This window comes from Streptomyces sp. NPDC018693 (assembly GCF_044391385.1).
In the GTDB taxonomy this organism is placed as follows: domain Bacteria; phylum Actinomycetota; class Actinomycetes; order Streptomycetales; family Streptomycetaceae; genus Streptomyces.
This window is the reverse complement of the sequence record NZ_JBIRZZ010000009.1, coordinates 224,301-281,971: the sequence shown is the minus strand read 5'-3', so window position 1 is coordinate 281,971 and position 57,671 is coordinate 224,301. Positions and strand designations below refer to the sequence as shown.

At 70.8% G+C, this 57,671-nt stretch carries 46 protein-coding genes and 3 pseudogenes (2 of these 49 cut by a window edge); 25 read left to right on the top strand and 24 right to left on the bottom strand.

Annotation, left to right across the window (positions count from 1 at the left end; genetic code table 11):
- Both ACH5AC_RS24360 and ACH5AC_RS24355 read right to left on the bottom strand, forming a co-directional pair.
- Positions 1 to 145, bottom strand: the 5' end (the start) of a protein-coding gene (locus tag ACH5AC_RS24360; RefSeq protein ID WP_398864168.1) for a hypothetical protein. 164 nt of this gene lie to the left of the window's left edge; only the first 145 of its 309 coding nucleotides appear in the window; the start codon lies at positions 143 to 145; its stop codon lies beyond the left edge, outside the window.
- A gap of 469 nt (positions 146 to 614) precedes the next feature.
- On the bottom strand, positions 615 to 899 hold the full coding sequence (locus ACH5AC_RS24355; protein WP_398864167.1) for a hypothetical protein: 285 nt from the start codon (positions 897 to 899) through the stop codon (positions 615 to 617).
- Between the two features lie 78 nt (positions 900 to 977).
- Here ACH5AC_RS24355 and ACH5AC_RS24350 point away from each other — a divergent pair, with 78 nt between their 5' ends.
- From ACH5AC_RS24350 to ACH5AC_RS24340, 3 genes are all read left to right on the top strand, one after another.
- Entirely contained in the window at positions 978 to 1,733 is a 756-nt protein-coding gene (locus ACH5AC_RS24350) for a GntR family transcriptional regulator (protein ID WP_381182263.1), read from the top strand.
- Between the two features lie 1,829 nt (positions 1,734 to 3,562).
- A complete protein-coding gene (locus tag ACH5AC_RS24345; RefSeq protein ID WP_398864166.1) occupies positions 3,563 to 5,578 on the top strand; it encodes a glycosyl hydrolase in 2,016 nt (671 codons plus the stop codon).
- Between the two features lie 57 nt (positions 5,579 to 5,635).
- Positions 5,636 to 5,881: a transposase gene (locus ACH5AC_RS24340; RefSeq protein WP_398864164.1), complete on the top strand. Its 246-nt coding sequence runs from the start codon at positions 5,636 to 5,638 to the stop codon at positions 5,879 to 5,881.
- Between the two features lie 197 nt (positions 5,882 to 6,078).
- On the opposite strand, the gene ACH5AC_RS24335 is transcribed toward ACH5AC_RS24340, so the two are convergent.
- The 4 genes from ACH5AC_RS24335 to chvE form a co-directional block, all read right to left on the bottom strand.
- On the bottom strand, positions 6,079 to 7,029 hold the full coding sequence (locus tag ACH5AC_RS24335; RefSeq protein WP_398864163.1) for a hypothetical protein: 951 nt from the start codon (positions 7,027 to 7,029) through the stop codon (positions 6,079 to 6,081).
- A 397-nt stretch (positions 7,030 to 7,426) separates the two neighbouring features.
- Positions 7,427 to 8,470: a hypothetical protein gene (locus tag ACH5AC_RS24330; RefSeq protein WP_398864162.1), complete on the bottom strand. Its 1,044-nt coding sequence runs from the start codon at positions 8,468 to 8,470 to the stop codon at positions 7,427 to 7,429.
- Between the two features lie 687 nt (positions 8,471 to 9,157).
- Positions 9,158 to 11,329: a TerD family protein gene (locus ACH5AC_RS24325; protein WP_398864161.1), complete on the bottom strand. Its 2,172-nt coding sequence runs from the start codon at positions 11,327 to 11,329 to the stop codon at positions 9,158 to 9,160.
- A 156-nt stretch (positions 11,330 to 11,485) separates the two neighbouring features.
- Positions 11,486 to 12,580, bottom strand: a complete 1,095-nt coding sequence (chvE, locus tag ACH5AC_RS24320) for a multiple monosaccharide ABC transporter substrate-binding protein (RefSeq protein ID WP_398864160.1) — start codon at positions 12,578 to 12,580, stop codon at positions 11,486 to 11,488.
- A gap of 1,095 nt (positions 12,581 to 13,675) precedes the next feature.
- On the opposite strand from chvE, the gene ACH5AC_RS24315 reads away from it, so the two are divergent.
- Entirely contained in the window at positions 13,676 to 14,134 is a 459-nt protein-coding gene (locus tag ACH5AC_RS24315) for a hypothetical protein (protein WP_398864158.1), read from the top strand.
- A gap of 212 nt (positions 14,135 to 14,346) precedes the next feature.
- Here ACH5AC_RS24315 and ACH5AC_RS24310 read toward each other — a convergent pair whose 3' ends face one another.
- A complete protein-coding gene (locus ACH5AC_RS24310; RefSeq protein WP_398864156.1) occupies positions 14,347 to 14,820 on the bottom strand; it encodes a hypothetical protein in 474 nt (157 codons plus the stop codon).
- Between the two features lie 189 nt (positions 14,821 to 15,009).
- Between ACH5AC_RS24310 and ACH5AC_RS24305 the strand changes: the two genes are divergently transcribed.
- On the top strand, positions 15,010 to 16,728 hold the full coding sequence (locus ACH5AC_RS24305) for a translation initiation factor 2 (protein ID WP_398864155.1): 1,719 nt from the start codon (positions 15,010 to 15,012) through the stop codon (positions 16,726 to 16,728).
- 20 nt (positions 16,729 to 16,748) lie between these two features.
- Here ACH5AC_RS24305 and ACH5AC_RS24300 read toward each other — a convergent pair whose 3' ends face one another.
- Positions 16,749 to 18,836: a tetratricopeptide repeat protein gene (locus ACH5AC_RS24300; protein ID WP_398864154.1), complete on the bottom strand. Its 2,088-nt coding sequence runs from the start codon at positions 18,834 to 18,836 to the stop codon at positions 16,749 to 16,751.
- A gap of 248 nt (positions 18,837 to 19,084) precedes the next feature.
- Between ACH5AC_RS24300 and ACH5AC_RS24295 the strand changes: the two genes are divergently transcribed.
- From ACH5AC_RS24295 to ACH5AC_RS24255, 9 genes and pseudogenes are all read left to right on the top strand, one after another.
- Positions 19,085 to 20,251, top strand: coding sequence for an FAD-dependent oxidoreductase (locus ACH5AC_RS24295; RefSeq protein ID WP_398864153.1), 1,167 nt, complete (start codon positions 19,085 to 19,087; stop codon positions 20,249 to 20,251).
- 57 nt (positions 20,252 to 20,308) lie between these two features.
- Positions 20,309 to 22,201 carry a hypothetical protein gene (locus tag ACH5AC_RS24290; protein WP_398864152.1) on the top strand — a complete coding sequence of 631 codons (1,893 nt, stop codon included), beginning with the start codon at positions 20,309 to 20,311 and terminating at the stop codon, positions 22,199 to 22,201.
- 141 nt (positions 22,202 to 22,342) lie between these two features.
- On the top strand, positions 22,343 to 23,749 hold the full coding sequence (locus tag ACH5AC_RS24285; RefSeq protein WP_398864151.1) for an APC family permease: 1,407 nt from the start codon (positions 22,343 to 22,345) through the stop codon (positions 23,747 to 23,749).
- A 72-nt stretch (positions 23,750 to 23,821) separates the two neighbouring features.
- The gene (locus ACH5AC_RS24280) at positions 23,822 to 24,043 is read left to right on the top strand and encodes a cold-shock protein (protein WP_398864150.1); all 222 of its coding nucleotides are present in this window, start codon (positions 23,822 to 23,824) and stop codon (positions 24,041 to 24,043) included.
- Positions 24,040 to 24,711, top strand: coding sequence for a nucleotidyl transferase AbiEii/AbiGii toxin family protein (locus ACH5AC_RS24275; protein WP_398864149.1), 672 nt, complete (start codon positions 24,040 to 24,042; stop codon positions 24,709 to 24,711). Before ACH5AC_RS24280 ends, ACH5AC_RS24275 begins: the two co-directional genes overlap by 4 nt.
- A gap of 233 nt (positions 24,712 to 24,944) precedes the next feature.
- On the top strand, positions 24,945 to 26,657 hold the full coding sequence (ctaD, locus tag ACH5AC_RS24270) for a cytochrome c oxidase subunit I (protein WP_398864148.1): 1,713 nt from the start codon (positions 24,945 to 24,947) through the stop codon (positions 26,655 to 26,657).
- Positions 26,654 to 27,007 carry a hypothetical protein gene (locus tag ACH5AC_RS24265; protein ID WP_398864147.1) on the top strand — a complete coding sequence of 118 codons (354 nt, stop codon included), beginning with the start codon at positions 26,654 to 26,656 and terminating at the stop codon, positions 27,005 to 27,007. Before ctaD ends, ACH5AC_RS24265 begins: the two co-directional genes overlap by 4 nt.
- Positions 27,008 to 27,248: 241 nt before the next feature.
- On the top strand, positions 27,249 to 28,223 hold the full coding sequence (locus ACH5AC_RS24260; protein ID WP_398864146.1) for a glycoside hydrolase family 11 protein: 975 nt from the start codon (positions 27,249 to 27,251) through the stop codon (positions 28,221 to 28,223).
- A gap of 14 nt (positions 28,224 to 28,237) precedes the next feature.
- A pseudogene (locus tag ACH5AC_RS24255) lies at positions 28,238 to 28,978 on the top strand (polysaccharide deacetylase family protein); the annotation flags it as partial.
- Positions 28,979 to 29,079: 101 nt separating this feature from the next.
- Here ACH5AC_RS24255 and ACH5AC_RS24250 read toward each other — a convergent pair.
- The 4 genes from ACH5AC_RS24250 to ACH5AC_RS24235 form a co-directional block, all read right to left on the bottom strand.
- Complete coding sequence (locus ACH5AC_RS24250) at positions 29,080 to 29,514, bottom strand: VOC family protein (protein WP_398864144.1); 435 nt, start codon at positions 29,512 to 29,514, stop codon at positions 29,080 to 29,082.
- A gap of 92 nt (positions 29,515 to 29,606) precedes the next feature.
- Positions 29,607 to 30,344 (bottom strand): rhomboid family intramembrane serine protease, encoded by a 738-nt coding sequence (locus tag ACH5AC_RS24245; protein ID WP_398864143.1) that lies wholly within the window; start codon positions 30,342 to 30,344, stop codon positions 29,607 to 29,609.
- A 66-nt stretch (positions 30,345 to 30,410) separates the two neighbouring features.
- Positions 30,411 to 31,208, bottom strand: a complete 798-nt coding sequence (locus tag ACH5AC_RS24240; protein WP_398864142.1) for a hypothetical protein — start codon at positions 31,206 to 31,208, stop codon at positions 30,411 to 30,413.
- A gap of 303 nt (positions 31,209 to 31,511) precedes the next feature.
- Entirely contained in the window at positions 31,512 to 32,483 is a 972-nt protein-coding gene (locus ACH5AC_RS24235) for an ArsR/SmtB family transcription factor (RefSeq protein ID WP_398864141.1), read from the bottom strand.
- A 73-nt stretch (positions 32,484 to 32,556) separates the two neighbouring features.
- On the opposite strand from ACH5AC_RS24235, the gene ACH5AC_RS24230 reads away from it, so the two are divergent.
- Positions 32,557 to 34,200 (top strand): MFS transporter, encoded by a 1,644-nt coding sequence (locus tag ACH5AC_RS24230; protein WP_398864139.1) that lies wholly within the window; start codon positions 32,557 to 32,559, stop codon positions 34,198 to 34,200.
- Positions 34,197 to 34,959: pseudogene (locus ACH5AC_RS24225) on the top strand (MerR family DNA-binding transcriptional regulator). The gene ACH5AC_RS24230 and the pseudogene ACH5AC_RS24225 overlap by 4 nt, the downstream one beginning before the upstream one ends.
- An 87-nt stretch (positions 34,960 to 35,046) precedes the next feature.
- Here the strand turns inward: ACH5AC_RS24225 and ACH5AC_RS24220 are convergent.
- The 3 genes from ACH5AC_RS24220 to ACH5AC_RS24210 all read right to left on the bottom strand — a co-directional run bounded on the left by ACH5AC_RS24220 (position 35,047) and on the right by ACH5AC_RS24210 (position 37,332).
- The gene (locus ACH5AC_RS24220) at positions 35,047 to 35,235 is read right to left on the bottom strand and encodes a DUF397 domain-containing protein (RefSeq protein ID WP_398864138.1); all 189 of its coding nucleotides are present in this window, start codon (positions 35,233 to 35,235) and stop codon (positions 35,047 to 35,049) included.
- A gap of 202 nt (positions 35,236 to 35,437) precedes the next feature.
- Complete coding sequence (locus ACH5AC_RS24215) at positions 35,438 to 36,295, bottom strand: helix-turn-helix domain-containing protein (protein ID WP_398864137.1); 858 nt, start codon at positions 36,293 to 36,295, stop codon at positions 35,438 to 35,440.
- A 278-nt stretch (positions 36,296 to 36,573) separates the two neighbouring features.
- Entirely contained in the window at positions 36,574 to 37,332 is a 759-nt protein-coding gene (locus ACH5AC_RS24210) for a GPP34 family phosphoprotein (RefSeq protein WP_398864136.1), read from the bottom strand.
- 243 nt (positions 37,333 to 37,575) lie between these two features.
- Here ACH5AC_RS24210 and ACH5AC_RS24205 point away from each other — a divergent pair, with 243 nt between their 5' ends.
- On the top strand, positions 37,576 to 40,377 hold the full coding sequence (locus ACH5AC_RS24205) for a D-alanyl-D-alanine carboxypeptidase (protein ID WP_398864135.1): 2,802 nt from the start codon (positions 37,576 to 37,578) through the stop codon (positions 40,375 to 40,377).
- Positions 40,378 to 40,555: 178 nt separating this feature from the next.
- Entirely contained in the window at positions 40,556 to 42,427 is a 1,872-nt protein-coding gene (locus tag ACH5AC_RS24200; RefSeq protein WP_398864134.1) for an MFS transporter, read from the top strand.
- A 23-nt stretch (positions 42,428 to 42,450) separates the two neighbouring features.
- On the opposite strand, the gene ACH5AC_RS24195 is transcribed toward ACH5AC_RS24200, so the two are convergent.
- Positions 42,451 to 43,278, bottom strand: a complete 828-nt coding sequence (locus tag ACH5AC_RS24195; protein ID WP_398864133.1) for a hypothetical protein — start codon at positions 43,276 to 43,278, stop codon at positions 42,451 to 42,453.
- Positions 43,279 to 43,353: 75 nt separating this feature from the next.
- Here ACH5AC_RS24195 and ACH5AC_RS24190 point away from each other — a divergent pair, with 75 nt between their 5' ends.
- Positions 43,354 to 44,142, top strand: coding sequence for an SDR family oxidoreductase (locus tag ACH5AC_RS24190; RefSeq protein ID WP_398864132.1), 789 nt, complete (start codon positions 43,354 to 43,356; stop codon positions 44,140 to 44,142).
- Between the two features lie 38 nt (positions 44,143 to 44,180).
- A pseudogene (locus ACH5AC_RS24185) lies at positions 44,181 to 44,839 on the top strand (hypothetical protein); the annotation flags it as partial.
- Here ACH5AC_RS24185 and ACH5AC_RS24180 read toward each other — a convergent pair.
- Both ACH5AC_RS24180 and ACH5AC_RS24175 read right to left on the bottom strand, forming a co-directional pair.
- Entirely contained in the window at positions 44,757 to 45,953 is a 1,197-nt protein-coding gene (locus ACH5AC_RS24180) for an ADP-ribosylglycohydrolase family protein (protein ID WP_398864130.1), read from the bottom strand. The pseudogene ACH5AC_RS24185 and the gene ACH5AC_RS24180 overlap by 83 nt on opposite strands.
- Positions 45,954 to 46,108: 155 nt before the next feature.
- Positions 46,109 to 46,387 carry a hypothetical protein gene (locus tag ACH5AC_RS24175; RefSeq protein ID WP_398864129.1) on the bottom strand — a complete coding sequence of 93 codons (279 nt, stop codon included), beginning with the start codon at positions 46,385 to 46,387 and terminating at the stop codon, positions 46,109 to 46,111.
- Positions 46,388 to 46,951: 564 nt separating this feature from the next.
- On the opposite strand from ACH5AC_RS24175, the gene ACH5AC_RS24170 reads away from it, so the two are divergent.
- Positions 46,952 to 47,428 carry a hypothetical protein gene (locus tag ACH5AC_RS24170; RefSeq protein WP_398864128.1) on the top strand — a complete coding sequence of 159 codons (477 nt, stop codon included), beginning with the start codon at positions 46,952 to 46,954 and terminating at the stop codon, positions 47,426 to 47,428.
- Between the two features lie 367 nt (positions 47,429 to 47,795).
- Complete coding sequence (locus tag ACH5AC_RS24165) at positions 47,796 to 48,299, top strand: DUF2165 domain-containing protein (RefSeq protein ID WP_398864127.1); 504 nt, start codon at positions 47,796 to 47,798, stop codon at positions 48,297 to 48,299.
- Here the strand turns inward: ACH5AC_RS24165 and ACH5AC_RS24160 are convergent.
- The 3 genes from ACH5AC_RS24160 to ACH5AC_RS24150 all read right to left on the bottom strand — a co-directional run bounded on the left by ACH5AC_RS24160 (position 48,283) and on the right by ACH5AC_RS24150 (position 52,427).
- A complete protein-coding gene (locus ACH5AC_RS24160) occupies positions 48,283 to 48,861 on the bottom strand; it encodes a hypothetical protein (protein WP_398864126.1) in 579 nt (192 codons plus the stop codon). The two genes, ACH5AC_RS24165 and ACH5AC_RS24160, sit on opposite strands and share 17 nt — an antisense overlap.
- A gap of 49 nt (positions 48,862 to 48,910) precedes the next feature.
- The gene (locus ACH5AC_RS24155; RefSeq protein WP_398864125.1) at positions 48,911 to 51,478 is read right to left on the bottom strand and encodes a bifunctional FO biosynthesis protein CofGH; all 2,568 of its coding nucleotides are present in this window, start codon (positions 51,476 to 51,478) and stop codon (positions 48,911 to 48,913) included.
- A gap of 88 nt (positions 51,479 to 51,566) precedes the next feature.
- Positions 51,567 to 52,427 carry an LLM class F420-dependent oxidoreductase gene (locus tag ACH5AC_RS24150; RefSeq protein ID WP_398864124.1) on the bottom strand — a complete coding sequence of 287 codons (861 nt, stop codon included), beginning with the start codon at positions 52,425 to 52,427 and terminating at the stop codon, positions 51,567 to 51,569.
- Between the two features lie 327 nt (positions 52,428 to 52,754).
- Here ACH5AC_RS24150 and ACH5AC_RS24145 point away from each other — a divergent pair, with 327 nt between their 5' ends.
- From ACH5AC_RS24145 to ACH5AC_RS24135, 3 genes are read left to right on the top strand one after another with little or no spacing between them, the layout of a single operon-like run.
- Entirely contained in the window at positions 52,755 to 53,150 is a 396-nt protein-coding gene (locus ACH5AC_RS24145; protein WP_398864123.1) for a nitroreductase/quinone reductase family protein, read from the top strand.
- A 50-nt stretch (positions 53,151 to 53,200) separates the two neighbouring features.
- The gene (locus ACH5AC_RS24140; protein ID WP_398864122.1) at positions 53,201 to 53,431 is read left to right on the top strand and encodes a hypothetical protein; all 231 of its coding nucleotides are present in this window, start codon (positions 53,201 to 53,203) and stop codon (positions 53,429 to 53,431) included.
- Positions 53,428 to 53,727, top strand: a complete 300-nt coding sequence (locus ACH5AC_RS24135) for a type II toxin-antitoxin system PemK/MazF family toxin (RefSeq protein WP_398864121.1) — start codon at positions 53,428 to 53,430, stop codon at positions 53,725 to 53,727. The genes ACH5AC_RS24140 and ACH5AC_RS24135 overlap by 4 nt, the downstream gene beginning before the upstream one ends.
- A gap of 33 nt (positions 53,728 to 53,760) precedes the next feature.
- Here the strand turns inward: ACH5AC_RS24135 and ACH5AC_RS24130 are convergent, their stop codons facing one another.
- From ACH5AC_RS24130 to ACH5AC_RS24120, 3 genes are all read right to left on the bottom strand, one after another.
- Positions 53,761 to 55,206 carry an aldehyde dehydrogenase family protein gene (locus ACH5AC_RS24130; RefSeq protein WP_398864120.1) on the bottom strand — a complete coding sequence of 482 codons (1,446 nt, stop codon included), beginning with the start codon at positions 55,204 to 55,206 and terminating at the stop codon, positions 53,761 to 53,763.
- Between the two features lie 20 nt (positions 55,207 to 55,226).
- Complete coding sequence (locus ACH5AC_RS24125; RefSeq protein WP_398864119.1) at positions 55,227 to 56,957, bottom strand: amidohydrolase family protein; 1,731 nt, start codon at positions 56,955 to 56,957, stop codon at positions 55,227 to 55,229.
- A 116-nt stretch (positions 56,958 to 57,073) separates the two neighbouring features.
- On the bottom strand, positions 57,074 to 57,671 hold the 3' portion of the coding sequence (locus tag ACH5AC_RS24120) for an LLM class flavin-dependent oxidoreductase (RefSeq protein WP_398864118.1). It continues 521 nt past the right edge of the window; only the last 598 of its 1,119 coding nucleotides appear in the window; the start codon falls outside the window, past its right edge — the gene reads right to left on this strand; its stop codon occupies positions 57,074 to 57,076.

Below are 57,671 nucleotides of genomic sequence, written 5' to 3'. Positions count from 1 at the left end.
ATGCTCGGCCGCCGACCTGGATGATGTCGCCGCGCCGAACGGTGGTGGCGGTGATCTCGACGCTGGATGCCAGCGCGCCGCCGAGGGCCCGGTGGTTCACCGCTTCACCTCCGGTGGCGTGGACGGTGCGGGCATCGAGTGGCATGGGCAGTCGCACGTCTCGTAGACCACCGGCAGGTCGATCGGGGCAGCGGCAGGGGAGGCTTCCGCGCAGGCAGTGTGGGTGCCGACCCGACATGCGATCGATCGGTAGGCAGCAGCCGAGGTTTCCGTGATGTGGAGTTGTCGGCGAGGAAGCATCAGCGGACCCCCGCGAGGGCCGACCAGGCATCAGCCGACAGATGGGGAACCACGACCAACGAACGCTGCCTGGTGCACTTCTCCGGCCAGCACGTACGGGCGGACGAGCGCGTTGTCCTCGCCCGCGAGCGGGTGGGCTCGGCCCGAGGGGTCCGGGATCCGTTCCGGGACGGCCGCAGGTACTACGGCCGGCGCAGTGGGCGTCAGTTCGGCCTGCGCCAGGGAGGGCGTTAAGGGGCGGCGGTACCTGCCCTGAAGAAAGTACCGCGCTCTGGTGAGCGAGGCGGCACGGCGGATACGGTTGAGCAAGCTGCTCAGCTCCTATCGCTGATGGCCGGACCCCCGACATCGCCCGTCGCGGGGACCGCTTCACGTACGACCGCCCAGAGGGTGCGGCCGTTCAGGCTGGTGGCGAGAAGCCCGAATCGATCGGCCTCGGCCACCGCGTCCAAGACCTCCCGCCATGACTCGGCGGAGAGCGATTCCGGCACCTCCGCTTCAATCGACGTGCACTGGTCGTGCACCTCCACACGCGTGGTGAGCCCGACGGCCGATAACCGAGCCGCGATGGCCTCCGCGCTCACTTCCGAAGCAGGCACAGGGCAGCCTCCGTCACCGGCGATCACTTTGAGTGAAGCTAGTTAACTAGATTAGAGCTAGTGGACTAGATTTTCCATATGCCTGAGCAGCCGCCCTATCTCCGCATCGCCGACGAACTCCGGCGACGGATCGCGGAGCACGTGTGGGAGCCGGGAGACCGCCTGCCCTCCCGCGCCCAGATCGGCGAGGAGTACGGCGTGGGCGAGAACGTGGTCCGCCGGGCTCAGGAGTTGCTGATCTCCCAGGGTGTGTTGGAGGGCCGTGCCGGATCGGGCACGTACGTCGCCGAGCCTCGGCAGCGCGTGCGGGTGGTCCGTTCCTCTGCGCGCGAGCAGCCCAACGGGTCGCCCTTCCGCGCGGACATGAAGGCCGTCGGCAGGCAAGGGGACTGGGAGAGCCGGACCGACGCCAAGGTGCCGGCACCGGCGGAGATCGCGGCACGGCTGGGCATCGCCGAGGGCGAGCTGTGCGTCCGTACGACGTACGAGTTCCTGGCGGACGGCAGGCCCGTGCAGCTGTCGACGAGTTGGGAGCCGTACGACCTCACCGCCGGCACACTCGTCGTGCTCCCCGAGGGAGGGCCGCACGCAGGGGCTGGCGTCGTGAACCGCATGGCCGCGATCGGCATCACCGTCGGCCATGCCGTGGAGCAGCCGGAGCCGCGGCAAGCGACCGCCGAGGAGGCGTCACTCCTGGGCATCCAGAAGGCCGCACTCGTCACGCACATCCGACGGACGTACTACAGCGACGACGGGCGGCCCGTGGAGACGGCGGACATCGTGGTGCCCGCGGCTCACTGCGAGATCGTCTACGAGATCCCGATCAACCGGTAGCCCCGCTTGGAGTTCGCCCTATGGCCGAGAACGCCGCATCCTGTCCCGAATGCAGCCAGCCCATGAAGTCCGGCGGTCTCTTCCTCTCCAAGCGAGACGAAGACGGTCGGAGGACCTGCCGGTCTCTGTGGCGGTGCCCCGATCGGCACACCTGGTGGCGGTGGGCGGACCGGCCGGAGGAAGCGCTGGAGGTCTGCCCAGTTCCGGAGCTGTTTCGGTGACATCCAACGTTGACATCAACGAGGCCGGACGGCGGCATACAGCAGCACCCCCAGGCGACCGCCGGACCAGCCGACGACGCCGCCAGAGGCGGACGTAGATCGAACTCCTAAAGCGGATGTCGCAGGTTCGAATCCTGCCTGGGGCACAACGTGTTACCGCTCTGACCTGGGGTTTCTCCCCCAAGGAGGGCTCCTGCTCGGCCTCGGACTCCCCGTCCGGGGCCGTTTGCGTGAGCGGACCGGCGCCAGGCGCCGATACTTCTTCCGACGGAACAGCGAAGCCCATCGCCCCAACGCTCCGGTTCACCACGGGCCGCCGCACCGGCTCCGCAGCCGTCGCAAGATCAGCATCATCCGGCACGGACTCGTCCGCCTCGTCGGGCTCGGGCGCCGCCGCGGAAGCGGCGTTCTCGGTGGTGGCGCGGGAGCGCGGGACGAGCCGCGCTCCCTGGCGCATCCAACGCCTCAGCGCGCGGCCGGCACCCAGCGCACAAGCCGGCGCCGCACAGCGGAGTATGGGCTGGAGCACGGCGCCGCTGATCACAACCGAACTTCAGCGGCCGTTCGAGAGCACACGCCAGTGATCGCTGTCACCAACCTCTGCGAACAGAACACCACCCTTGTTCACTTCCGGGCCAATGGGGAGGGAACGAACAGGGGGGTGATCGCCAATGACCCTCCGCATGAGGTGTCTTGACCAAGACAAGCCAAACTCTTTCTTTTTTCCTCAACCTCCGGTCGAATAGCGCCACTTGAAGCACACGTGTGTCGTGCGTTGCGGATGTCCCTGACCAGGACCCCATCCACCGCAGCCGACCGCGCCACGGGAAGGCCCCCAACAAGTGACCTACAGACCCTGGATGCTCAGGGCAGCGGCGGCAGCCATGTTCTCGGCCTTCGCGGTGGCACGGGCCACGAGAGTGCACCGACGGCAGCGCACCGACGGCGGCCGTGGACCGGCACGATCCGATGGACCACGCCGAGCACGACCACGACCTCGCGCCCACACCAAGATCGAGATCGTCAAGGAGTTCAGGGACGGCTCCACGATCTTGCTCAAGGTCGCCCCGCGGTGAAGTACGCACTCCGACCGGAGAAACCACGAACGGCCACAACCTCGGACAGAGCCGTGGCCGGTCCCCAACGGCAACCCGATCACCGAGGCCCTGACCACCCTTTCCGACTGCTCATCCCCTTCGGAGCCGACGGGGATGACATCACGGCCGATGCAGTCCTCGCATCGTGCCCACGCTCGTCGTCTTCCTGTTCCTCCAGCGCTGCACCTGCAACAGGTCCGCGCGAGACATCACGAAGCAGTCCGGGCCGGGTTCACGGCTCTGGGCCGCAGACCTGCGAGTGGAAGACGGCTCGTCCCCCGGAGTGCGACGACTGTTCGACGGCCGACCGAGCAGGCCGAACAGCCGCCTGTCCGACGCTACCTGAGCGCCCCCGGCCCAACATACGACTACGGCGACCAGCCGCCGTGCCCAACGACGCCTGGCGCCGCCGACGGGGGCGGCCCACGACACCCCTCGGGGCAGTACACCCCGGCCCCCGGGGGGCACACCTCCCCTTGGCGAGAGATCGCCACGTCAAACGGAGACATACATGCCCAGCTCTCCCCTGAACCGTCGCACGTTCATCCTCCTCGGTGCCACGGTCGCCGCCGCAGCCGGCGCCCGGACATCGGTGGTCGCCGCGGCGACCTCCCCGACGGCGCTTGCCGGTGCGCCGACGCCGGTCCGGATCGTCGACGACAAGGCCACCCCCGCCACCCGCGCGCTGTTCGCGTACCTGAAGCGGCAGCAGGGCAAAGGCATCCTGTTCGGTCACCAGCACGACCTCACCTACGGCTTCACCTTCACCACCCCCGACGGCAAGGCGTCCGACACCAGGGCGGCGGTGGGCGACCACCCCGCGGTCTTCGGCTGGGACACCCTCATCCTCGACGGCGACGAACGCCCCGGCGTCGAGGAGGGATCCGAAGCCGAGAACATCGCCGCGCTCAGCCGGTGCATCCGGCAGGGGGACGCACGCGGCGGGATCAACACCCTCAGCGCTCACATGCCGAACTTCGTCACGGGCAAGAACTTCTACGACACAACGGGCCGAGTGGTAAGTCAGATCCTTCCCGGAGGCGCGAGGCACGCGGACTTCAACGCCTTCCTCGACCGCGTCGCGAAGGCGGTCAAGGGCGCACGGCGGCCGGACGGCACCGCGATCCCGGTCGTCTTCCGCCCCTTCCACGAGAACAACGGAGCCTGGTTCTGGTGGGGCGCCGGCCACACCACCTCGGCCGAGTTCATCGAGCTGTTCCGCTACACCGTCGAGTACCTGCGCGACACCAGGAGCGTCCACAACCTGCTCTACGCCTACTCGCCCAACTCCAGTTTCGGAGGCGACCCGACCAGCTACCTGAAGACCTACCCCGGCGACCGTTTCGTCGACATCCTCGGCTACGACTCCTACGACGAAAACGCCGGACCGACTCCCTGGCTGGACGGTGTGGTGAAGGATCTGGCGATGGTGGTCAGGCTGGCGAACGAGCGAGGCAAGGCTCCGGCCTTCACCGAGTTCGGGGAGAGCGGCACCGAGGTCCGCAACCCGCAGTGGTTCACCCAGCTGTCGCAGGCCATCCAGGCGGACCCGCTGGCCCGTCAGATGACGTACATGCTCACCTGGGCCAACTTCGGAGGCACCAAGCGTGCTTACGTCCCGTACCCGGGCCACACCCTGCTGCCGGACTTCGTCGCCTACCACCAGGACCCCTACACCCTGTTCGCCGCCGATCTCCGGGGGGTGTACTCCGCTCGCACCACCGCTGTCAGGAACGCCCCGTTCATGCACCTCGTGACCCCTACGGACCGGCAGCGGGTAACGGCCTCCAAGACCACCGTCCGGGTGCGTGTCACGCCCGCGAGGGCGAGCCGGGTCACCTACTCCGTGAACGGCGGACGCGCCGGACGGCTGCGCCTCGACACCGACGGCTTCTACTCCGGCGACTGGTCGATCGACCCGGCCTTGCGGAACGACCGCTCGGTGACCCTCACCGTGAGCGCGCGGGTGGACGGCGAGACGCTCACCGACTCGGCCGTGGTCCTCCTCGGCGAGGCCGCACCCCTGCCTGCCGGCTGGGTCGACGACTTCGAGGGATACGCCGGAGACGACACCGCCCTGAGCGAGGCGTACACCCATGTCAACTCCCACACCCTCACCCTGTCGGCCGACCACAAGTCCTCGGGCTCCTACGGACTGGCCTACGCGTACGACTTCACCGGCGCCGAGTACACCGGCACAGGCAAGCCGGTCGACGCGGACTGGTCCGCCCTCACGTCCCTTGCGCTGTGGCTGCAGGGCGACGGTTCCGCGAACGGCGGGGCGCTCCAGATCGTCGCCCACGGAGTCGATTTCTGGTACCAGGTTCCGCTGTCCGACACGAGCGGGCAGGAGGTCAGGGCCCCCTTCAGCGAGTTCACGCCCGCTCCCTGGGACACCGGACACGCCGGAGCCGTGCTCGACGCGGCTCACCTCGCCAAGGTGACGGCGTTCAATCTGTTCCTCGTCCACGGGAGCGGCGCGACGACCAAGGGCATCGTGTACGTGGACAACATCAGGGCCGAATGACACACCGGCACGCGGTAATCCCCTGCCGAATGACAAACCCGGTGCGGGGTTACCCGCGTGCCTGCGGACTCCGGCGGTATCCACGGCTCTCCGCGCGTGCAGGCCGTGCTCCGGCGCGAGGGTGTGGCGATCGGTCGTGAACGGGTCGAGCGGCTGATGCGCGAAGCCGGCCTCGCCGGCATCAGCCCACGCCGCGCCAGCAAGCGCTTCTCCGCCGCGCCCCGGACGCCGCCCTCGCCCCGGGCCTGGTGCAGCGCGACTTCACCGGGAGAGAGCCGAACAGGTTGTGGGTCACCGACCTGACCTTGGTCCATGTGCGGCCGGAGCGACTGGGAAGAGTGGTGTGTGCGGTCAAACTGGTCGACGGCACGGGTTGGGATGGCGACACGCATGCCAGCCGGTGCACGGTGTCGGAAAGCCGTGTGCGGGAGAACCGCACGTACGGTTTGAAGCGGCGGGGACTGTACACGGAGCGGCAGCCACCGCACGAGTCCCCGACGCTACGAGGCTCGGTCTTGGGCAAGCTCCAGGTTCTGGGCGGGGGTGTCGGTCGGGGCCGGGCCGTCCTTCCCGGCGTTCTCCGGCGCGCCGAACCAGGCCACCGCGACCGCGCCCAGGACCGCCAGGACGAAGCCGGTCACCGCCAGCCAGGCGAAGCCGGGGCGTGAGGCGTCCCCCAGCCACCAGACGCCGATCATGCCGGGCAGGACGGTCTCGCCGACCACCAGCGCCGCCGTCGCCCCGTTCACCGAGCCGATCTGCAGCGCGACGGTGTGCAGGTACATGCCGCCGATTCCGGCGACGAGAATGGCGTACAGGGCCGGGTCGGTGAGCAGCGTGCCCAGGTCGAACGGATCGATCCCGTTCAGCACGCGCACGCCCACGCCCAGCGCGCCGAAGCCGAGACCGGAGAGCAGACCGGCCAGGATCGCGGCCCGGGCGCCGAGCAGCCGGACCAGGACCGTGCCGCCCGCCATCAGCAGCAGTGAGATCGTGAGGAGCCACCAGTGGGTGGTGATCGGCGTGTGCCCGCTGCCCTCAGGCCCCGCCGCACTCGCGAGCAGCACCAGCGCCGAGCAGACGACCGCGATCGAGGTCCACTCCGCCCGGGTCAGCCGGATGCCGAGCAGCTTGACGCTCAGGACGGCCGTGATGACGAGGTTGGCGCTGATGACCGTCTGGGAGAGGAACAGCGGCAGCAGACGGGCGGCGAGCGCGCCGAGCCCGAAGCCGACGAAGTCCAGGACCGTGCCGACGATGAACTCCCAGGTCATCGCGGCCTGGGCGGTGGAGGAGAGACTGGGGCCGCCATGCGTGGTGACCTGTCCGGTGGTGTGCCCAGCGGCGGCCGCCTGGCGGCGGGCCGACTTGCGGGAGCCGACGGCCTGGAGGACGGAGCCCGTGCCGTAACAAATCGAGGCCGCAACGGCGGTCAGGAGTCCTATGAGCACCGAGCACTCCGTTCAGGGGGTGGTTCCTGGCTGTTCCCCCTGCCAGACGCGGGATCGACCGCCCGCGTTCCGCGGACCGGGCCTGCGTCGAAATGGACGTGAAGAAGGCCGTCCGGCATCCCGCAGCGGACGCGGCGTAACGATCAGGGGGAGACGCCCGTTGCATGTTCACGCTGGAGTACGTACGTGCGCTGTTCGGTCACTGAGCTCGCCGCGGGATGCCACAGCGGGCCACGGGCTGCGACCCCCAGCAGCGGAGACCCCTACGGCGCCGCCCTGGGGCTCGACCGGGGCCGGCCGCGTCAGGTCCCCCGGAGCCTGCACAGAAGTCGTACTGGGATGCCGAAGAAGGTGGTGTCCGACCGTCGGCCCGCTGAGCCATCGCAGAGGTAGGCGATCACGGCGCTGCCAAGCCACCTTCCCAGTCCTCATCCTCGCCGCCGCGCATGTGACGCCAGCCCTTGAGGTTCTCCAGTGCGCTGCGTGCCAGCTCGGCGTACTGCGCCGGGCAGTCCCACAGCTCGCGGGCCGAGAGTTCGGCCGGTACGGGGGTGTCCGGGTGGTCCTCGGGCGCGTACAGGTGGACCACCGCGCGGTACCGGGACTCCACGGTGGCCTCGGCGGCGGACCAGGGGTGCCGAGGGTGCTCGCAGGAGACGTCCAGGTCAACGGTGTCGAGGGCCGCGGCCAGATCGCGGGCGTACGAGGGCGGCAGCCCCTCGTACGTCTGGGCGATACCCATCCACATGCACAGGAACAGGCCGAGCCGTTCCTCGTCCCGCACCTGCCCGGACAGCCAGCGGCGGGCGGACCACAAGGCGACCGGGCCGGTGTTGTCCTCCCAGGTACGCCGGATGGCCTCCTGCATGACGACGACGTCGATGCCGCCGTCGTCCCGGATGAACTGCGCGTCGAGGTGGGAGACGTCGATGCCGCCGAAGATCTTTTGCTGTGCCTCGCGTAGGCGGGCGGCGGCCTGGTCGGCGAGGCCGGCGAGGAACCCCTCGCAGTCGAAGGCAGCCAGTTCCTCGTCGTTGAGACCGTAGTCCTCGGCGAATACGGCGCGGCCGGCCTCGGTCAGCATGCTCGCCCCGGCCTCGACACCGTACTCCGAGTCCAGATCCGCAGGGTGGGCTCCGGCCGGGCAGGTACAGGACGCCGGGTCAAGCGTGGCCCGGAACCCGTCCAGGACCTCCGTGTACGACGCGAACAGCGACTTGCTGAAGATGCGTGCCGAGACATACCAGCAGGTGGCATACAGCAGGATCGTGTACCCGGTCCGCTCCCGGCGTCCTTCCGGAGTGCCGTAGCAGCCGAGCGTCTCCGCGGCGTCACCGGCAAGGACAGCGAGGGTCAGTTCCGGGTCCACATAAGGGTAGTCGCTGACGATCCCGGAAAGGTCGGAGATCAGTTCGCTGTGCTCGGCGGGCAGAGTAGGCATCACTTCAGTCACATTCGTAACCGACGCTGCGGTGTGCGGGCCGGTTCCAGCCCCGTGAGCACGTGGGAACCACGGAGGGGCGTTTCTCTGGCCCAGCCATCCACGCGCGCGGACTCCTTCACGATCTCGCTGGTGAAGCGTGGTCGGCCCTGCCCTGGTACTTATGGCGTCGACGGGGCGTGGCCGGAGTTGACGGCGGAGTCGGCGGCGGGGGCGGGAGTTGCTGGGACGAAGTGCGCAACAGCGGCGAAGAGAGCGGATGCTCGCCGATTGTCGGCAGGGAGCCAGCAGCCTGCCGCTTGCGTGTGTTTCGTGTCGAAGGCGTCGAGTCCGAGAGGGAGCTCGCCTTCGGCGGGCTGCGCCAGCCGTTCCTGTTCCGTCCTCGACGTCCTCGACCGGCTGCCGGCGGACGTACTCACCTTCGTCGCTCGCAGGCGGCGCGCCGAGGGCACCGTGAGGAGAAGTGGTGGGCGGCGGCCTCGGCGTAGGCGACGCCACGAGTCGGTTGGGGGCCAAGTCGTGCTGGATTCCGCGGTGGTGAGCCGTCGCCGCACACGAAAACTGAGAGGCGCCGCGTGGGCGCCTCTCAGTCGGAGTCGAGGGCGAGGAGAGCGAAAGGACTTGAGTTCATTTGGAGAGAATGAGAAGGAAGCCCCTTCATGGCCTCGCCGTGGGCAACGCTAGCACTCAGCCCGGGATCAAGTCGCGCAGATTTTCGAGGGTGATGATCCGGGAGTCCGGGTGCAGCCCCTCGGGACGTTCGAGACCGATGTACATCACGGGCTCGTCCGGGACCTGCTCGCCGTCCCACAGGTCAACGGCCGTGGTGCCGCGGGACATCAGGTCGATCAGGTATCCGATCGTCAACTGCTCGCGCTCCACGAGGGCACGCACCACCTTGGACACCGACACCTGGTTCTCCTCGACCCGGTTCGCCTCCGAGATGCCCTTCAGATAGAGGTGCAGCCACTTCGCACGCCACCTGCCGTCGTCCCCGCGCCGGAAGACCAGAGGCAGCGCCACACGACCCACCCCACGCAGATCCGACTTCGTTCGCACCGTACGCGGCTCGAACGGACGGCCCTTCTGCTCACCTTCGCGCAGCATGAACCCGAAGAACGACTCCTCGACCTCCTCGAAGCCTTCGCCCGCGTAGATGTTGACCTGCGGAACGATGAACGTGCTGCGCACGCGGTCCAGGGACAGGTCGATGAACTCCGAGGCCCCGTCGGGCGCCTCGGTCACATCGCCCGAGTGCTTGCCGCCGACGGCTGTGAGGGCCGTGTAGGAGAGCCAGGAGTCGGTGCTGTAGTCGCTGTGCAGAAGCAGGGCCGACAGGTCGTAGTCGGTCGGCTCCTTGCTCTCCTTCCAGTACACGAAGAAGCGCAGCAGTTCGCCGTCGACCGCCGATACCGAACCCCGCGGCAGTACGCCGAACCCGGCCGCGGTCGCCCTCCCACTGAGCGGGAGCGCCACGTCGAGGACGTCGGGGTCGAGCAAGAGCCGGCCCGGCGCCTGGAGCCGACGGCGGATCTCGGCGTCGAGGGCGGCGATCAAACGGTCCCGGTCGGCGGCCGGTACCGGAGGCCGGCCGTCGGGGGCCACCCAGGCGCGGCCCCGGCGGTTGACGAAGATGCGCGGTCTGTCGGTCTCCCGCTCCCGGTTGTGGAAGTGCTCGCGGACCGAGAGGACGACCCGGCCGGAGACCTCGGGGGCGACCTCCACCGCGGCGGCCACCACCGCGTCCCGCTCCTCCTCGTCGGCGGCGATACGCAGCAGGAGGTCCAGGGCGCGGAACAGCTTCCCGGGAGCGGACTTGAGCAGCTTCACCGCACCCGTGACGTCGGACTCGTCGAGCAGCTTCCCGACGCGGCTGTCGAAGGACCGCGCCTCCTTCTCGCCCCGCGCGACGGCGAACACATCGGCGGCGTGCGGCCAGCGCGGGTACTCGTGTGGATGGAGACGCTCACCGAGCCGCTTGAACAGCTCCCGGTGCGCGTGCACATCGGCGAGCTTCGCCGGGTTCGCCGCGACCACCGCGTCGAGGCCCGCGAGCAGTCCCCGGCGCGCCGGCCGCGACAGCGCCCGGAACCGGGTCGGCTCCTGGAGCGTCACATCGCCGCCCGACAGTGCGCAGGCCAGACGCAGCACATCGGTGACGGTGTCCAGCAGGAGGTCGGCGCCGACGCCGAGGCGGGCCTCGTTGACGACCGCCCGGTTCTCCCGGACGGGGATCGACTCCGGCTGGGGGCCGAGCGCGCATCGCTCGGCGAGGGTCTTGAGGTCACGCAGGTGGTCCTCGCCCAGTGGCGTCGTGCTGCCCGCCAAGGCCAGGTAGAGGTCGGTGAGTTCGTCGTCCAGGTCCCGTCCGAGGTGCAGTACGGTCACCCGGTCACCCGCCGAGGCGATCAGCTCGTCCTGTGCCGCGAGCATCTCCTCGTAGGTGTGCTGGTAGCGGCCGTACGTGGGGAGGCTGAGCAGGTCCAGCACCCCGTGCTTCAGCTGCTTCAGCACACTCTCGCGCGACTTGTCGTCACCGAGCGCCTTCGTCACGCACCGCATCCAGAACTCTTCGGTGTCCGGCACGTTCGCCGGAAAGTCGATGAAGTAGGAGTTGTGCCGGACGTGGTCGCCCACCATCTCGCTCACGGTGCGCAGCGTTCGCTCGGCGGTGTGCACGACTGTGGCCTCGGACAGCCCTGACAGCCGCTCCAGCAGCTCGGCCGAGAGTTTGAAGCCGACGGTTGTCAGCGCCGCGTCCAACTGCCGTGCGGCGGTGGCGCCTTCGCCGGCAGACCCCTTGGGAGAGGGAAGGCGGTGCGTGTGCCGGATGACCAGCGATTCGAGACTGTGCGCCATTCGTGGATGATCGCAGAGGTGCGCGAGCCGACGCACAGGAGTTTTTCTCGTCGGAGCATTCCCTGGGCCAAGAGGACTCGGCGGACGGCGTGCACTGGACCGAGGTCGGCAGCGGTCGGCAGCGCACGCCTGGCCGGTCTCACCTCCGCCGTGCGGCTACTTGAGATCGGCGGCGGTGAAGTAGCCGTCCACGACCAGATCTTCGTAGTTGGTCTTGTCGATGCTCAATGGCTGCAGCAGTTGGGCGGGCACGGCCTTGACGCCGTTGTTGTAATCCGCCCTGTTGTCTATTCGAGGTGTCCTGCCCTTGAGTATGTCGTCGACCATGCCTGCGGCGGCCTCGGCGAGCTTGCGGACGTCCTTGTACACGGTCTGTGACTGCTCACCCTCGATGATTGACTTCACCGAGGCCAGTTCGGCGTCCTGACCAGTGATGACCGGGAGGGGCTTGCTGTCGGAGCCGTAGCCGTACGACTTCAGCGCGGTCAGGACGCCCAGGGAGATGCCGTCGTACGGCGACAGCACCGCGTCGACATCCCTACCGCTGTACCACTTGGCGAGGATGCTGTTCATGCGCTTCTGCGCGGTTGCCCCGTCCCAGCGCAGGGTGTTGACCTGGTTGAGCGTGGTCTGGCCCGAGCGGACGACCAGCTGCTTGCTGTCCAGGAACGGCTGGAGAAGGCTCATCGAGCCGTCGAAGAAGTACTTGGTGTTGTTGTCGTCGGGGGAGCCGGCGAACAGCTCGATGTTGAACGGGCCCTTGCCGTCCTCCAGGCCGAGCTTGGCGATGATGTACTGGGCCTGGAGTCGACCGACCATCTCGTTGTCGAAGGAGACGTAGTAGTCGACGTTCTCGGTGCCGAGGATGAGCCGGTCGTAGGCGATCACCGGGATGTCCGCGGCGGCGGCCTTTTGGACCACCCCGTTCAGCGACTTGTTGTCAATGGCCGCGATGACCAGTGCGTCGACGCCCTGCTCGATCAGCTTCTCGATCTGTGAGACCTGGGCTTTCGGGTCGTCGTCGCCGTAGACCAGCTCGGTCTTGTACCCCTTGGCCGTCAGGTCCTCGACCATGCTCTTGCCGTCGGTGAGCCAGCGCTCGGAGGACCGGGTCGGCATGGCGATGCCGACGGTGCCGCCCTTGGAGCTGCTCTCGGCACTGCCCTCGCTGTTCTTGCCGCAGGCGGTCAGGGTGAGGGTGAGGGAGGCGGCTCCGGCGAGGGCGGCGAGCGCGTCTCTTCTGTTGAACATGGTGATTGTTCCTTGTTCTTGGTCGGGGAAGGGTGACGGCATATCGGGCGTCGGGGACGGTGGAGCGGGCCGGGCGGGCTGTCAGCGAGCAGGGATCAGACAGAGCGGTGCGCCGGGGCGGATCGGCTCGGCACCCTCGTGGATCCACACGTAGCCGCCGAGGTCGTCGGAGGTCTCGGGACGCATGTGCAGGACGAGTGAACAACCGCCGGATTACGAGCAGGTGATGGAGAGTCAGGTTGCCCTGGGCGAAGATCCCTTGCTTGAGTCGTGCTCGATCAACGCGCCTCGATGTTCCGCAGATCACCGGTCAGTGCGTCGCTGCGGCCCGCCATCCGGGGCCCCGCCGACTCACGTGGCTCCTTTCCCGGTGTGTACCTGTAGGTACGTCAGGCAGGCGCCACGGGCGTTCCGGCCACGTGTGCGCTGGTTCCCGGTGATGCACAGGGTGGTCGCCCTCCACGCGTTCGAAATATCGCCACATGTTCGGAATGCAGGCGCGACCCTAAGAGGGAGGCGGACGAAGTGTCAACGGGGCGAACAGGAACGGTTACAGAAAGCTGTTGACGATCGCTTCGGCCTGCGACCGAACTTCCACTGACGACGCCTGGCACTCCAGCGCGCCGTGATCGTGATCGCGACCGAGGAGTGGCCGAGCATTTCACGGATGCCCTCCAGGTCAACCACTGTCGCGGGGTTCCGCGGACTCCTCTACTTCGACGTGCAGTTGGCGGCGGCTCTTGGGGGCACCGCCGCAGGCTGCTTTGACTCGTGATGGGGAGCGGGGCTGGGCGGACGCAGCCGGGTGCGACGGACCTGTGGGACCTCACCCTCGCGCAGCTCCCCGTGTCGGTGGCGGCCAGCCCCGGTTAGCCTTCGCAGCCCGGTGGAGGAGGTCGTCCCGTGCGAGGTGGTGCCAGCCGGGCAGGTATGCGGGGTAGTTGACGCCGATCAGTCCCTGGTCCTGGTGGTCAGCTCTCTTGCTGCCTGATCACTCATGGCAGTGAATGGGCTGGAATTGCGCAACTTGGTGTCAGAGGAGGTGGTTGTCCCAGGTACTCGTCAGGAGATCACCAGGAAGGGACCACCTTGGTCATGCACTGCTTCCCGCGCCTCACCGCCGCTCTGGCCGCCGCAGGGACCCTCGTCCTCGCAGCGCCGGCGGGCGCGCATGCCACCGCGGTCGGGTCGACTCCCGTACGCACCTTCGAGTACAGCGTGGGCGGCATGACCATGAAGGTTCCGACGGGCTGTATGTTCACGCACATCATCCGTGGAAGCGGTAAGAAGATCACCTACCAGAACGCCGGTGTCGACTGCGGTTTTGTCGGAGCGCTGAGCGCCGGCTTCTGCAACTGGCGCATCGACTTCACGTACGCGGACACCGACAACCGGATGTACCGCACGTCCCGCGGCAAGACGCACAGTGAGTGCAAGATCGACCCGATGCGGAACAACTCCTCCCAGTCACTGCCTCGTTATGGCAAAGCGTGCGCGAACCTCTACGTCAACGCGGTGCGCCGTGCGAGCCAGTGCCACCACATCACGAAGTGAGTCGTACGTGATCAAGCAGCAGGGACGGCCTTCGGGGCAGGGGTTGGTGACGCGGCGGCGCCGTGCGGGGGTTGTCGCCTTCGTCATGGGTGTCGTCGTCGCGCTGGCGTTCTTCGCTCTCTTCCCCGGCCTGCCCCATGTCATCGACTGGGGAGCCGTACTCGTGTCCCTCGCGGTGGGCGCTCTCTCCCGATGGGCCTGTCAGTCCTGGGTCACGAGGGCGGCGGAGAAAGCGGAGCGTTCAGCGCGCGCTGGGCCTCCGTCACGAAGGCCGACTTCGCGCGGTTGAGCTCGTCCGGCGTCTCGTGGCGGCGTAGGCCGTCCATGAGCCGGGTGGCCGCGGCGGCGACGTCGGCCGGCCCTTCCAGGACCACTTCGCCGAGGGTGCGGTGGAGCAGGACGTCGTCACCGGATTGTCCGCGGGCTGTCCGCTCGGCCAGGAGCCTGGCCTCCGCGGCGCCGAGAAAGGCCGCGTAGACCTGGCGGCGGAGGGCGAGCGCACGCTGGTCGGCCTCGCTGCGCAGCGTCATCCGGACCGATTCGAGCAGCGCGTCCGCCTGACGATCGCCCGCATGGCGTGCCGCCGCGGCCTGCCGGGTCCCGGCGCTGCGGGCGTACCAGCCCGTGACGACGCTGCCTGCGACTGCCGCGCCCGCGGCGATCAGTGCGATACCCCAGTCACTCATGCCGCTATCCTCCCGGTTCTCTCACGGCGGCATACAGCGGTGGTCCCAGGTGAGAGGCGAGTCGGCTCATGGATCACTCGCGGACGTGCGTATCGCGGGCGGTACGATCGCACCATGTCGCCGGACGACGCCCGAGAACCAGCCCCGACCTGCGGAAACGCCCCCTCTCGCCGTTCAACTCCCACTAGAATGGGAGACTCTCGGGCGACGGGCGACGGGCGACGGGCGACGGGCGACGGGCGACGGGCGACGGTGCTGCTTGCGGCTCGGTCCGCGGTGGCTCTCTATCGTCTCCTCGACACGCTTCCCGCTCTCTCCGGTGACGACCGGATCACCCGTCTGTTCACGCTCGTGCCAGGTTCCGAGTTCGGTGCCGACGCACTCGCCGCCATCGAGGAGGCCGGCGGCCGGACGGTGCCCTGGGACGAGGCGTGCGCCCGCTCGTACGATCTGATCCTCACGGCGAGCCCGAAGGGCGACCTGCACCTGCTGCGCGGCAAGCACGTGCTGCTGCCGCACGGTGCCGGATACAACAAGTCGATCCCGGGAGAGGGCGGCTCGGACTCGGCGTCCGGGCTCGATCCCGTGTACCTCAGCCGGGCGGAGCCCGACGCCGCACCGATAGTGCTCCACGCCGTCGCCCATCCCGACCAGGTGACCCGGCTGGCCGCCGTCGACCCGCGGGCCGCCGACCGGGCCACAGTGGTCGGCGATCCCACACTGGAGCGCCTCCTCGCCTCCCGGGCCCTGCGTGACTCCTACCGTGCGGCACTCGGCACCGGGCCCCGCAGGCTCGTCGTGCTCGTCTCCACCTGGGGCCCGGAGTCCCTGCTGCGTCGGAACCCGGACCTGCCCGCCCGACTCGCGGCCGAACTGCCCTACGATGAGTATCAGTTGGCCTTGGTGGTGCACCCCAACGAGCACAGCAGGCTGGGCCGCTACGAGCTGGCCGAGCGACTCGCGCCGGCCCTCGGCGCCGGTCTGGTGCTGGCGGGTCCCCGCGAGGAGTGGGCCTCCGTCCTGATCGCCGCCGACGCGCTGATCACCGACCACGGGTCTTCGGCGCTGTACTACTGCGCCGTGGAGGACCGGCCCGTCATCAGTGCCGGTGGGGGCGGTGCCGAACTGATCCCGGGCAGCCCGATGGACTCACTGCTGAGCCGGGTCCCCCGGCTGGCGGGGGCCGAGGCCCTGGCGGAAACCCTGGCGGCGTACCGGCCGGGCACCGGCCGCGAGGCCGCGCGGGCGGCGTTCGCCCACCAGGGAAGGGCACTGCACCGGCTGCGGACCGAGCTGTACGCCCTCCTCGGCCTCACCCCTCCCGCACGGAGCAGCCCCGCCCGGCTGCTGCCCGCCCCGCGTCCGCCGGACCGTGTACCGACGGCCTTCGACGTGGACGCCGAGATCACCGCGGAGGGTGTCCGCATCGCGCGGCGCCCCGCGCACCTGGGCCCGCCGGGCCACCATCTGGCCGTCGAACACGGCGCCGCGAGCGAGCGACTCGCCCGCTCCGCCGGACTGCTGTACCGGCGCCCTCTGCCGACTCCGCCGGGCCGCGCGGCCCTGTCCTGGACGTCGGACGGGTGGGCGCGCCACGCCCTGTCCGCGTACCCGGGCTGCCGCACGGCGGTGGCCGTCCTGCCCTCGGGCCTGTGCCTGCTGCGCACCCGTGGCCTCGCCCGGGCCTACGTCTTCCAGGTCGAGCCCAGAGGCGAGGGCGGCCGGGTCGCCCGTGCCGACCCGGCCGCCGCGGCGTCGGCCGTCCACGCCTGGCTGCTCGACCAGCGCTCACGACCCGCCCGCTCACAATCCGCCGCACCGACCCGCCTGACCTGCGTCATCGGCGGCCGCGCCTTCGGCGTCCTGCTGCGCCCGGCCACGAGCGAGGAGGCCGTGGAGTCCTTCTGACACTCCGGGCGGCATCCGGCTCAGGGCGTACCGCCGCTGTCGTCGAGGCCGTTGCGGCGCCGGATCTCGTCCGCGGCCGCGCGGTGTTCCATGGCCTCGGCGCTCCGTCCTTCGGTCTCCGCGAGGTTCGCCAGCGCGTCCAGGACACGGGCCTGGTCGAAGCCGGTTCGTCGGCGGATCGCGGCCTGCAGTGACTCCTCGTACAGCGGTCTGGCCTCGTCCGTGCGGCCGAGCCGGCACAGGACGCCGGCGAGCGCGAAGCCGGTGCGCCGGGTCAGCCTCTCGCGGCGCAGCTCCACGGCGTCGTCGTGCGCCGGCGCCAGCAGCCGGTGCGCCGTGTCCAGGTCGCCGAGTTCCAGTGCGGCCTTGCCCAGTTGGTAGGTCAGGAGCATCACACCGTACGGGTTGGGGATCTCGGCGTGCAAGTCACGGCAGCGCGTGAAGTCCGCGACGGCGTCCTGCCACCGGCCGCGGGCACCGTTGAGTTCGCCCCGGAACTGGTAGGTCGACGCGGCGAGTTTGCGGTCCCGTTCGCTGTCACCCAGGAGACCGAGGACGGCTTCGGCGTGGTCCAGCTCGCGCTCCGCCTCGGCGAACAGCCCTGCCTCCCACAAGTGGCGAGCGAGCTGGCAGCGCGTGCGCACCAGCCATGAGGCGTTCGCGCCGTGCCGGACCGCGCAGTCCACCGCCAGCCGCATCACGCCGATGATGTCGGACTGGTGGGGATGGTCCAGGGCGTACGTCCACACGGGCTCGGACAGGGCCACCGCCTCGGTGTCCAGACCGTGTTCGTGGGCCAGGCGGGCACAGGCGAACAGTGCGTGGCGCTCCTCGTACAGCCAGCGGGACGCGTGGTCGGCTCGCTCCGCCCTGCTCTCCGGATCGGTCGTGTCCTCCGGATCCTCCAGGAGGACGTCCGGCGCGTCCGGCACGGGAGCGAACTCGGTCACGACGGTCAGTCGCCGGCCGGCGGCGAACCGGTCCGCCCTCTGGGCCTGGCGGACGAACCACCGCACCAGCCGGGTCAGAGCCCGCTGCGTCTCTCCTTCCCGGGCGTCCTTGCGCGAGCGGCGCACGGCGTGCCCGCGCAGCGGGCCGGGCAGCCGCATGCGCGTGGCCGGCGCGGCCATCCCGGCCATCCCGGCCATCGCATCCGGCATGTCCGCTCTGTCTGGTGCGCCTGCCGTATCCGGTGTGGCGCTCAGCTCCAGTAAGCCCCACCTGTGCAGTTCCTCGAGTGCGTCCTCGCAGGCATCCGGGCCCAGCCCCAGCAGTGCCGTCGCCGACTCCAGTGTGAAGGCCGCGGCCGGGTGGTACGGCAGCAGGCGGTAGAGCAGGGCCGCCGTGGGGGACAGGTCGCCGTAGACGGTGTCCCAGACCCGCTCCACACCGGTGACGCCCTTCTCCTCGAACTCGCCGCGCAGTTGCGGGACGAGCCGGGACAGCGGGCGCAGCCGGTGGGCGCGCACCCACTCACCGGCCGCGTGCAGTGCGGCCGGCATGCCTTCGCACAACCGGACCAGCGTCCGTACCGCCTCGGCGTCGGCCGCCAGGCGGGGGTCCTGGACGATCAGCCCCAGCAGCTCGGTCGCGGCCCATTCCTCCAGCGGCGGCAGCGTCAGACCGACGACCGCTCCGTCCTCGAACTCGTGCAGCGGGCCATGGCTGGTGACGATCACCATGCTGTCGCCCGACGCCGGAAGCAGCGGTACGACCTCCGAGGCGTACCGCGCGTTGTCCACGATCAGGATCAGCTTCGCGTCCGCGGTTCTGCGCCAGTACTGGGCGCAGCGAGCCTTGTACTGCGCTGCCACGAAGGCCGGCTCGACGTCCAGGGACTCCAGCAGGTGGGCCACCACCTCACCGGGGTCCAGCTCGCCGCCCAGCCGGAAGTCGTCGAGGTCGACCGACCGGACGCCGTCCGGGAAGGAGCCGCGCACCACGCGGGCGATCAGCCGGGCCAGTTCCGTCTTGCCGATGCCTCCCGGACCGCTGAGCGCCACCAGCAGCGGCCGGGAGCGCCCCCTCCACTCGCGTACCGCGCGCAGCACCCGCTCCCGCTGCTCGTCGCGGTCGACGAAATGCGCCGGTCCCGGCGGAAGTTCCACGCCCGTCAAACGCCTCAGCCCCTCTCGTTCCTGTCTGCCCGGCCGCGAAGCCCACGGAGATCACATGCCTCGGAACTTCGGAACCTCGGGAACTCATGATGCGCACAACTGGGCGCTTCGGGGACGCAGTTCGCGGTGGGCGGCGCGCGCGGTGCGGGCGGCGCGTTGACAGGTGTCGGTCGGGATGTTGCTATGAGCGCCGCTCGGGCCGAACCCAGAGCCCCGGAACCAGTCTCAGAGCGAGGAACATGTCGCAGCGGGCCGTGATCATCGTCGGCGGCGGGATCGGTGGGCTCGCGGCGGCTGTCGCGTTGCATCGCCGGGGGTGGCGGGTCGAGGTGCTGGAGAGGGCGCCGGAGTTCGGGGAGATCGGCGCGGGGATCTCGCTGTGGCCGAACGCGCTGCGGGCGCTGGAGGTGCTCGGGCTGGCCGGTGCGGTGCGGGCGGTGGGTGCCGTGGAGGCCGCGGGCGGGGTGCGGGACCGGCGGGGGCGCTGGTTGTCCCGTACGGACAACGCGGAGCTGGCGCGACGCTTCGGGCATCCTCTGGTGGTCCTGCATCGCGCGGATCTGTTGCGGGTGCTCGCCGAGGCGTTGCCGGGGAGCAGTCTGCGGTCGGGGTGTGAGGTGTCGGCGGTGCGGGAGGACGTCGGGGGCCGGGCGGTTGTCGAGCATCGTGGGGGTGAGTCCCGGGCCGAGGTGGTGGTCGGGGCCGATGGGCTGCGCAGCGCCGTGCGCCGCGGGCTGTGGTCCGGGGCGGCCGGGCCGCGGTACGCCGGGTACACGGCCTGGCGGATGGTGACGGAGCCGCTCGCCGGGCCGCCCGCCGAGGGCGCGGCGGTGTGGGGGCGCGGGGAGCGGTTCGGGTACACGGCGCTGCCGGGCGGGCGGATGTACTGCTTCGGCACGGCGTCGGTGCCGGCCGGGTCGGCGGCGGCCTCCAGTGCCGACGAGTACGCCGAGCTGCTGCGGCGGTTCGGGGGCTGGCCTGATCCGGTGCCCGGGCTGCTGGCCGCCGTGCCGTCGGGCGCGGTGCTCCGGCATGACCTGTACGACCTGCCGCCGCTGTCCTCGTTCGTGCGCGGGCGGGTCGCGCTGCTGGGGGACGCGGCGCACGCCATGACGCCCAACCTGGGGCAGGGCGCCTGCCAGGCGCTGGAGGACGCCGTCACCCTCGCCCACTGTCTCGACGGCACCCCGGACGTGCCGGCCGCGCTCGCCTCGTACGACCTGCTGCGCCGCCGCCGGACCCAGGCCGTCGCGCGCCGCTCCGCGCGGCTCGGCGTGCTGGGCCAGCTGTCGTGGCCGCCCGCGGTGCTCCTGCGCGACACGGCCGCCCGGCTGACGCCGACACGGGCGACGCTGCGCTCCATGACGCCGGTGCTCGGCTGGACCCCGCCCGGCGGGAACCGCTGATGCCGGGCACGACGTATCAGCCGGTACGGGCAACGTGATGGAGAACGAGAGCCGCTGATGCCGGACTGGACGTATCACCCGCTGCGCGGCGCGGCCGCTGCCGTGCTCGGTCGGCGGCGTTCGCAGCTGGCCGCGCTACGGCTGCTGGCCGGGATCGGGTCGCGGCCCGGCGGTGCGCGGCTGATCGCCCGGGGGTTCGGGCACCGCCATCCGCCGGCGCGGCTGGCCGGGGAGGTCGCCGGGGTGCCCGTGACCGTTCGGCTGGGGATATCCGTCCCGCCTTCGCTCGCCCGGGACGCGGTGCGCGCCATGCCCCCGCTCGGAGCCGGGGTCGTAGAGGTGGCGCCGGTCTCGGCAGCCGACGTGCAAGCCGTACGGGAGGCCGCTGCCGGTCGCTCGATCCCGGTCCTCGTCCGTTCCGACGACCCGGAGGTCGAGGCCGCGCTCAAGCCCTACGTCGACGGGTTCACCCACACGGACAACGAACCGCGCATCACCCACGGCCCCACCCCGGCAGCCAAGACCGCGCCCAAGCCCCACACCAACAGGCCCACCGACACGGACAACGAGCCAGGCATCACCCACGGGCCCACCCCGGCCGCCGAGGCCACGCCCAAGCCCTACGTCGACGGGCCCACCGACACGGACAACGAACCTCGCAACACCCACGGCCCCACCCCGGCAGCCGAGACCGCGCCCAAGCCCCACACCGACGGGCTCACCCACACGGACAAGACCCCGCTCGAACCCCGCACCGACGTGCTCACCCCCACGGACGACCTCCCCAGCACCATCCGCGAGCCCGCCCCGTCGATCACGGCCGATCACGCCCACGCGGCGCACCCCGCCCCCCGCGTCGTCCGTGTCTCCTCCCCGTCCGTCGCCACCGCAGCCGCCGTGCTGGCGGAGCCGGGCGCCGTGGTGCTCGTCCGGCCGGCCGTGCTCGTCTCCGCCGGACCCGGCTGGTTCGCGCGGGTCGTCGAGGCGGCCACGCCCACGGGCGGGCCCGCGCCCGGGTTGCGGGACGTGGGGTGGGATCCGCGGCGTTGGCCCGCCTGGTGGTGGGCGTTGGTCGTCGGGGCCGGGATGGTGTTCGCCGGGCTGTGTGCCGCCGCGATCACGCTGGGGCCGGTGCTGCTCTGGTACGACCGGGACTACCTCGGGATGACGGTGCACGACCTGCACGCCGTCAACCACCACCTGGTGCACTTCCTCCAGCACGACCGAATCACCATGGCGGGGACGATGGTGTCGATCGGCGCCCTGTACACGGGCCTGGCCGTGGGCGGGATCAGGCGCGGCCTGCCCTGGGCCCGTGAGGTGTTCCTGGTGTCGGGGGCGGTCGGTTTCCCCACCCTCTTCTACTTCCTGGCCACCGGTTTCGTGGAGCCGCTGCACACGGCGGCCGCCCTGGTGCTGTTCCCGATGTTCGTCGCCGCCGTCCGCCGGACCCCGCACGCTCCGCCCCGGTGGCGGCCGGTGCCCGAGGGGCCGGAGCCGGAGCGGCGGCGGGCGCTGGTCGGGCAGTTGCTGCTGATCGTGACGGGGGCGGGGTTGTTCGTCGGTGGGGCGGTGATCTCGGTGGTCGGGCTGACCGGGGTCTTCGTGCCGACCGATCTGACGTTCCTGGGCAGCAGTGCGCGGGCGCTGGAGGCCGTGAATCCGCGGCTGGTGCCGTTCGTCGCGCATGACCGCGCGGGGTTCGGTGGTGCCCTGATGTCCGCGGCGGTGGCGATCGTCCTGCTGAGCGCGTGGGGGTGGCGGCGGGGCGAGAGCTGGGTGTTCTGGACGCTGGCCGTGGCGGCGGCCGCCGGTTTCCTGCCGGCCGTCGTCGTGCACGGCGCGATCCACTACACGGACTTCGTCCACCTGGCGCCGGTGTACTTCGGCATCGCGTTGACGGCCACCGGCCTGCTGCTGGCCCGCCCGTACCTCTGCGCAAGGTCCTGAGACTTTTTCGCCGTTCCGTATATGTATACAACCTCAGTTGTGCGTCCCGACTCTGGTGTTCATGTCAGGACATCCGGTCCACTGTCTCTCTCCCCGCGGTGCCATCCCCTACGCACCAACCCCCGAGAGGCAGGCCGACGCATGACGGAAAGCAACAGCGGCTTCATCAGGGTCCTCGGCAGAGGAGACGTCCTGGCACTGGCCTTCGGTGCCATGATCGGCTTCGGCTGGATCGTTCTGACCTCCGACTTCATCAATGACGCCGGGCCCGTCGGCGCGGCGATCGCCATCACCGCCGGCGGCCTGATCGTCGCCCTGGTCGGGCTGACGTACGCCGAACTGGTCTCCGCGATGCCGCACGCCGGCGGCGAGCACCACTACGCGCTGCGCGCGCTCGGCGCCCGCGGCGCCTTCCTCGCGTCCTGGGCGATGGTCCTCGGATACGTCTCCGTGGCCGCGTTCGAGGCGGTCGCGCTGCCGCACAGCATGGTGAACCTCTTCCCCGACATGCTCGCCGGCCACATGTGGACGATCGCCGACTACGACGTCTACGCCAGCTGGGTCGCCGTCGGTGTGCTCGCGGCCGTCGCGATCACCGCCGTCAACTACATCGGCATCCGCCCCGCCGCCGTCTTCCAGACCGTCGCCGTGCTCTTCCTGCTCTGCGCGGGCGCCGCCCTGCTCGTCGGTGCCTTCAAGGGCGGCTCCACCGACAACATGGACCCGATGATCAACGGCGGCATGGACGGCATCTTCACCGTGCTGGTCGCCGTGCCGTTCCTCTTCGTCGGCTTCGACGTGATCCCCCAGTCCGCCGGCGAGATCAAGCTGCCGTACCGCCAGGTGGGCCGGCTGCTGGTGCTCTCCGTGGTGTGCGCGACCATCTGGTACGTCATGATCATGCTGACGGTGGGCTCGGGCCTGGACGCCGCCTCCCTCGCCCAGGCCAATCTCGCCGCCGCCGACGCCATGAGCGCCCTGTGGGGCAGCGAGGCGATGGGGAACATCCTCGTCATCGGCGGTATCGCGGGCATCCTGACCAGCTGGAACGCCTTCCTCATCGGCGGCAGCCGACTGCTGTACGCCATGGCCGAGTCCCGCATGATCCCGGCCTGGTTCGGCAGGCTCCACCCGAAGTACCGCACCCCCGCCAACGCCGTGCTGTTCATCGGCGCGCTCACCGTGCTCGCCCCGTTCTTCGGCCGGGCCATGCTGGTGTGGCTGGTCGACGCCGGCGGCATCAACATCGTCATCGCGTACGTCGTCGTCGTGCTGTCGTTCCTGGTGCTGCGCCGGCGTGAGCCGGACATGCCGCGCCCCTTCCGCACGCCGGCCGGCCCGGCCGTCGGGGTCGCCGCCCTGGTGCTCAGCCTCGGCCTGGGCGTGCTCTACCTGCCCGGCATGCCCGCCGAGCTGATCTGGCCGTCGGAGTGGGTCATCGTCGGCGCCTGGTGGCTGGCCGGCGCGCTCTTCCTGTGGCGGCTGCCCAGGGTGACTCCCGGCGCCGACGCCGAGCAGCGCCTCATCGAGGCCGTCGGCGCCCGCTGACACCCGTCCGGTGGGCACGAGGGGGCCGCGCATCCCCGGCCGCCCCCTCGTGCCACCGGTATGGTTCCGACCATGGTGATCGCGACGGTGCGTGAGTGGCGTGAAGAGGAAGGGTGGGGCGTGCTCGACTCCCCCGAGACCCCCGGCGGCTGCTGGGGGCACTACTCCAGCATCGAGAAGGACGGCTTCCGCACCCTGTCACCCGGTCAGAAGGTCGAACTCACCTGGGAGGCACCCGGCTTCCAGCAGGACGGGTACGACTACCGCGCGGTGAGCATCCTGCCCCGCCCGTGAGCCTGACGGAGCTGCAGCGCCGCCTGCTCGTCGACGTCCTCGCCGTGGGCACGCCGTACCCGCTGGCGCTCGCCGGCGGCCACGCAGTCGCGGCCCACGGCCTGGTCGACCGCCGCAGCGAGGACCTCGACGTCGCCACCGAGAGTCCCGAGGCCATGGCGGACATCGCCGCCGCCGTGCGCGCGGGACTGGAGCGGCGGGGCTGGCTGGTCGGCGTGCCGGACACGGACCCGCTGTCCGCCCGACTCCCCGTCACCGACCCCGGCACCGGCGAGCGGTGCGAGGTCGACGTCCACAAGGAGGCCCTCTGGCGGCCGCCCGTGGAGGGCGAGTACGGACCGCTGGTCTCCCTCGACGACCTCGTCGGCACCAAGGTCCGGGCCCTGACCGACCGCGGGCTCGCCCGCGACCTCATCGACGTACGGGCGGCCGCGGACCGCTGGAGCCACGTCGAACTGGAGGAACTGGCCCGCCGCCACGCCCGGGACGTCTTCGACCTGACCGACCTCCAGGCCCGTCTGGTCGGCGCGGAGTGGCTCGACGACTCCGAGTTCGCCGCCTACGGCCTCGACGACCTGGCCATCGCCGAACTCCGCCGCTGGGCCCAGGAATGGGCCGACGACATCGCGGAACGGCTCCAGGAGCAGGCCGCCCCGGAGGACGAGTAGTCGGTCCGGCCCCGCCTGCCCGGCGCCACCTGACGGAACCACCTGACGGACCCCACCTGACGGAGCGAACGACGGCGCCAAATGGGCGTATACCGGTATGACTGTTGGTGAATGTGGGCGAGTCTGGCCGAAGCCGGTCCGGGCGTCTGTAGCGTCGCGCCGGAACAGGTCGCTAACAGGTCGCTAGCAGGTCGCTCTGGCAGCCGCGACGTCGAGCAGGAGACCAACACACCGTGAGCACCCCCAACGGATCTCGGACCGCCGCCGACACGGTCGAGGAGTCGTACGAGGACGAGCTGCCGCTGCACCGGAGGCGGCCGGGCAATGTGGCCGTGAAGTGGCTGACCACCACCGACCACAAGACGATCGGGACGCTGTACCTGATCACGTCGTTCGCGTTCTTCGTCATGGGTGGCGTCATGGCGCTGGTCATGCGCGCCGAACTGGCCCGGCCGGGCACGCAGTTCATGTCCAACGAGCAGTACAACCAGGCGTTCACCATGCACGGCCTGATCATGCTGCTGATGTTCGCGACCCCGCTGTTCGCCGGCTTCGCCAACTGGATCATGCCGCTCCAGATCGGCGCACCCGACGTGGCCTTCCCCCGGCTGAACGCCTTCGCCTACTGGCTGTACCTCCTCGGCTCGCTGATTGCCGCGGGCAGCTTCCTCACCCCCGACGGCGCGCCCAGCTTCGGCTGGTTCATGTACGTCCCCCTGTCGGACGCGATCCACACGCCGAACGTCGGCGCCGACATCGCGATCATGGGACTGGCCTTCTCCGGGTTCGGCACCATCCTCGGCGCGGTCAACTTCATCACCACGATCATCTGCATGCGCGCCCCCGGCATGACCATGTTCCGGATGCCGATCTTCACGTGGAACGTGCTGCTGACGGCCGTACTGGTCCTGTTCGTCTTCCCGATCCTGGCGGCCGCCCTGTTCGTCCTGGAGAGCGACCGGAAGTTCGGCTCGCACGTCTTCGACGCGGCCAACGGCGGCGCCCTGCTGTGGCAGCACCTGTTCTGGTTCTTCGGCCATCCCGAGGTGTACATCATCGCGCTGCCGTTCTTCGGCATCGTCTCCGAGATCGTCCCGGTGTTCTCCCGCAAGCCGATGTTCGGCTACTTCGGTCTGATCGCGGCGACCATCGCGATCGCGGGCCTGTCGGTGACGGTCTGGGCGCACCACATGTACGTCACCGGCGGTGTGCTGCTGCCGTTCTTCTCCTTCATGACCTTCCTCATCGCCGTCCCGACCGGGGTGAAGTTCTTCAACTGGATCGGCACCATGTGGAAGGGCAGCCTCTCCTTCGAGACGCCGATGCTCTGGGTGACCGGCTTCCTGGTCACCTTCCTCTTCGGCGGTCTGACCGGCGTGATCCTGGCGTCCCCGCCGATGGACTTCCATGTCTCCGACTCGTACTTCGTCGTCGCGCACTTCCACTACGTCGTCTTCGGCACCGTCGTCTTCGCGATGTTCGCCGGGTTCCACTTCTGGTGGCCGAAGTTCACCGGCAAGCTGCTCGACGAACGGCTCGGCAAGATGACCTTCTGGACGCTGTTCATCGGCTTCCACGGCACGTTCCTGGTGCAGCACTGGCTGGGCGCCGAGGGCATGCCGCGCCGGTACGCGGACTACCTGTCGGTCGACGGCTTCACCGCGCTGAACACCATCTCCTCGATCAGCGCGTTCCTGCTCGGCCTGTCCCTCCTGCCGTTCTTCTACAACGTCTGGAAGACAGCCCGGTACGGCAGGCCGGTCGGCGTCGACGACCCCTGGGGCTACGGCCGCTCCCTGGAGTGGGCGACCTCCTGCCCGCCCCCGCGGCACAACTTCGTCACCCTGCCGCGGGTCCGCTCCGAGTCCCCCGCGTTCGACCTGCACCACCCGCGGATGGCCGCCCTCGGCATGGAGGGCCACGAGCGGCGGACCGACCTGCCGTGAGCACCGAGAAGCGTCGGCCGGACGACGCGGTCCGTGACGGTATCGCCCAGATGGAGGGCTACCTGCTGTGGCAGGGGGAGATCGAGCAGGCCCGCGCCGAGGCCGAGTCCTTCGCGGACCAGCTCGACTGGCTGACCACCGCCCAACGCGAGGCCGTGGTCGACCTCTTCGTCCGCCACCGCCTCGACCTCTCCCACTCACTCCTGCGCCGCACGGCCCGGCGCGCGCTCCAGCTCCGCGAGGAGTACCAGGAGCGCTACGACCACCTCAAACGCCGGCTCTTCGCCGTCGCCCTCGCCCTGGGGGCGGCGGCGGTTTTCGTGAACTGCCTGCTGTTCCAGGTGCTCTGAGATCCGGAAGGACTCCGCAACATTCGATGATCTAGCCCCTACGGAGGGCCGGTCGTCGCGGGTGCTCATGCGGGAAGCCACGAATTCTGCCCATCCATATGACCGATGAGCTCGAGCAATGCTCCCACCCTCCACCCGAACGTTTCGCAACACCCTCCGAAACCGTTGACAGTTGTCAGGGTCAGACCAACACTGTCGCCGTTGACATGGCCCCTCGACGACCGAGGAGGAACCCCCGCACATGAACAACGCACCCGCACGGCGTCTCAAGCTGCTCATCAGCGGCCTCTGCACCACACTGCTGGTCGCCCTGGCCGCCCTGGCGCTGCCCGGCACCGCCAGCGCCGACACGGTCATCACCAGGAACCAGACCGGCACCGACAACGGCTACTACTACTCGTTCTGGACCGACGCGCCCGGCACGGTCTCCATGAACCTGTCCGCGGGCGGCAACTACAGCACCCAGTGGCGCAACACCGGCAACTTCGTCGCCGGCAAGGGCTGGGCCAACGGCAGCCGCCGGACCGTCACCTACTCGGGCACCTTCAACCCGTCCGGCAACGCCTACCTCACCCTCTACGGCTGGATGTCGAACCCGCTCGTCGAGTACTACATCGTCGACAACTGGGGCACCTACCGGCCCACCGGAACCTTCAAGGGCACGGTCACCAGCGACGGCGGCACCTACGACATCTACAAGACGACGCGCTACAACGCCCCGTCCGTCGAGGGCGTCAGGACCTTCGACCAGTACTGGAGCGTCCGGCAGTCCAAGCGGACCGGCGGCACCATCACCACCGGCAACCACTTCGACGCCTGGGCCCGCGCCGGCATGACCATCGGCAGCTTCAGCTACTACATGATCATGGCGACCGAGGGCTACCAGAGCAGCGGCAGCTCCAACATCACCGTGGGCGGCACCGGCGGTGGAGGCGGCGGTGGCGGTGGCGGCAGTTGCTCGGCGACCCTGTCCGCCGGCCAGCAGTGGAGCGACCGCTACAACCTCAACGTCGCCGTCACCGGCTCCAGCAACTGGACCGTCACCATGAACGTCCCGTCCCCCGCCAGGATCCTCTCCACCTGGAACATCACCGCCGGCTACCCCAACGCCCAGACCCTGACCGCCAAACCCAACGGCAGCGGCAACAACTGGGGCGTGACCATCCAGCACAACGGCAACTGGAACTGGCCCACGGTCTCCTGCACCGCCACCTGACGGAGGAGCACCCGATGCGATTCCCCCCGTCAGTCGCGAACCTGGCGGTCGCCGTGACAGCCGTGGCGGGCACCCTCACCGTCGGCGCCGCCGCCCCGGCACAGGCAGCCACCTGCAACGGCTACGTCGGTCTCACCTTCGACGACGGCCCGTCCGGCAGCACCACCGCGCTGCTGGGCGCCCTCAGGCAGAACGGGCTGCGGGCCACCATGTTCAACCAGGGCCAGTACGCCGCCGCCAAGCCGGGTCTGGTCCGCGCCCAGGTCGACGCCGGTATGTGGGTCGCCAACCACAGCTACACCCACCCGCACCTGACCCGGCTGAGCCAGGCGCAGATCGACTCGGAGATCTCCCGGACCCAGCAGGCCATCGCCCACGCGGGCGGCGGCACACCCAGGCTGTTCCGGCCACCGTACGGCGAGACCGACGCGACGGTGAGGTCCGTCGCGGCCAGGTACGGGCTGACCGAGATCATCTGGGACGTGGACTCGCGGGACTGGAACGGGGCGAGCGCCGACGCGATCGTCCAGGCGGCGGGCCGGCTCACCCACGGCCAGGTCATGCTCATGCACGACTGGTCCGCCAACACCCTCGCGGCGATCCCCCGGATCGCCCAGGGCCTGGCCGCCCGCGGCCTGTGCGCCGGGATGATCTCCCCGCGGACGGGCCGCGCCGTGGCACCCGACGGGGGCAGATCCGGCGGAGGTGGCAGCAGTTGTACGGCGCCCCTCCCCGCCGGATCCCGGTGGAGCGACCCGGCCCACGGTCTCCTGTACGGCGACCTGACGGCCTGAGCGGCGAGAAGGGCCGGTTCCTCGGGAACCGGCCCTTTGTCGTCGTGGAAGAGAGTGAGCCGTCAGACGCCGAGGGCGCCCGGGACCTCCTCCGTCACGCCGTTCAGCGGGGAGGTCGGATCGGTGCCGTACGGGCGGGTGATGATCTCCATGCCGTGGCCCGAGGGGTCCCGGAAGTAGACGCCTCGGCCGCCGTCCTCGCGGTTGATGCGGCCGGGGTGGCGGCCGTGCGGGTCGGCCTGGATGGGGGTGGCGGACTCGACGAGGCGGGCGAGGGCCCGGTCGAACTCCTCCTCGGAGACGAGGAAGGCGTAGTGCTGGAAGGGGATCTCGAAGTCGACGGTGGCGAAGTCCAGGGTGACGCCGTTGGACGTGGTCACCGGCAGGAACGGGCCGGCCGGCTCACCGACCTCCAGACCGAGGATCCCGGCGAGGAAACGGGCGGACGTCTCCCGGTCGTTGCTGCAGACGATGGTGTGGTTGAACTCGACTGACATGGGGCTGTGCCTCCACAGGCAGCTCCCGGCACCTCCATGCCTCACCCGACCGGTGACCGGCACGCGATGCCGCCGGGGAGCTTAGAACAGTTCTAGAGCAGGCCCAAGTCCTTCAGCTCCTTGTGCAGATCGGCGCGTGAGCCGTCACCGCCACCGCCATCCCCGCCTTGTGTGGGTGCCGGCTCGATCGCCTTGCCCCCGCGCCGCCCCCGCTCCCGGAACAGCCACGCCCCCAGGACGCCGCCCACCAGGCCGCCCAAATGCCCCAGCCAGCTCACGCCTGGGGTGCCGGGGACCGCCACCGTCAGCATGTAGGCGAAGGAGGCGGCCATGACGATGCCGATCAGCGTGTCGATGAGATGCCGGTCGAAGATGCCGCGGACGACGACGTAGCCGAAGTAGCCGAAGATCAGCCCGCTGGCGCCGACGGTCTCCGCGTCGCCGCGCTCGAACAGCCAGACCGCCATGCCGCTGGTCACCGCGACCAGCAGGGTCAGCCCCAGGAAGCGGGCCACGCCCCGGTACGCGGCGAGGAAACCGAAGATGAACAGCGGGCCGGAGTTGCTCTCGATGTGGGCCCAGCTCCAGTGCAGCAGGGGCGCGGTGAGGATGCCGGGAAGGGTGCGTACCTCGCCGGACTCCACGCCGTAGTCACGGGAGAGGTCGTAGTCGTCGGCGAAGTTCACCAGCTGCACGATCCAGACGACCGCCAGCAGGCCGAACATCACGAAGAACGCCTTGCGCGCCTCCGCGATCATCCGCTTCTCCGGCTCCAGCACCGCCATCGCGCCGACCCCCTCTCCCGCGGCTCCCCCGTCCGCGCGCCGCATCACCTCCTCGAAACTCTACGCCCGTCGGCCCGCCCGCAGAATGCGTGCCGCACGGGCGTCCGGCGCTCAGAGCGTGGCGCAGCCCACCGACACCGGCACGCGGGCCGACCAGCGCTGGGAGATCACGTCGTACGCCTGGGCGTAGCCGTTGTTCGGGCGGCCGTACCGGGAGCAGTCGGTGAGGGGGATCCGCTTGCCGAAGCTGCCGCCGGCGAAGCCCGTGTGGCGGGCGGCGACGACCGTGCCGGACCACAGGAGGCGGTTGTCGCTGTTGCGGCGGACGACGAGGCGGACCTGGCCGAAGTTGTAGTGGTCGCCGTTGAGCTTGATACGCGGCACGTCCGCGTCGCTGGGGATGGTGCAGACGTCGCCGTCGCACTGCCGCGCGGGGTACCACCGCGACTTCCACAGCCGGGCCGACACCCGCCTGTCGTCGGCCAGCCGGTTGTCCCGGCGGGCCTGCTCCCGGACCCGCGGGTCGACGCACACCACGTCACCGCGGTACGCCTCCCGCCAGACGTAGCCGGTGGCGCAGGCGTACGGCCCGTTGCCGCCGTTCCCGGGCTGACGGCGGGCGGCGGCCTGGGCGTTGTCGGCGCGGGCCTGGTCCCGGACCCACGGCTCGACACAGACCCGGTCGCCGGGCCGGGCCTCCCGCCAGACGTAGCCCTGCCGGCAGGTGTCGGGCCCGAAGTCCCCGACCTGCGCGGCGACATCCGCGGCGGCCGCGGGCAGCGCCGCGACGCCGGTGGCGGTGAGCAGCCCGGCGAGAACGGCCACGGCCGCCCGCCTCCCGGACCGGCGCGCGCCGCTGCCGGCGCCGCACTGGACGTGCTGGACATTCTGGACATGACTGTGCTGCATGATTCCCCCCTGGGATGGATCCGCGAGGTCTGCCGCGATCGCGGCGCAAGCGTGATGCGGGGCCGTTCCTGGCCCGAAAGACGGGGCGGCGCCTAGGCTCTGCTGGCCGCGCGGGAGATCGACGCGATACGACACCGCATCGGCGCAGCGACAAACGAACGCGCCATGACGATCCCCCGAGGCCGACCCGCACCCGGCACCTGAAGCCGGAGCCTCAAAAATCCCGCACCCGCCCCCACCCCGGCCATACGCCACAAGTCGTATTCCAGCCACCCCGGGCAGAGGCGACTCCCTGCCCGCGCCTCACGTCCCGTGGCCCGCCGCCTCCACCAGGACCTCTCCCGCCGCCGTCCGGGTGTACAGGACCGACCGTCCGGCCCTGCGGCCCTCCACCAGTCCGGCGTCCTTCAGTACCCGTAGGTGCCGGCCGACCGAGCCCAGCCCCTGCCCGGTCACGGCGACCAGCTGGGTGGTGCTGAGCGGGGTGTCCAGCAGGACCAGGACCGTCGCCCGGGCCCGGCCCAGCAGGGCGCCGAGTGCCGCGGGCACGTCCCGACGGCGCGCGTCGCCCGCCAGGACCCCGGCGCACGGGTACACCACCGCGTACCTCTCGCGCTCCTCCCACGCCACCCACCCCGTCACCGGCGTCACCGGCACGAACACCAGCTCCGCGCCGGAGATCTCCCGCGGCGGATACTCGTGCAGGTTCACCTGGAACCGGCTCTCCCCCAGCCACCGCGTCCCCGGCCGGAGCGAGTCCAGCACCGCCGCCCAGCCACCCCGGCTCACCTGCGCGGTCCGGGCGGTCACATCCCCCTCCAGCACCCTGCGCCGCCGGTCCCAGTACGGCCGTACCGTCTCCTGCCACACCCACTCCAGCAGTACGGCCGCCCGCTCCGGAAGGTCGTCCCGGTGCAGGGCCTCCGGCAGCGGGCCGGCGAGGGACATCCGCAGGTGCGCGCGGGCGTCGGCGGGGTGGGCCGACCGCACCCGGGCGACCCCGTCCGCGAAGCTCTCCCCGTCCCTCGGCGCCGGCGTGAGGAAGTCCGCGAGCCAGAGCCGCCCGAGCCCGGCCCGTACGAGGAGCGCGGTGACCGGGTCGCCCGCGAGCCGCTCCCGGTACGACGGCAGATGCGCGCGCAGCCACTCCGCCTCCCCGGGATGCGCGGGCACGGCGCCGTGCAGCAGCTTCAGGCTCGCGAACGTCTCCGCGACCGGCGACAGCACGAAGCGGCTACGGGCGAGCGTGTCGGCGTTGAGCTGCCACCAACCCATGAGCCCCCCAACCGGCTTTCGCGCCTGAGCGAAACAGTAACCCCGCCCTCCACGCCCCTCCCAGACTCCGTCCATGCGTTACACCGACCTGTTCCGCACCCCGGAGTTCAAGCCCCTCTTCCTCTCCTCCGCCGCCCACACCGCCGCCCAGACCCTGACCGGACTCGCCCTGGGCACACTCGTCTACCGGGCCACGGACTCCCCGCTGCTGGCGGCGGTGAGCATGTTCGGCCCCTCCCTGGCGCAGGTCCTCGGTGCGACCGTGCTGCTGTCGGGCGCCGACCGCCTCTCCCCGCGCGCCGCCCTGACCGGCGTCTCCGCCGCCTTCGCGGCCGGTACGGCGGTACTGGCGGTCCCCGCTCTGCCCCTGTGGGGCGTCTTCCTGATCGTCCTGGCCCAGGGGCTGGTCGCGGCGCTCGGCGGGGGCGTCCGCTGGGGCCTGCTGCACGAGATCCTGCCCGGTGACGGCTATCTGCCCGGGCGTTCGGTCTTCAACGCGATGCACGGGGTCACGCAGATCACCGGCTACGCGACCGGTGGCGCCCTGCTCACCGCCCTCTCCCCGCGCGCCGTCCTCCTGCTCGGCGCCCTGCTGTACGGCACGGCCGCCGCCGTGACCCGCCTGGGCCTTACCCGGCGCCCACCGCGAGCCGAGGGCCGCCCGTCCCCGGCCGAGACCTGGCACACCAACACCCGGCTGTGGTCCTCCCGCCCCCGCCGCCTGACCTACCTGGGCCTGTGGCTGCCCAACGGCCTGGTCGTCGGCTGCGAATCCCTCTTCGTCCCCTACGACCCCGGCGCGGCGGGCACCCTGTTCGCCTGCGCGGCCCTCGGCATGCTGGTGGGTGACGTGACGGTGGGCCGATTCCTCCCACCCCGCACGCGCCGCCGCGCGGCAACCCCTCTCCTGCTGCTCCTGGCCGCGCCGTACACCCTGTTCGTCCTCCGACCCCCGCTCCCCCTGGCCGCCCTCTGCGTGACGGTCGCCTCGGTCGGCTTCGGTGCGAGCCTCGTCCAGCAGGAGCACCTGGTGAGGCTCACCCCGCCTCACCTGACCGGGCATGCCCTGGGGCTGCACTCCTCGGGCATGCTGACGGTCCAGGGCCTGGCGGCGGCGCTGGCGGGCTCGGTGGCTCAACTGACGTCACCGTCCACGGCGATGACACTGACGGCCCTGGCGTCGGTCACGGTGACGCTGACGCTCGCGGATACCATCCGACACATGACCACGGAATCCCCCCTCACCACAGACATAGCCGCGCTCCAGGGCGGCCCCGCCGACCTCGCCCAGTACTCCGGCAAAGCGGTCCTCGTCGTGAACGTCGCCTCCAAGTGCGGCCTCACCCCGCAGTACACCGGCCTGGAGCGCCTCCAGGAGCGCTACGCCGCCCAGGGCTTCACCGTCCTCGGCGTCCCCTGCAACCAGTTCCTCGGCCAGGAGCCCGGCACCGCCGAGGAGATCGCCGAGTTCTGCTCGGCGACGTACGGCGTGACGTTCCCGATGACGGAGAAGGTCGAGGTGAACGGCGAGGGCCGGCACCCGCTGTACGAGCGGCTCGTGGGGTTCGCCGACGCCGAGGGGCACAGCGGCGACATCCGGTGGAACTTCGAGAAGTTCCTGATCGGCAGGGACGGCACCGTCGTCGCCCGCTTCTCCCCGCAGACGGAGCCGGAGGCCGCCGAGGTCGTCGCGGCCATCGAGGCGCAGCTGGGCTGACGCCGGAGGCGGACGAGCTGCTCACCATCGGCGTGTTCGCCGCCCGCGCCCGGCTGTCGGCGAAGGCGCTGCGGCTGTACGACCGCCTGGGACTGCTGTCCCCGGCGTATGTCGACGCGGCGACCGGCTACCGCTACTACCGGCGGCGAGGCGGCCGCGGATCGGCTCGCCGCCTACTGGGCGGACGTGGAGGCGCGGTTCTCGGCGCAGCGGGCGCTCGCCGCGTACCTGCGTGGACGGCTGTCGGGGAAGAGTTCGCAGATGTACGGCACGTTCGAGGTCGGGACCGTCGAGGTGCCCGAGCGGGTGGTGCTGACCGATTCCCGGCACGCTCTCGTGGACGAGCTGCCGACGTGGATCCCGGCCTCGCTGGGCCGCCTCGTGGAGGCGTGCGGGGGCGTGGCCGGCGCGCCGTTCGTCGTGTACCACGCCGAGGTGTCGATGGAGAGCGACGGCCCGGTCGAGACGTGCGTGCCGGTCGCCGACGAGGCGGCGGCGCGGGCGTGGGCGGCGGCACAGCGGGGGAAGGTGCGGGTGCGGGTGGAGCCGACGCGGCGGCTGGCGTTCACCCGGATCACCAAGGCGCAGGTGGCGCACCCTCAGATCACCGCCGGGTACGAGGCGGTGGAGGCGTGGATGAGGCGGGAGGGCTGGGACTACGACGGCCCCTGCCGCGAGATCTACTTCGCCGACTGGGACACGGCGGGCGCCGAGGACCCGGTGTGCGACGTGGCGTTCCCCGTGAAGCCCGGCCAGTAGGGGGTGGGGAGGAAAAGCCGAACCCCCTCGGCAAGGACGGCGATCTTGTCGAGAGGGCTCTGTCGGTGATGACGCGTGGATGCGCTGTTACTTGACCGAGGCCACGAAGCTGCTCCACGCGTCCGCGGGGAAGGTCAGCTTGGGGCCCTCGGGAATCTTCGTGTCCCCGAGTTCCAGCGCCGTCTCGTCGGTCGACCTGACCATGACGCACGCGCCGTTTTGGTTGGTGTACGAGGACGTCGTCCAGTTTTCGGTGACACCCAGGAGAATAGCCATGATCGCTCCGGTAGCCGTTCCGTAGAGTTTTGCGCCAACAGGTGTTGCTCGATGGCGAAAACGACGCTACCGGCCGGGGCGCCACTCTGGTGAGGTCGTTCACCCAACCGTGTGGCATATTCCAGGTGACTCTTCCATCGTACGCAGATGATCGTGTACAGTGCCCCGCCTCACGCGCGCTGACCCCTCAGGCTCAGCAGGCTCAACGGGCGTACTCCTTCGCGGCGTTCTCGATGAGCCGGCGCGACTGCTCCACGTTCAGCGCCTGCGCCCGCAGATGCTCGTACATCACGGTGTACTTCTGCACCTCGGGCGCCTTCTCCAGATACAGGTCGCTGGTCACGCCCTCGATGTACACGACGCTCGAGTCCGACGCGTCGGAGAACTCCAGGATCGAGTACTGGCCGTTGAGGCCGGGATGCGCGCCCGCGTCGAACGGCAGCACCTGCACGGTGACATGCGGCAGCTGGGACAGCTCAAGCACGCGCTCCAGCTGCTCACGCATCACCTGACGGCTCCCCACCACCCGGCGCAGGGCCGCCTCGTCCATGACGACCCACAGCCGCAGCGGCTCCTTCTCGTCGGTGACGCGCCCCTGCCGCCGCAGACGCACCTCGACCCGCTTCTGGATCTCCTCCTCCGGCGTCTCCGGCGCACCACCGCGCACGATGGCGTGGGCGTACGGCTGGGTCTGCAACAGCCCCGTGATGATCTGGGGTTCGTAGACCCGCAGCGACTCGGCGTCGGTCTCCAATCCGATGTAGACGCTGTACGGAACGTCCCCGAACGTGTGCCACCAGCCCTGCTGGCGTGAGTCCTTGGCCATCTGCATCAGCGAGTCGACGAGTTTCTTGTCCTCGACCTCGTACACCTCGCACAGATCACGGACATCGCGCTGGCTGATGCTGCGCCGGCCGTTCTCCAGACGACTGATCTTCGACTGGGACACCAGCAGGCGGGCCGCCACCTGTTCGGCCGTCATCTTCTTCGCCTCGCGCAGCTTGCGCAGCTCCATGCCCAGCCGACGACGGCGCACGGTGGGGTTGGTATTGGACGCCACAGGACGTCACCTCCGGCTGTGTACCTGACATAACACTTTGCGTATCTGCTTCTGAGCAGACTGCCACCAAGGTGCTTTCTACCGCTGGAAAACGGGGGATATGCGGCGGGTACACGCCAGTTCGGGGTGGGGTGGCGCAAGGTGGTGCCCTACGCACGGAAGTGGCCTCATGCGAACGCGCGGGGCGTCGGGACCGTACGCGAACGCGAACGGTCCCAGCACCCCGCGCGAACGCGGCGGCTCCCGGACGGGTCTGTGACGAGGCGTGCGTCCGTGGCTCAGTGCGCCACGGCGCGCGCCATGGAGCCATGGCGCGGCTGCGCCGGAACACCGCGCGCGGGTTCCGCCTGCTGCCTGGCTCCCGCCGCTCCGGCCTGCCGGCCGGCCGCGGCCGCGCCCCGGCGTGGCTGTGCGGCCACGCCGTTCTGGACGTCCATCACGGCGTGCGCGACGAGTCCGCCCATGGGGTCGTGCCTGATCAGGTCCCGCAGCCGGGAGCGCGAGGACCGTCCCTCGTTCCCCGGATACAGGTGCTTGCCGAGGCCGACCGCGTGCGCCAGCGCGGCGAGCGCCGCGGTCCGCGGGTCCGGCGGTACGCCGGTGCGGATCGCCGAGTCCAGCCGTGCCCTGATCTCACGGCTGATCTCGGTGTCCGTCGCCTGGTAGCGCGTCGTCGGCAGTACCCCGCACATCTGGCCGGGCACGGCGGCGACCATGCCGCACCGCTCCAGATGCGAGAGGTAGGTCTGGCGGAGGCCCAGTCGTGGCCCTCCGATCCAGTGGACCGCCCGCACCGGAGCGCCGCGCCTTCGCAGCAACTCCAACGCGCAGTCCAGAGTCGGATCTCCTGTCGGCCGTGGTACCACCACGGCGATACGATCCCCGTCTGGGGCTATCCGTCCGGCCAACGCGAGCTCCACTAGCTGCGCTCCGGCCAGACCGAGGTCGAGCGACTGCGGCTGTGCAGTGGTACCCGTGGCCGGGTCCAGTGCCAGCAGCAGAAGCTCCTCCGGAAGTGTTCTGCGGCTCCTGCCCATCCATGCCTCCCCGCGTGGATGTACGACAGGGTGACCCCTCTCACATTGGTCTGTCGAGGGTGCGTGACCTGTTTGTAAGGGAACCGGCAGGTATGTCGTTCTCGTCTACGGCTTGGGTCAGGCCCGCACACAGGACACTGGTACATGCTTCGGACATCGCGCTGGAGCCGTGGTCCGGCGGGCGGTACACGTACGGGTCTACGGGTCGTAGTTCGTACGAGAACGGTAATCGAGGAGGCATCGGTGGCGGGCGAGTCCCCCGACAGTTCGAAGCAGCGTGAGTCGTCGGCCGAACCGACGTCGGGGAGCACGGGCCCGGTTCCCGACCCGCGCTCCGCGGTGACCCGCGAGAGCTCCCCGGAACCCCGCGGCGGCGGCGTGGACACGGCGACGAAAGTCCTCTCGGTACGAGACCTGATCACGCCGTCCACCCGCGCCTCCGAACCGGAGCCCACCCCGGACCCCATCCCGGAGGCTCCCTCCAAGGCCACCCCGGAGACCCCGCCCAAGGCCACTCCCACGACCACCACCCCGGAGGCCGCTTCCGAGGCCACCGCGGACGCCCCCGACAAGGCAACCCTGGAAGCCCTGTCCAAGGCCACTCCGAAGGCCGCCACCAAGGAGGCCGCTTCCGAGGCCACCCCGGAAGCCCCGTCCAAGGCCACTCCGAAGGCCGCCAACAAGGCCACCCCGGCGGCGGCGTCCGAGACCGCCCCGGAGACCGCCTCCAAGGCTGACTTGGAGGACGCGTCTAAGGCTGACTTGGAGGACCCGTCCAGGGCCGACGTGGAGGACCCGTCCAAGGCCGACGTGCAGGACCCGTCCAAGGCCGACGTGCAGGACCCGTCCAAGGCCACCCCGCAGACTGCCCCGCAGGCCGCCTCGAAGGCCCCCAGCGCCCCCGAGAGCCCCTCCGAGGCCCCCGAGCCCCCCACGGACGCCCAGGACGCCGCGGACGCCTCCAGCGCGCCTGAGCCGCCCAGCAGCACGGGTACGCCCGCCAAGGGCCGCCCCGGCGCCCCGTCATGGGCCAAGTCCACGGCACCTGCTGGCCGCCCGGCCCCCAAGGCGACCGACGACAGCGAGAACCGCGGCGCCGCCGCCGACGAGCCGACGGCAGACGACCACCCCAAGGCCGAAGCGCCGAAGCCCGCCGACCCGTCCAAGGGCGCCCGCCCCGGGACGGCGGCCCCCGAGGACAAGCCGGCCGGAGGCCGGGCGACCGGGGGCGGACTGACCTGGGCCAAGCCGAGCGCGGGCCCGTCCGCCACAGACAAGCCCGCAAACAAGCCGACCGCAGACGAAGCCGCGGTCACCGACGGCGAGGACACCCCACAGGGGCCACCCGCGCCCGACCACGAAACCCGCACGGGCGGTGCGGGTGGGAAGACGACGGACGAAGGCGCAGCCGAGGCCGCTGACCAGCCGACCGCAGACGAAGCCGCGGTCGCCGACGGCGAGGACACCCCACAGGGGCCACCCGCACCCGACCACGAAACCCGCACGGGCGGTGCGGGTGGGAAGACGACGGACGAAGGCGCAGCCGAGGCCGTCGATCAGCCGACCGCGGTCTTCAAGGCGGTACGGCCGCCGAAGCCGTCCGTCGACCAGCCCACCACCATGCTGAAGCTCACCCCCGAGCCCAAGCCCGAGCCCAAGCCGGAGGCTCCCACCGAGCCCGAGCGCACCAGCAAGTTCGTCCCCCTCAAGCCCCCAACCCCCCACACCACCCACACCCCCGAGCGCACCACCCAGCAGCCGCTCCCGCCCAAGCCCCCGCTGGACCTGCTGGCCGAGCTGACGAACACCCCGCCACCCCCGCCCACCCCCCTGCGCACACTCGCCCGCCGCGTCAAGATCTGGACCCCCCTGATCGTCCTGCTGGCGATCGTCTTCGCGGCCGTACAGAGTCTGCGCCCCGTCCCCACCCCCACCCTCGACCTCACAGCGCAATCGACCTACACCTTCGAGGGCGACCAGCCCACCATCCCCTGGCCGGCCAGCGGCCAGGCCGCCCTCGACGTCCAGGGCATCGGCACGTTCGGCTCGTCGGGCGAGCAGAAGCCCGTCCCGATCGCCAGCGTCGCCAAGGTCATGACCGCGTACGTGCTCCTGCGCGACCACCCGATGAAGAGCGGCGAGGACGGCGCCAAGATCAAGATCGACCGGCTCGCCGAGGAGCAGTCGGTCGCGGGCGCCGAGTCGACCGTGCACGTCTACGAGGGCGACGAGATCACCGAGCGCGAAGCCCTGCAGGCCCTCCTGATCGCGTCCGCGAACAACGTCGCGCGCCTGGTCGCCCGCTGGGACGCCGGCTCGGAGGAGGCGTTCGTGGAGAAGATGAACGCCGCCGCCCGGGACCTCGGCATGAGCAACACGACGTACACCGACCCCTCGGGCCTGAACGACACGACGGTCAGCACGGCCGTCGACCAGGTGAAGCTCGGCAAGGCGGCGATGACCCAGCCCGTCTTCCGTGAGGTGGCGGCGATGATGGAGTACTACGACTACAAGGGCGAGCGCTGGCGCAACTGGAACCGCCTGGTCGGCACGAACAACGTCGTCGGCATCAAGACCGGCACCACCACCTCGGCCCTCGGCAACCTCGTCTTCGCCGCGAAGCAGGAGGCCGGCGGCGAGACGCGGACCATCGTCGGCGCGGTGCTGCGCCAGCCGGACGTCGGCGGCGGCATCCTCGCCGCCGCCCTCGACTCCAGCGACAAGCTGATCCGCGCCGCGCAGGGCGCCCTGCAGTCGGCGACGATCCTGAAGAAGGGCGACATCGTCGGCCATGTCGACGACGGCCTCGGCGGCCGTACGCCCGTGGTGGTCACCAAGGACGTCACCGCGGCCGGCTGGGCGGGCCTGGAGGTCGAGCTGTCCTTCGTCACGGACGACCTGCCGCACTCCGCGAAGGCGGGCACCCAGGTCGGCACCCTGACCGTCGGCGACGGCGGCACGAGCGGGGCGGTCAAGGTCCCGGTCGCGCTCCAGACCGATCTGGTCGAACCGGGCTTCATGGACAAGCTCACGCGTATGGGCTGACCACCGTGGTCGGCTCCGCACCACGTCATCCCGCCGGGGGAGTCCCCCCGGCGGGCTGCGTGCTAGTTTCACGAAACGGACAGGTCGCCTACCCGGGCGGCCGTGACGCGGAAGCCGGCCGGGCCGACCGACGGGCCGCTTCCGACAGCAGAAGACGGGACACGGGGAGTACCTGAAGGTGGCCACTGCCGAGCCGACGCGCGCCGACGACACCGGTACGGGCCCGGACACCACCGGCCCGCGAATACCGCCGTCGGCGGACCGCCCTGCCGACCCTGCGAACCCTGCCGACCCTGCCGGCCCATCCTGGCCGAGACGCCTCGGCGGGCTGCTCGACCGCCACCTGGTCCTCTCCGTCACCGCGCTCTCCGGCGCCCTCCACGTCGTCTGGTTCTTCACGTTCGCGAACAGCGGCGGCGACCTGGCCGCCCAGGACGCCTGGGCCGAGTTCGTCGGCCGCCACCCCGCCTCCGCGTACAACCTCGCCTGGTACGGCGGCATGCACCCGGTGTCGTACAGCGTGGTCTCGCCGTATCTGATGTCGGTCCTCGGCGTCCGTACGACGATGATGATCGCGGGCACGCTCTCCGCGGGCCTGCTCACGCTGATCCTGCTGCGCTGCCGGCCGGTCAAGAAACCCCTGTGGCCGGCGCTGGTAGGTGTCTTCGGCCTGCTGTGCAACGCCGCGTCCGGCCGCGTCACCTTCGGCCTCGGCACGATGTTCGCGCTCGGCGCGGTCGCCGTCGTGTTCTGCTGGCCGTACCGCTGGCGCTACAAGCGGTGGGCGAAGGCGCTGTGCGCGGCGCCCCTCGCCGCGCTCGCCACCATGGGCTCGCCGGTCGCCGGCCTGTTCGTCGGCCTGGTCGCCGTCGCGCTGTTCCTGCAGCGGCGGCTGCCGGGCGCCTGGGCGCTGGGGCTCGCCCCGGCGGCCGTCGTCGCCGTCTCCGCCCTCGCGTTCCCCTTCTCCGGCACCCAGCCGATGACGTTCGGCTCGTCCGTCCTGCCGATGCTGTTCTCGGGCGTCGTCTACGCCGTCGTACCGCGCGACTGGAAGACCGTACGGTTCACGGCGGCCGTGTACGGGCTCAGTGTGCTGCTGGTGTGGCTGATCAGCTCGCAGATCGGGTCGAACATCACCCGGCTGTCGATGCTGTTCGCGGGCGTGGTGCTGGTGTGCGCCCTGCCGTTCGCCGCGCCGCGCACCCTGAAGTGGTACGCGATCGTGCTGGCGTCCGCCGGGTTCGTCGTCTGGATCGGCTTCAAGTCGGTCGACGACGTGGTCCGTACGACCCCGGAGGCGGCCTGGGCGCGGGAGCTCGCCCCGCTGGTCAACGAGTTGCAGGAGGTCGGCGCCGACCGGGTCCGGGTCGAGGTCGTACCGGCCCGCTCGCACCGCGAGGCGTCGGCACTGGCGCGGTACGTCAACCTGGCCCGCGGCTGGAACCGCCAGGCCGACATGAAGCGCAACCCGCTCTTCTACGACGACACCCTGAACAGCGCGAACTACCACGAGTGGCTGGAGCGCTGGGCCGTGCACTACGTGGTCCTCTCGAAGGACAAGCCGGACGGGGACGGCGGCGAGCGGGAGCGGGAGCTGGTGCAGCGCGGGCTGCCGTATCTGCAGCAGATCTGGGGCGACGCCAACTGGCAGCTGTTCAAGGTCACCGACCCGACACCGCTCGCCGAGCCGAACGCCGAGGTGCTGCTCGCCGATCAGGAGGAGTGGACGATCGAGGTGAAGCAGCCGGGGCCGATCCTGGTGCGGATGCCGTACTCGCCGTGGCTGAGCCTCGTCGACGAGGACGGCAAGAGCCTGAAGGCGCCGCAGGAGACGGAGGCGTCCAAGGACCGGGCCGAGGGGGAGCCGAAGACGTACGACAACGTCAACGGCTGCCTGATCGAGACCGAGGAGGACGCCGAGGGCGTCACCTGGACGGTGCTGCTCGCTCCGCAGGCGGGCACGTACCGGCTGGCGGCGCCCTACCAGCTGCCGCGGGGCACCCCGTGCCCGGACGAGCTGAAGGAAGGGGTCCCGCTCACGTCGCCGTAGCCGGTCGGCCCGGCTTCGGCCGGTCACCGCAGCCGGTCGACGTAGCGGTCCGTGCCCGGCACCGTCGGTATGAACGGCGCCACCAGCTCGACCCTGCCCAGCCCCGACTCCGCCACCTGCTCACCGAGCCCGGTGAAGTGGCCGCTCCAGCACTCCCTCGGGTCCTCCTCCAGGAACCACAGCAGGGTCAGCCGGGTGTCGACGCCCTCGACCTGCTTGACGTACGTCATGCGGTCGAGCGGGAGCGGGGTCGGCCGGAAGACGGTCACCATCGCGGCCGGTGAGCCGGCCAGCCGCTTCGGGAGATGGCGGGCTCGCAGCCACTCCAGCAGCTCGGCGCGCTGCTCCGCCGACTCGCTGTCCACCACCTCCAGGACGAGCCCGGCGTACGGATGGTCCAGCGCGTGGAAGTCCCGGGGCCCCGCCGCCCCGTCCCGGTACACGGTCGCCTCGCGGTCCTGGAAGGCCGTGAAGACATGGGTGCGGTCCCGGTAGACGCGGGCGTCGCGGTTGAGGCGCCGGTTGATGGCGACCGTCCAGCGCATGTGGTCGTCGTAGCGGCCGCGGGTGATCCAGTACGTCGAGAGGTAGCAGCCGGCGGTGACCGGTTCGGCGATCGCCGACTTCTCCGGGTGGCGGAGCAGTTGCAGCTCCCTGGTGGCCACCCAGCGGCGGCCCGCGTACATCCAGGGCATGGCCATCGCGCCCGCGTAGTAGTGGTCGTCCTCGTACCAGCGGTTGTAGGCGTACTCGTGGCCGGGGTGCGGTTCGACCATGGTGATGAGCGCGTGGCCGAACGGGACGTCGTACGGTCCCACGGCGGCCAGCTCGGCGTAGAGGTCGCTGTTCATGGCATTCCCCTTTTCTGCGGTCACCCATACTCTGACGCCCCGTCAGATAGTGCGCCAGCCCTGGGGAGGCCAGCCATGTCACTGCTCGCGGGCAAGACGGTCGTGGTGTCGGGGGTCGGGGCGGGGCTCGGGCGCCAGGTCGCGGCGGCCGTCGTACGGGACGGGGGCAACGCGGTTCTCGGGGCGCGTACGGAGGCGCAGTTGGCGAAGGCGGCGGCGGAGCTGGATCCGGGCGGGGCGCGGACGGCGTACCGGGCGACCGACATCACCGACGAGGCGCGGTGCGCGGCGCTGGCGGGGCTGGCGGTGGAGCGGTTCGGCGGGATCGACGCCGTGGTGCATGTCGCCGCCCGGGACTCGTACTTCGGCGGGGTCGAGGACGCGGACTTCGCGGCCTGGCAGCGGGTGATCGAGGTGAACCTGCTGGGCACGCTGCGGATGACACGGGCGTGTCTGCCGGGGTTGAAGGCCCGGGGCGGCGGGTCGGTCGTCTTCATCGGGACCCAGTCGGCCGTGGCGGCGCCTTCCCAGGTGCGGCAGGCGGCCTACGCGGCGTCCAAGGGCGCGCTGACCAGCGCGATGTACTCACTGGCGCGGGAGCTGGGCCCGTACCGGATCCGGGTCAACTCGGTGCTGCCCGGCTGGATGTGGGGGCCGCAGGTGCAGACGTACGTGCGGTCCGCGGCGCGGGCGGAGGGGGTGCCGGAGGACGAGGTGCTGACGCGACTGACGGGGCGGGTGGCGCTGCCGGACCTGGCCACGGACGGGGATGTGGCGGACGCGGTGGTGTTCCTGGCGTCGGAGCGCGCGCGGGCGATCACGGGTCAGTCGCTGCTGGTCAATGCGGGGGAGCTGATGCGGTGAGCCTTTCGGGCCGTTCATGACTATGAACTAAGGACACAGTTACGATCACCGGCACCGTCACCGCGATCTACTGCACCATCGGCGGCCTGTGGGCGGACGCGCTGACGGAGTTGGGCCAGTTCGTGATCCAACTTCTGGCCGGCATCGCGATGTTCGTCGCGGTGGTCGTCGAACTCGACAAACAAGGGCATCGGCTTCTTCGGCGCCTGGGACGAGCCGGCGCCGCAAGGCCACGAGAAGCCGCTGGTCGGCCTGTACAGAACGGTCTTCCTGCTGGCCTTCCTCTTCATCATTCAACTCCCCCACCTTCGGGGACATCATCACCGTGGTCATCAAGTGGGTCGCCGGTCTTATGGGCCCGATGGCCATCCCGATGATGCTGGGCCTGCTCCGCCCGTTCCGCCGCTCGGGCCCCACCGCGGCCCTCACGAGCTGGTCGATGGGCCTGCTCGCCTTCTGGCTGGTCAACTACCCGATCAGCTGGCAGATCGACGGCGGGGTGCCGCTGCAGTACCAGGTGTCGATTCCGCTGGCGGTGTCGCTGGTGCTGTACATCCTGGTGAGGTTCGTGAAGCCGGAGGACACCCCGGAGCGCCTGGCGATCATCGGCCGGATCAACACGGACGGGGACGGCACCGGTGTCGCCGCGGTGGTCCCGGAGCCCCGGGACGCGGTCCCGACGCCGGTGAAGGACTAGCTCCCCCTGGGTACCGCGCCAGCCACCCCGGCGATGCCCCCGCCGGATTGTGGAGGGCCGGCCCCTGGGTCATCTCCATCGCGAAGTCGTCGGCCAGTTCCAGGATCGTCGGACGGCCCTCCAGCTCGGCCAACCAGGCCGGCGGGAGGGCCGTCTCGCCGTGCAGGGCACCGAGCAGACCGCCGGCGAGCGCGGCCGTGGCGGCGGAGGGAGCGCCATGATTCACCGCGAGCCGCAGCCCGTGCCGTACGTCCTCGGCGACCAGCGCGCAGTACACGGCAGCGGCCAGCACCCCGTCCGCCTGCCCCTCCCCCGCCAGCTCCTCCACCCGCGCCGGACCCGGCATCCCCTGCCGTACGGCACCCAGCGCATGCTGCAGAGCATCGCTCACCGGCTCATGCCCCACCCGTGCGGCCAGCAGCGCCAGCGCCCGCTGCACGGCGGCGTCGAGACTCTCGCCGCGAGCCAGCGCATGCACGGTCACGGCGTACGCGCCCGCCGCGAGGCAGGCGGTGGGGTGACCGTGGGTCTGAGCCGCGCACTCGACCGCCAGCTGGGCGACAAGCTGGGGCTCCCACCCCACGAGCAACCCGAACGGCGCCGACCGGACCACGACCTCCGGCCCCGCCGCATCAGCGTTCTTGGGTTTCTCCAACGTCCCCATCGTGTCGTCCCCCAACCCCATCAGCAGCGCCCGCGTCGGATCCCGCCGCGCGTACAGCCACTCCTCCCGCGCCAGCCACCCGTCGTCCTTCCGCCGCTCGTCCGGCCCCCAGTCCCGCTGCGTCGCCGCCCACCGCAGATACGCCCGGTGCAGATCGGTCGGCGGATGCCACGCGCCGGTGTCCCGGCGCACCTGCGCCCGGATCAGCCCGTCGACGGTGAACAGCGACAGTTGCGTGAGGTGGGTGACAGCACCGCGCCGGCCGTAGGCGGGGGTGAGGTCGACAACCCCCTCCGGCCCGCACGCGCCTCGGATCTCCTCCACGGACATCCCCTCGACCGGCGCCCCGAGCGCGTCCCCGACCGCCGCCCCGAGCAACGTCCCCCGCACCCGACTCCGGAAGTCCTGCTGCTCGGCCCGCCCCCAGACCACGCCGGCTGTCGCACCCACCCCAGGACCTCCCCACCGTCACCCGTGCGTGTCCAGGACAGTTCAGCACTGTAATCGAACGGAGACGGTCGGTTCCGGGAGAGAAAAGGTGAGCGGGGTGTAGGGAAAGTGACCGGAAGCGTCGCTTTTCAGCCGTAGACGCCAGGCCCAGTCCGTCACAGCCCGGTCTCGCGCAGCCGGGCGGCACGCTCCGGGTGGCGTTCGATCGCCACGAACACGGCCCAGGTGGGGGTGCCCCCTCTGGGGGAGCACGAAGGCTCGCAGTGCGCAAGGCTCTGCGTCTGCTGCGCGTTCGTCGTCGCCTCGAACAGGTGCTGCGTGCGCGCCGGGATCCGGCTCGGGGCAATGCGCGCGACCGCTGCCCGCAGGGCGTCCGGCGTGAGCTCGGGCATGGGGATCAGCGGTCCGTACGGGCCGTCGGTCCGGGCACTCACGGTGACCTCCGGTGCGGGTGGCTCGGTCCTCGTACGGTACCGGTGGAACAGGCGGTACGACGGCGACGCGGCGCTCACCACTCGCCTCGCCCAGACGCTCATGCGGCGGCGGGGGCCGACCGGCAATCGCCGCAGCGGCCGGGTTCCGGGGAGCGGAAGGCGCGGTCGCAGCCGTCGCAGTTCTGGAGGGGGGCCGGGCGGGGTGGTGTGGCGCGGGGAGGCGGGGTGGGGAGGTGCGGCGGCAGTTGGGCGGCGAGACGGTGGGCCAGGAAGGCGGCCGGATGCTTGATCGGGTCCGCTCATTGAGCGAGGGCCCCGCTGCACGTGAGTACGTGTACTCACGTGCAGCGGGCGGCTTGATCGGAGACTGGGCGCATGAGACGAACCTCTCCCCTGACCAGCACGGTTGCCGGCTCCCCGCGCCGCCCACGGCTATCGCTCGCGATAGCAGCTCTTGCCGCTCTGGCGCTCGCCGCCTGCGGCACCGAGAAGACAAGCGCCAACGGACCGCAAAGCAAGCCTGCTGACGCTGCTGAGGTCCGGCCCGGCGCAGCCTTCACGGCGATGCTGGACAAGGTCGCGCAGTCGTGTCCCCCCAGTGCCCCGCCAGAAGCACCGCCGACCGGTCCGGCGCAGACCCTGCCACCCGGTTCGGTGGAAATACCGCCGGACGTGGAGCCCATCGCCCCCACGGCGGGTCCGGAGGTGGAGTTGAACGCTCGCGACTGGTGCGCCGGCGCCCTCCATGAAGAGCGCATTGCCCAGGCGCTCTGGGATCTGGAGGATCCAACCCCAACCAAAGTCCGGACGATTCTGAACGACCTCGGTTACGTCGACGAGCACATACACGACCTCAGGCAGTCCGGTGCGACCACGCGGTTCTTCCTCGACCTGCGCAACAAGGGGGGACGGCTCTGCTTGGACGGCTCGGCGGCCGGCGAGAACACCGTCATCGACAAATGCGTAGCCCCCGCAACCGGCCCGTTCACGCCTGATGGCGTAAGCAGTGAGCACGACGACTCCGCTGCCGATCAGGGGTGAGCAGGCCGGTGTTGGTGCCGCACCGTGTAGCTCGTATATCCGGCCAACCGTCCTGCCAGTCCGCGTAGCGCGCCTGGATCGCGTCGCGGGCCGAGGCCGCCTCCGCCCGGCGTGGGACCAGTTGGCCAAGACGAACCAGCCAAGGTCCGCGGCCAGTATGTCGGCCGGTGCGTGGTCGGCGTCGGTCCAGTCGCCGGTGGCGATGAGGCACCGGACCAGCGCCTTCCCGTCCTCCTCCGCTTCACTCGTGCCAGTTCGACGGTACCGTCGAGCGGGTCCACCGCCCCCCGTCGCTGGGCTCGGTGACGGGCCGGATTCTGGCGGAATACGAGCGGGGGAAAGGGACCGGGCCGGGAAGATACCGGCCATGACCACTACCCCCACGCGTCACACCGGGCTCACGCTCGCCGCCGGTGTGCTCACCGGAACGCTCGCGCTCTACATCACGCTCGTCGCCCTTGGGAACATCACCGACTTCGGGACCAATCAGCAGTTCGTGCAGCATGTGCTGGCGATGGACACGACGTTCAAGGATGAGGACGTGATGTGGAGGGCGATCACCAACAAGGGGGTTCAGGATGCGGTGTATGTCGCGATCATCGTGTGGGAGACGGTGGCCGCGCTGGTGCTGATCGCGGGGACGTGGTTCTGGGCGCGGCGGGACCAGGGGCGCGCCCGTCGGCTGTCCACGTACGGGCTGTTGATGTTGATGCTGCTGTTCGGGGCCGGGTTCATCGGGATCGGTGGGGAGTGGTTCGCGATGTGGCAGTCCGGTGACTGGAACGGGCTGGAGGCCGCTACCCGGGTGTTCCTGGTCAGCGGCGTCGTACTGATCGTCGTGCAGATGACGCCGGCTACTCGACGACCTTGACCCTCGTCTCCGTCGCCCCGAACTTCCACAGGGCGTTGCCGTCCTCCTTGCCCATGCGGATGCCGCCCGTGGCGGTGCCGGTGGCGGGGGGCGGGGAGGAGCCGTCGACCGCGTTGGAGAAGGCGATGTTCACGCCGGACTTCACGGTGAAGTAGATGATGTGCTCGATCGCGACGCCGTCGGAGCCGGTGGTGGCGCTCTTGCGGACGGAGATCGTGTAGGTGCCGGGGTCGGGGTCGACCGTCCCCGGCCAGACCGTGAAGGTGCGGCGGGCCTCGCCGTCGGCGTCGACCAGCCAGACGCGGTCCTGGGCGAGGGAGTAGACGATACGGCGGCCCGTGCCCGAGCCCTCCGGGAGTTCCGTCGGGGTGATCGCCGACGGGGCCGTGGGGGCGGGCCGAGGCGTTGCCGAGGGGGTGGCCGTCGGGCGGGTCGCCGCCGTGGCCTCGGGGTGGACGCCCCGGTCGGCCTGGACGGCCAGCACCGCGACTCCGGCGATCGCGCCGGTGGTCAGGCCGGTGACCCAGGCCCACGAGGGAAGCCGTCGGGCAGGCACGGGCACGCATCTCCTCAGTCTCCGGCCCCCGATGCCGGGGGCCGGATAATCGTACTCAGTCCACGAGCGGGAGCAGTTCCGGCAGGTGGCCGTCCGAGGCTTCCGCGGCCCGCCGGCGCTCCTCCGGGACCTCGCCGTAGAGGGTGGTGCGGGGGCGGGCGGGGCGGCCTGCCGTCTCCGCCACCGCGATCAGGTCCCCGACTGATTTGTACGAGCCGTAGGAGGAGCCCGCCATGCGGGAGATCGTCTCCTCCATCAGGGTGCCGCCCAGGTCGTTCGCTCCGGAGCGCAGCATCTCCGCCGCGCCGTCCGTGCCCAGCTTCACCCAGCTCGTCTGGATGTTGGGGATCCAGGGATGCAGCAGGAGACGAGCCATCGCCGTCACCGCCCTGTTGTCCCGCATCGAGGGGCCCGGGCGTGCGATACCCGCCAAGTACACCGGCGCGTTGGTGTGGATGAAGGGGAGGGTCACGAACTCCGTGAAGCCGCCGGTGCGTTGCTGGATCCCGGCCAGGGTGCGCAGGTGGCCGAGCCAGTGGCGGGGCTGGTCGACGTGGCCGTACATCATCGTCGAGGAGGAGCGGATGCCCAGTTCGTGGGCGGTCGTGACGACGTCGATCCAGGTGGCCGTCGGCAGCTTGCCCTTGGTCAGGATCCAGCGGACCTCGTCGTCCAGGATCTCGGCAGCCGTGCCGGGGATCGAGTCCAGGCCGGCCTCCTTCGCGGCCGTCAACCACTCGCGGACGGACATGCCGGTGCGGGTGGCGCCGTTCACCACCTCCATGGGCGAGAAGGCGTGGACGTGCATTCCGGGGACGCGGGACTTCACGGCCCGCGCGATGTCGAAGTACGCCGTGCCGGGCAGGTCCGGATGGATGCCGCCCTGCATGCAGACCTCCACCGCGCCCACGTCCCACGCCTGTTGGGCGCGATCGGCGACCTGGTCGAGGGAGAGGGTGTACGCGTCGGCGTCCGTGCGGCGTTGCGCGAAGGCGCAGAAGCGGCAGCCGGTGTAGCAGACGTTGGTGAAGTTGATGTTGCGGGTGACGATGTAGGTGACGTCGTCGCCGACCGCCGACTTGCGGACGTCGTCGGCGACCCGGCACAGCGCGTCCAGGGCCGGGCCGTCCGCGTGCAGCAGGGCGAGGGCCTCGGCGTCGGTGAGCCTGGTGGGGTCGTCGGCGGCGGTGCGCAGGGCCTGTCGTACGTCCGTGTCGATGCGCTCGGGTGCCATGCCGGGTGCGGCGGCCTCACGCAGGGCGCCCCAGTCGCCGTACACCTCGTCGAAGTCGTCGCGGCGGTCGGTCGTACGGCCCTCGGTGTCGATGGTGGTGTGGAGATCCGTGCGGCCGGACGGAACGAAGACCTCCTCCGGTTCCTGCCACGGGCGGCCCTCGACCACCGCGTCCGGTAGGGCCAGCCCGGTCTCCGGGTCGGCGAGGGCGCGGACGTGCGGGAGCAGGCGCGGGTCCAGCCAGGGTTCGCCCCGGCGGACGAACTCCGGGTAGACACAGAGGCGTTCGCGCAGTTCGAAGCCGGCGGCCGCCGATTTCGCCGCCAGGTCGTCGATCTGCGGCCAGGGGCGTTCGGGGTTGACGTGGTCGATCGTCAGGGGTGACACCCCGCCCCAGTCGTCGATGCCCGCGCCGATCAGCCGCTCGTACTCGCTGTCGACCAGGTTGGGCGGGGCCTGGAGGCAGGCGGACGGGCCGAGGAGGAGGCGGGCGACGGCGACCGTGGCGACCAGTTCGTCCAGTTCCGCGTCCGGCATGCCGCGCATCGCGGTGTCCGGCTTGGCGCGGAAGTTCTGGATGATCAGTTCCTGGATGCCGTGGTAGGCCCGGGAGACCTTGCGGAGCGCGAACAGGGACTCGGCGCGCTCCTCGTAGGTCTCGCCGATGCCGATGAGGATGCCCGAGGTGAAGGGGACGGAGGAGCGGCCGGCGTCCTCCAGCACGCGGAGGCGGACGGCCGGTTCCTTGTCCGGGGAGCCGTGGTGCGGGCCGCCGGGCTCGGACCACAGGCGGGTCGCGGTCGTCTCCAGCATCATGCCCATGGACGGGGCGACCGGCTTGAGGCGCTGGAAGTCGGTCCAGGTCAGCACGCCCGGGTTGAGGTGCGGGAGCAGGCCCGTCTCCTCCAGGACGCGGATGGAGATGGCGCGGACGTAGGCGATGGTGTCGTCGTATCCGTGCGCGTCGAGCCACTCGCGCGCCTCCGGCCAGCGGTCCTCGGGCTTGTCGCCGAGGGTGATGAGCGCTTCCTTGCAGCCGAGGGCGGCGCCGCGGCGGGCGATGTCGAGGACCTCGTCCGGGGACATGAACATCCCGTGTCCGGCGCGGCGGAGTTTGCCGGGGACGGTGACGAAGGTGCAGTAGTGGCACTTGTCCCGGCAGAGCCGGGTGAGCGGGATGAAGACGCTCTTGGAGTAGGTGATGACGCCGGGCCGGCCGGCCGCCTCCAGGCCGGCGTCCCGTACCCGGGCGGCGGACGCGGCGAGGTCCACGAGGGCCTCGCCGCGGGCCTGGAGCAGCACGGCCGCCTCGGAGACGTCGAGGGCGACGCCGTCCCTGGCGCGTTTGAGGGCGCGACGCGTGGAGTTCTCGGTCGGGGAGGTCGTCATCCTTTGAGGATACGGAGGGCTGCGCTGCGTTTGCCGGGTGCGGGTGCGTTGGGGCTGGTCGCGCAGTTCCCCGCGCCCCTGACTTGCCTCACTGGGCCTTCGTTGAGAGGAACTCGGCGTATGCGTCCAAGGCCCGCAGGACCTCCGTCTCCCCCGCCGGGGGCAGTTGCACCACGACCTCCTCGATGCCGAGGTCGGCGTAGTGCGCCAGCTTGCCCGGGCTCGGGTGGACGGCGTACGGGACGACCTGGAGCGTGGACGGGTCGCGGCCGGCGTCCGTCCAGGCGGTGCGCAGGCGGGGCAGGGATTCGCCGAGTCCGCGTCCGCCGATGGGCAGCCAGCCGTCGGCGTACTCGCAGATGTGGGAGAACAGCTTGGGGCCGGCCGCCCCGCCGACGAGGGTACGGGGGCCGGTGACCGGGCCGCGCGGCTTCTGGGCGGGCTTGGGGTGGGCGTGGCTGGCCCGGACGCTGCCGAACTCGCCCTCGTACGCGGTCGGTTCGTCCGCCCACAGGGCCCGCATCAACGCCATCCGGTCACGGGCTAGTTCGCGGCGGGTGCGCCACTCGACGCCGTGGTCGGCGGCCTCCTCCACGTTCCAGCCGAAGCCGACGCCGAGGGTGAAGCGGCCGCCGGAGAGGTGGTCGAGGGTGGCGATCTGCTTGGCGAGGTCGATCGGGTCGTGCTGGGCGACCAGGGTGATGCCGGTGCCGAGACCGAGCCGCTCGGTGACGGCGGCGGCCTGCCCCAGGGCCACGAACGGGTCGAGCGTACGGCCGTACTCGCGCGGCAGCTCGCCGCCCGCCGGGTAGGGCGTGGTCCGCTCGACGGGGATGTGCGTGTGCTCGGGCAGATAGAGCCCGGCGAACCCGCGCTGCTCCAGCTCACGGGCGAGGCGGATCGGGGTGATCGTCTCGTCGGTGAGGAAGATCGTGACGGCGATGCGCATGGAGTGCCTCTCGGTCTGCGGCTGCTGTGCCCATCTCTACCGGGAGGAAGGGCAGCTGTCCATACCGACTGGTCGGCATTGGGAGTGTCCGGGGACCCGAGTCGTCCGGATGCCAAGGCACGACCAGCGAGAACTCCTGGCCCGTCCGCACGGTGACGGTGCGCTGCCCGATGCCGTACTCCTCGGGGCCGTCGAGGGCGCAGGAGGACAGCGCGGGCAGGAGGAGTGCGGCCGGCAGGGCGGCCCGTACGGTGCGCGAGACGGTGCGGGAGAACATGGCGACCGGGACGCTGGCACTCGCCCTGCGGGACCGGCGACCATGGGGCCATGTCCCGTCTCAGCGAGCTCAGATTCCGCGCGGCGACGGCCGTCCAGCGCCGCTTGAACCCGGTCCTGCGCCGCCTGCCCACCCAGACGGTCGTCGAGACCACCGGACGTGTCTCCGGCCGGCCCCGTCGCACACCGGTGGGTGGCCGTCGTATCGGCGACTCCTTCTGGCTGGTGTCCGAGTTCGGCGAACGGTCGCAGTACATCCGCAACATCAAGGCGGACCCGAAGGTACGGGTACGCATCCGGGGCCGCTGGCACACCGGCACCGCCCACCTCATGCCGGACGACGACCCGGTGGCCCGCCTGCGCAGCCTGCCCCGCTTCAACAGCGCGGCGGTACGGGTGATCGGGACGGGGCTGATGACGGTGCGGGTGGATCTGGATCCGGCCTGAAGCCAGGCGATCTTGGACAGACCAGGCATGACACATGGCATGATGGCCGTATGACGGTCAACATGACGATGAGCCTGCCGGATGACGTGGCCGCCTTCGTGAAGGCCAAGGGCAATGCCTCCGCCTATACGGCCCGCATACTGCGCCGCCAGATGCTCGCCGAGGAGCTGGAGCGGTCCGCGCGTCTGCGTGCGGAGGCCGGGATCACGGTCACGGCCGCGGAGCCCGGTGAGAGCGAGGAAGCCACCCTGGAGCGGTGGGGTCGGGTGGCGGGCCGGTGAAGCGGGGGCACGTCTACGAACTGTCCTTCTCCGGAGGTCCCGCCCACGTCCTGGTGTTCTCGTCCGACGCCCTCAACGCGCAGAACAAGTCGGCGACCTGCGTACTGATCTACCCGCAGCAGGTGCGGGAAGCCACCCTCGTGGACATCCCGGTCGACTCACCCTCCGTCGGCACGATCGTGCTCGGCGAGTTCCGCACCCTGTCCGCTCCTCGGTTCACCGATGGCCTGGGCCCGGTCGACGAGCGTGTCATGGAAGCGGTGGAGATCGGCCTGCGGGCGGTCTTCGACCTGTAGCCCCGCAGCGCGCCCTCACACCGTCCGCCCCTCTCACCCCGGCCACACGATCGCCTGCAGCTCGCTGTACGCGTGCAGGGCGTAGGAGCCGACGTCGCGGCCCACGCCGCTCTTCTTGAAGCCGCCGAAGGGGGCTTCCATGTTGCGGGCGACCGTGTTGACGCCGATGCCACCGGCGCGCAGGCGGCGGGCGACGCGGAAGGCGCGGGCGACGTCGCCGGACCAGACGTAGTCGATGAGGCCGTAGTCGGAGTCGTTGGCGAGGGCGACGGCCTCCTCCTCGTCGTGGAAGGGGATGACCGTCACCACCGGGCCGAAGATCTCCTCGCGGGCGACCCGCATGTCGTTGGTGCAGTCGGCGAGGAGGGTCGCGGCGACGTAGAAGCCGCGGTCCTGCGGGGGGCGTTCGCCACCGGTGACGACCACCGCGCCTTCCTTGCGGCCGAGTTCGACGTACGACTCGATCCGGTCGCGGTGAGCGGCCGAGATCACCGGACCGATCACGGTGTCGGGCTGCCGGGGGTCGCCCAGCCTCAACCGGCCCGCGTACGCGGCCAGTCCGGCCACCAGACGCTCGTACACCCCCCTCTGCGCCAGCACCCGCGTCGGCGCCGTGCAGATCTGGCCGCTGTAGAAGGAGAACGTCGTGCCGATCCCGGACACCGCCGACCCTATGTCCGCGTCGTCGAAGACGAGGGCCGCGCCCTTGCCGCCCAGCTCCATCAGCTGGCGTTTCATGTCGCGGCCGCAGACCTCGGCGATGCTCCGGCCGACGGCCGTGGACCCGGTGAAGCTGACCATGTCGACGTCCGGGGAGGCGACGCTCTCCTCGCCGACGCTCGTCGAGCGGCCCGACACGACGTTCACCACGCCCGGCGGCACCCCGGCGGCCTCCAGCGCCTCCGCCATGCGGTAGACGGAAAGAGGGTCCTGCGGGGCGGGTTTGACGACGACCGTGTTGCCCATGGCGAGGGCCGGGGCGACCTTGCCGGCCGGGTTCGCCCAGGGGTTGTTGTACGAGGTGACGCAGGCGACCACGCCCACCGGCTGGCGGACGGCCAGCGCGCCCGTCACCCCGGCCTTCCCCATCGGCCCGGCCTCGCTGATCTGCGGCGGCAGTCCCCACTCCGCGGGCTCCACGCGCGCGTACCGGCGGAACCGGGCCGCCCCGACCCCGACCTGCATCGCGCGCGCGGTGCCCGTCGTGGCGCCGGTCTCGGCCTGGGCGAGGGGCGTGTACTCGGCCGCCCGGTCGTGGATGATCCGCGCGGTGCGCGCCAGCACCGCCGCCCGTTCGTCGGGGCTGGTGCGCGACCACCGTACGAACGCCTCGCGGGCCGCCGCGCACGCCGCCCGCACCTGCTCCCGTGACGCCTCGGGCGCCCAGCCGACGGTCTCCTCGGACGCCGGGTCGATGACGGCGTACTGCCCGCCCTCCGGCTCCACCCACTCCCCGCCGACGAACAGCCGCTGCCTCACGTCGTCCCCGTCGCGCCGCCTCACCGCGTGGCCACCGTCCGCGTGTCCCGTCCGGAGCGCAGCACCCGCCCCGGTACGGCCCCGGTCACCACGTCGTCGCGGATCGCCTCGACCCCGTTGACCCAGACGGCCCGTACGCCGATCGCCCTGGAGTCCAGCCGGGGGCTGTCGCCCGGCAGGTCGTGCACCAGGGTGGCCGTACCGGCGTCGATCCGCTCCGGGTCGAAGAGGACCAGGTCCGCGTGCCAGCCCCGGGCGATCCGGCCGCGCTCCCGCAGCCCGAACAGCCGCGCCGGGTCGTCCGTCAGCATCTTCACCGCCTGCTCGAGCCCGGCCAGCTTCCGGCCGCGCAGACAGTCACCGAGGAAACGGGTGGTGTACGGCGCCCCGCACATGCGGTCCAGATGCGCGCCCGCGTCGGAGCCGCCCAGCAGCACGTCCTCGTGCTGCCAGGTCTCGGCGCGCAGCGCCCAGGACGCCGGGTCGTTGTCCGTCGGCATCGGCCACAGCACCGTACGCAGGTCGTCGGCCGCGCAGATCTCGACCAGGGTGTGGAAGGGGTCCTGGCCGCGTTCCGCCGCGACGTCCCGCACGACCCGGCCGGTCAGGCCGCGGTTCGCGTCGCTGTAGGTGTCGCCGATGACGTACCGCGCGAAGTTCGTGAGCCGCCGGAAGACGCCGGCCTCCTTGGACCGGGCGTGCCGCAGCATCTCGGCCCGTACGTCGGGGTCGCGGAGCCTGGCGATCCGCTCCGGCACCGGGAGGCCCAGGATCGGGCCCCAGCCGGGGATGAGGTTCAGCGCGCAGAAGGTGCCGAGCGACATGTTCATCGGCGTGAGGATCGGCATGGTCAGCGCGACGATCCTGCCGCCCGCCTTGCGGGCCCGCTCGCTCGCCAGCAGCTGCCGGGGCACGCGCTCCGGGACCGCCGCGTCGATGGTCAGGACGTTCCAGTTCAGGGGGCGTCCGGCGGCGGTGCTCATCTCCACCAGCAGCTCGATCTCGGCGTCGCTGAACTGGTCCAGGCAGCCCGCGACGATCGCCTCGATCTGCGTGCCCTCGTGCTCCCCGACCGCCTTCGACAGGGCGAGCAGTTCGGCGGGTTCGGCGTGCCGGGACGCGACCGGTCTGCCGTCGCCGTCGGAGTGGGTGGAGGACTGGGTGGTGGACAGGCCCCAGGCGCCGGCGTCCATCGCCTCGTGCAGGAGCTGGAGCATCTCCCGCAGTTGTTCCCGGCTCGGCTGGCCGCCCACCGCGTCCGGTCCCATCACGTACCGCCGCAGCGCGCAGTGCCCCACCATGAAGCCCGCGTTGACGGCGGTCCGCCCCTCCAGGGCGTCCAGATACTCCCCGAAGCCGTGCCAGTTCCAGGGCGCCCCCTCCTCCAGCGCGACCAGCGACATGCCCTCGACCTTCGACATCATCCGGCGCGTGTAGTCGGCGTCCTCCGGCCGCTCCGGGTGCAGCGGCGCCAGCGTGAAGCCGCAGTTCCCGGCGACGACCGTGGTCACACCGTGGTTGAGGGAGGGCGTGGCGTACGGGTCCCAGAAGAGCTGGGCGTCGTAGTGGGTGTGGGGGTCGACGAAACCGGGGGCGAGGACGAGGCCGGTGGCGTCCTCGGCCGACCGGCTGTCCTCGCTGATCGTCCCGAGCGCGGCTATACGGCCGTCCCGTATGCCCACGTCGGCGGTGTAGGCGGGCGCGCCGGTCCCGTCGACGACGGTCGCGCCTTTGATGACGTGATCAAGCATGAGGTTCACCTCCTGGGCTTGCGGTCACTCAGCCAGGGGCGCGGGGCTGCATCGATATGCGGCTCCGCCGCGTGGGCGCGACCAGCCACAGACAGCCCGCAGCCGCCGACGAGACATCAGGCCCCCCGACGGAACCGCGTGGTCCGATGCACGGGATCCGTGTCGATCTTCGGAATCACGTGCTCCCCGATCAGCCGAATCGTCTGCAGCGTCTCCTCCTTCGGCACCCCCACCGGCAGCCCGAAGCTCAGCTGGTCCGCCCCGGCCTGCTCCCACCGCTTGCACTGGCGCAGCACCTCGTCCGGGTCCCCGCAGATCAGCAGCTCCTCCTCCACCAGCAGCTCGACGAACTCGGCGGTGTACTCGGGCAGCGTCTCGGGCCACACCGGGAACCCCTCGGGCCGGGGGAACGTGTCGTGGTAGCGGAAGACCAGCGAGGGCAGATAGTGCAGCCCGCCGTTCACGGCGATCCGTATCGCCTCGTCGTGCGTCGGCGCGCAGATCGCCGTCGTGGTCACCATCACGTTGTCGTTGACGAAGTCGCCGATCGGCTCCGCGTTCACGATCGCCGTCTTGTACTGCTCCAGCACCCACTCCATGTCGGACACCTTCTGGACGCTGAAGCCGAGCACCCCCAGCCCCTTCCGCGCGGCCATCGCGTACGACGGCGGCGACCCGGCCGCGTACCACATCGCCGGGTGCGACCTGCCGTAC

Bases quoted from the DNA above. Each gene is read 5' to 3' on its own strand.
- ACH5AC_RS24345 (WP_398864166.1), top strand. From the start codon at position 3,563: ATGCCCAGCTCTCCCCTGAACCGTCGCACGTTCATCCTCCTCGGTGCC.
- ACH5AC_RS24170 (WP_398864128.1), top strand. From the start codon at position 46,952: ATGCTGGACAAGGTCGCGCAGTCGTGTCCCCCCAGTGCCCCGCCAGAA.
- ACH5AC_RS24285 (WP_398864151.1), top strand. From the start codon at position 22,343: ATGACGGAAAGCAACAGCGGCTTCATCAGGGTCCTCGGCAGAGGAGAC.
- ACH5AC_RS24260 (WP_398864146.1), top strand. From the start codon at position 27,249: ATGAACAACGCACCCGCACGGCGTCTCAAGCTGCTCATCAGCGGCCTC.
- ACH5AC_RS24280 (WP_398864150.1), top strand. From the start codon at position 23,822: ATGGTGATCGCGACGGTGCGTGAGTGGCGTGAAGAGGAAGGGTGGGGC.
- ACH5AC_RS24150 (WP_398864124.1), bottom strand. From the start codon at position 52,427: ATGCGCATCGCCGTCACGATCTTCCTCACCGACGAGACGATCACCCCG.
- ACH5AC_RS24140 (WP_398864122.1), top strand. From the start codon at position 53,201: ATGACGGTCAACATGACGATGAGCCTGCCGGATGACGTGGCCGCCTTC.
- ACH5AC_RS24195 (WP_398864133.1), bottom strand. From the start codon at position 43,278: ATGAACAGCGACCTCTACGCCGAGCTGGCCGCCGTGGGACCGTACGAC.
- ACH5AC_RS24145 (WP_398864123.1), top strand. From the start codon at position 52,755: ATGTCCCGTCTCAGCGAGCTCAGATTCCGCGCGGCGACGGCCGTCCAG.
- ACH5AC_RS24155 (WP_398864125.1), bottom strand. From the start codon at position 51,478: ATGACGACCTCCCCGACCGAGAACTCCACGCGTCGCGCCCTCAAACGC.
- ACH5AC_RS24295 (WP_398864153.1), top strand. From the start codon at position 19,085: ATGTCGCAGCGGGCCGTGATCATCGTCGGCGGCGGGATCGGTGGGCTC.
- ACH5AC_RS24220 (WP_398864138.1), bottom strand. From the start codon at position 35,235: ATGGCTATTCTCCTGGGTGTCACCGAAAACTGGACGACGTCCTCGTAC.
- ACH5AC_RS24230 (WP_398864139.1), top strand. From the start codon at position 32,557: ATGCGTTACACCGACCTGTTCCGCACCCCGGAGTTCAAGCCCCTCTTC.
- ACH5AC_RS24210 (WP_398864136.1), bottom strand. From the start codon at position 37,332: ATGGGCAGGAGCCGCAGAACACTTCCGGAGGAGCTTCTGCTGCTGGCA.
- ACH5AC_RS24330 (WP_398864162.1), bottom strand. From the start codon at position 8,470: ATGCCTACTCTGCCCGCCGAGCACAGCGAACTGATCTCCGACCTTTCC.
- ACH5AC_RS24325 (WP_398864161.1), bottom strand. From the start codon at position 11,329: ATGGCGCACAGTCTCGAATCGCTGGTCATCCGGCACACGCACCGCCTT.
- ACH5AC_RS24250 (WP_398864144.1), bottom strand. From the start codon at position 29,514: ATGTCAGTCGAGTTCAACCACACCATCGTCTGCAGCAACGACCGGGAG.
- ACH5AC_RS24190 (WP_398864132.1), top strand. From the start codon at position 43,354: ATGTCACTGCTCGCGGGCAAGACGGTCGTGGTGTCGGGGGTCGGGGCG.
- ACH5AC_RS24290 (WP_398864152.1), top strand. From the start codon at position 20,309: ATGCCGGACTGGACGTATCACCCGCTGCGCGGCGCGGCCGCTGCCGTG.
- ACH5AC_RS24240 (WP_398864142.1), bottom strand. From the start codon at position 31,208: ATGCAGCACAGTCATGTCCAGAATGTCCAGCACGTCCAGTGCGGCGCC.
- chvE (WP_398864160.1), bottom strand. From the start codon at position 12,580: ATGTTCAACAGAAGAGACGCGCTCGCCGCCCTCGCCGGAGCCGCCTCC.
- ACH5AC_RS24125 (WP_398864119.1), bottom strand. From the start codon at position 56,957: ATGCTTGATCACGTCATCAAAGGCGCGACCGTCGTCGACGGGACCGGC.
- ACH5AC_RS24245 (WP_398864143.1), bottom strand. From the start codon at position 30,344: ATGCGGCGCGCGGACGGGGGAGCCGCGGGAGAGGGGGTCGGCGCGATG.
- ACH5AC_RS24315 (WP_398864158.1), top strand. From the start codon at position 13,676: ATGCACTGCTTCCCGCGCCTCACCGCCGCTCTGGCCGCCGCAGGGACC.
- ACH5AC_RS24350 (WP_381182263.1), top strand. From the start codon at position 978: ATGCCTGAGCAGCCGCCCTATCTCCGCATCGCCGACGAACTCCGGCGA.
- ACH5AC_RS24235 (WP_398864141.1), bottom strand. From the start codon at position 32,483: ATGGGTTGGTGGCAGCTCAACGCCGACACGCTCGCCCGTAGCCGCTTC.
- ACH5AC_RS24305 (WP_398864155.1), top strand. From the start codon at position 15,010: ATGGGAGACTCTCGGGCGACGGGCGACGGGCGACGGGCGACGGGCGAC.
- ACH5AC_RS24310 (WP_398864156.1), bottom strand. From the start codon at position 14,820: ATGAGTGACTGGGGTATCGCACTGATCGCCGCGGGCGCGGCAGTCGCA.
- ACH5AC_RS24165 (WP_398864127.1), top strand. From the start codon at position 47,796: ATGACCACTACCCCCACGCGTCACACCGGGCTCACGCTCGCCGCCGGT.